At 49.8% G+C, this 53,585-nt stretch carries 53 protein-coding genes and 1 tRNA gene; 32 read left to right on the top strand and 22 right to left on the bottom strand.

The features are described 5' to 3' along the window. Window positions 1-618, top strand: a 618-nt coding sequence (locus ACTBZS_RS02060) for an FAD:protein FMN transferase (RefSeq protein WP_463043130.1), incomplete at its 5' end; no start/stop codon positions are given. Here the strand turns inward: ACTBZS_RS02060 and ACTBZS_RS02055 are convergent. Continuing rightward, window positions 615-1,118, bottom strand: coding sequence for a tellurite resistance TerB family protein (locus ACTBZS_RS02055; RefSeq protein ID WP_460431291.1), 504 nt, complete (start codon window positions 1,116-1,118; stop codon window positions 615-617). The two genes, ACTBZS_RS02060 and ACTBZS_RS02055, sit on opposite strands and share 4 nt — an antisense overlap. Window positions 1,119-1,260: 142 nt before the next feature. Here ACTBZS_RS02055 and proB point away from each other — a divergent pair, with 142 nt between their 5' ends. After that, window positions 1,261-2,382 carry a glutamate 5-kinase gene (gene proB, locus ACTBZS_RS02050; protein WP_463043129.1) on the top strand — a complete coding sequence of 374 codons (1,122 nt, stop codon included), beginning with the start codon at window positions 1,261-1,263 and terminating at the stop codon, window positions 2,380-2,382. A 61-nt stretch (window positions 2,383-2,443) separates the two neighbouring features. Here the strand turns inward: proB and ACTBZS_RS02045 are convergent, their stop codons facing one another. From ACTBZS_RS02045 to ACTBZS_RS02035, 3 genes are all read right to left on the bottom strand, one after another. Beyond that, window positions 2,444-3,292 carry a DUF808 domain-containing protein gene (locus ACTBZS_RS02045; RefSeq protein ID WP_463043128.1) on the bottom strand — a complete coding sequence of 283 codons (849 nt, stop codon included), beginning with the start codon at window positions 3,290-3,292 and terminating at the stop codon, window positions 2,444-2,446. Between the two features lie 204 nt (window positions 3,293-3,496). Then, a tRNA-Arg gene (locus ACTBZS_RS02040) sits at window positions 3,497-3,573 on the bottom strand. Between the two features lie 57 nt (window positions 3,574-3,630). Further along, a complete protein-coding gene (locus ACTBZS_RS02035; protein WP_460430612.1) occupies window positions 3,631-4,428 on the bottom strand; it encodes an inositol monophosphatase family protein in 798 nt (265 codons plus the stop codon). 98 nt (window positions 4,429-4,526) lie between these two features. On the opposite strand from ACTBZS_RS02035, the gene ACTBZS_RS02030 reads away from it, so the two are divergent. The 5 genes from ACTBZS_RS02030 to ACTBZS_RS02010 all read left to right on the top strand — a co-directional run bounded on the left by ACTBZS_RS02030 (window position 4,527) and on the right by ACTBZS_RS02010 (window position 9,495). Then, entirely contained in the window at window positions 4,527-5,321 is a 795-nt protein-coding gene (locus tag ACTBZS_RS02030; RefSeq protein ID WP_463043127.1) for an RNA methyltransferase, read from the top strand. A gap of 86 nt (window positions 5,322-5,407) precedes the next feature. Then, the gene (locus tag ACTBZS_RS02025; protein WP_463043126.1) at window positions 5,408-6,679 is read left to right on the top strand and encodes an EAL and HDOD domain-containing protein; all 1,272 of its coding nucleotides are present in this window, start codon (window positions 5,408-5,410) and stop codon (window positions 6,677-6,679) included. Then, window positions 6,663-8,072: a diguanylate cyclase gene (locus ACTBZS_RS02020; protein ID WP_463043125.1), complete on the top strand. Its 1,410-nt coding sequence runs from the start codon at window positions 6,663-6,665 to the stop codon at window positions 8,070-8,072. The genes ACTBZS_RS02025 and ACTBZS_RS02020 overlap by 17 nt, the downstream gene beginning before the upstream one ends. A gap of 140 nt (window positions 8,073-8,212) precedes the next feature. Beyond that, window positions 8,213-8,545, top strand: coding sequence for a DUF2782 domain-containing protein (locus tag ACTBZS_RS02015; RefSeq protein ID WP_460430608.1), 333 nt, complete (start codon window positions 8,213-8,215; stop codon window positions 8,543-8,545). Window positions 8,546-8,553: 8 nt separating this feature from the next. After that, entirely contained in the window at window positions 8,554-9,495 is a 942-nt protein-coding gene (locus ACTBZS_RS02010) for a homoserine kinase (RefSeq protein ID WP_463043124.1), read from the top strand. A 52-nt stretch (window positions 9,496-9,547) separates the two neighbouring features. On the opposite strand, the gene ACTBZS_RS02005 is transcribed toward ACTBZS_RS02010, so the two are convergent. Genes ACTBZS_RS02005 through cyaY form a run of 4 tightly spaced genes read right to left on the bottom strand, consistent with a single transcriptional unit; the run spans window position 9,548 to window position 11,876 of the window. Next, the gene (locus ACTBZS_RS02005) at window positions 9,548-10,294 is read right to left on the bottom strand and encodes an amino acid ABC transporter ATP-binding protein (protein ID WP_460430606.1); all 747 of its coding nucleotides are present in this window, start codon (window positions 10,292-10,294) and stop codon (window positions 9,548-9,550) included. Between the two features lie 8 nt (window positions 10,295-10,302). Further along, complete coding sequence (gene rsmA, locus ACTBZS_RS02000; RefSeq protein ID WP_463043123.1) at window positions 10,303-11,106, bottom strand: 16S rRNA (adenine(1518)-N(6)/adenine(1519)-N(6))-dimethyltransferase RsmA; 804 nt, start codon at window positions 11,104-11,106, stop codon at window positions 10,303-10,305. Between the two features lie 33 nt (window positions 11,107-11,139). After that, entirely contained in the window at window positions 11,140-11,565 is a 426-nt protein-coding gene (locus ACTBZS_RS01995) for a YqaA family protein (protein ID WP_460430604.1), read from the bottom strand. Further along, window positions 11,565-11,876, bottom strand: a complete 312-nt coding sequence (cyaY, locus tag ACTBZS_RS01990) for an iron donor protein CyaY (protein WP_460430603.1) — start codon at window positions 11,874-11,876, stop codon at window positions 11,565-11,567. Before cyaY ends, ACTBZS_RS01995 begins: the two co-directional genes overlap by 1 nt. Before the next feature lie 72 nt (window positions 11,877-11,948). On the opposite strand from cyaY, the gene lptM reads away from it, so the two are divergent. Genes lptM through rfbC form a run of 4 tightly spaced genes read left to right on the top strand, consistent with a single transcriptional unit; the run spans window position 11,949 to window position 14,374 of the window. Beyond that, on the top strand, window positions 11,949-12,071 hold the full coding sequence (gene lptM / locus ACTBZS_RS01985) for an LPS translocon maturation chaperone LptM (protein ID WP_460430602.1): 123 nt from the start codon (window positions 11,949-11,951) through the stop codon (window positions 12,069-12,071). 19 nt (window positions 12,072-12,090) lie between these two features. Further along, window positions 12,091-13,341 (top strand): diaminopimelate decarboxylase, encoded by a 1,251-nt coding sequence (gene lysA / locus ACTBZS_RS01980; protein ID WP_463043122.1) that lies wholly within the window; start codon window positions 12,091-12,093, stop codon window positions 13,339-13,341. Continuing rightward, complete coding sequence (locus ACTBZS_RS01975) at window positions 13,341-13,826, top strand: N-acetyltransferase family protein (protein WP_463043121.1); 486 nt, start codon at window positions 13,341-13,343, stop codon at window positions 13,824-13,826. The genes lysA and ACTBZS_RS01975 overlap by 1 nt, the downstream gene beginning before the upstream one ends. After that, on the top strand, window positions 13,823-14,374 hold the full coding sequence (gene rfbC / locus ACTBZS_RS01970) for a dTDP-4-dehydrorhamnose 3,5-epimerase (RefSeq protein WP_460430599.1): 552 nt from the start codon (window positions 13,823-13,825) through the stop codon (window positions 14,372-14,374). The genes ACTBZS_RS01975 and rfbC overlap by 4 nt, the downstream gene beginning before the upstream one ends. On the opposite strand, the gene ACTBZS_RS01965 is transcribed toward rfbC, so the two are convergent. Further along, window positions 14,371-15,528 carry a pyridoxal phosphate-dependent aminotransferase gene (locus ACTBZS_RS01965; RefSeq protein WP_463043120.1) on the bottom strand — a complete coding sequence of 386 codons (1,158 nt, stop codon included), beginning with the start codon at window positions 15,526-15,528 and terminating at the stop codon, window positions 14,371-14,373. The genes rfbC and ACTBZS_RS01965 overlap by 4 nt on opposite strands. Window positions 15,529-15,551: 23 nt before the next feature. Then, window positions 15,552-16,346 carry a DeoR/GlpR family DNA-binding transcription regulator gene (locus ACTBZS_RS01960; RefSeq protein ID WP_022654687.1) on the bottom strand — a complete coding sequence of 265 codons (795 nt, stop codon included), beginning with the start codon at window positions 16,344-16,346 and terminating at the stop codon, window positions 15,552-15,554. Window positions 16,347-16,530: 184 nt separating this feature from the next. On the opposite strand from ACTBZS_RS01960, the gene ACTBZS_RS01955 reads away from it, so the two are divergent. The 6 genes from ACTBZS_RS01955 (at window position 16,531) to ACTBZS_RS01930 (ending at window position 21,818) form a co-directional block, all read left to right on the top strand. After that, the gene (locus tag ACTBZS_RS01955; RefSeq protein WP_460430597.1) at window positions 16,531-17,442 is read left to right on the top strand and encodes a glutamate/aspartate ABC transporter substrate-binding protein; all 912 of its coding nucleotides are present in this window, start codon (window positions 16,531-16,533) and stop codon (window positions 17,440-17,442) included. A 221-nt stretch (window positions 17,443-17,663) separates the two neighbouring features. Then, entirely contained in the window at window positions 17,664-18,287 is a 624-nt protein-coding gene (gmk, locus tag ACTBZS_RS01950; protein ID WP_460430648.1) for a guanylate kinase, read from the top strand. Window positions 18,288-18,334: 47 nt separating this feature from the next. Beyond that, window positions 18,335-18,538, top strand: coding sequence for a DNA-directed RNA polymerase subunit omega (rpoZ, locus tag ACTBZS_RS01945; RefSeq protein WP_022654181.1), 204 nt, complete (start codon window positions 18,335-18,337; stop codon window positions 18,536-18,538). Between the two features lie 82 nt (window positions 18,539-18,620). Next, window positions 18,621-20,738: a RelA/SpoT family protein gene (locus ACTBZS_RS01940; RefSeq protein WP_460430680.1), complete on the top strand. Its 2,118-nt coding sequence runs from the start codon at window positions 18,621-18,623 to the stop codon at window positions 20,736-20,738. 19 nt (window positions 20,739-20,757) lie between these two features. Beyond that, window positions 20,758-20,961: a sulfur carrier protein ThiS gene (gene thiS, locus ACTBZS_RS01935; RefSeq protein ID WP_460430647.1), complete on the top strand. Its 204-nt coding sequence runs from the start codon at window positions 20,758-20,760 to the stop codon at window positions 20,959-20,961. Between the two features lie 68 nt (window positions 20,962-21,029). Further along, on the top strand, window positions 21,030-21,818 hold the full coding sequence (locus ACTBZS_RS01930; RefSeq protein WP_460430646.1) for a thiazole synthase: 789 nt from the start codon (window positions 21,030-21,032) through the stop codon (window positions 21,816-21,818). 97 nt (window positions 21,819-21,915) lie between these two features. Here ACTBZS_RS01930 and rfbA read toward each other — a convergent pair whose 3' ends face one another. The 3 genes from rfbA to rfbB are packed head-to-tail and all read right to left on the bottom strand — an operon-like array spanning window position 21,916 to window position 24,765. Further along, window positions 21,916-22,788 carry a glucose-1-phosphate thymidylyltransferase RfbA gene (gene rfbA, locus ACTBZS_RS01925; RefSeq protein WP_460430625.1) on the bottom strand — a complete coding sequence of 291 codons (873 nt, stop codon included), beginning with the start codon at window positions 22,786-22,788 and terminating at the stop codon, window positions 21,916-21,918. 17 nt (window positions 22,789-22,805) lie between these two features. Next, on the bottom strand, window positions 22,806-23,711 hold the full coding sequence (rfbD, locus tag ACTBZS_RS01920) for a dTDP-4-dehydrorhamnose reductase (RefSeq protein WP_463043119.1): 906 nt from the start codon (window positions 23,709-23,711) through the stop codon (window positions 22,806-22,808). After that, window positions 23,701-24,765, bottom strand: coding sequence for a dTDP-glucose 4,6-dehydratase (rfbB, locus tag ACTBZS_RS01915; protein ID WP_463043118.1), 1,065 nt, complete (start codon window positions 24,763-24,765; stop codon window positions 23,701-23,703). The genes rfbD and rfbB overlap by 11 nt, the downstream gene beginning before the upstream one ends. Before the next feature lie 62 nt (window positions 24,766-24,827). On the opposite strand from rfbB, the gene ACTBZS_RS01910 reads away from it, so the two are divergent. The 4 genes from ACTBZS_RS01910 (at window position 24,828) to ACTBZS_RS01895 (ending at window position 31,258) form a co-directional block, all read left to right on the top strand. Beyond that, window positions 24,828-25,772, top strand: coding sequence for a glycosyltransferase family 2 protein (locus ACTBZS_RS01910; protein ID WP_463043117.1), 945 nt, complete (start codon window positions 24,828-24,830; stop codon window positions 25,770-25,772). Window positions 25,773-25,870: 98 nt separating this feature from the next. Next, window positions 25,871-27,649 carry a peptidase domain-containing ABC transporter gene (locus ACTBZS_RS01905; RefSeq protein WP_460430629.1) on the top strand — a complete coding sequence of 593 codons (1,779 nt, stop codon included), beginning with the start codon at window positions 25,871-25,873 and terminating at the stop codon, window positions 27,647-27,649. Next, complete coding sequence (locus ACTBZS_RS01900) at window positions 27,646-29,835, top strand: peptidase domain-containing ABC transporter (RefSeq protein ID WP_463043116.1); 2,190 nt, start codon at window positions 27,646-27,648, stop codon at window positions 29,833-29,835. The genes ACTBZS_RS01905 and ACTBZS_RS01900 overlap by 4 nt, the downstream gene beginning before the upstream one ends. Before the next feature lie 49 nt (window positions 29,836-29,884). Then, window positions 29,885-31,258, top strand: a complete 1,374-nt coding sequence (locus ACTBZS_RS01895; protein WP_463043115.1) for an HlyD family type I secretion periplasmic adaptor subunit — start codon at window positions 29,885-29,887, stop codon at window positions 31,256-31,258. A 333-nt stretch (window positions 31,259-31,591) separates the two neighbouring features. Here ACTBZS_RS01895 and ACTBZS_RS01890 read toward each other — a convergent pair whose 3' ends face one another. Further along, window positions 31,592-32,377 carry a TIGR00266 family protein gene (locus tag ACTBZS_RS01890; protein WP_460430642.1) on the bottom strand — a complete coding sequence of 262 codons (786 nt, stop codon included), beginning with the start codon at window positions 32,375-32,377 and terminating at the stop codon, window positions 31,592-31,594. Between the two features lie 191 nt (window positions 32,378-32,568). Here ACTBZS_RS01890 and ACTBZS_RS01885 point away from each other — a divergent pair, with 191 nt between their 5' ends. From ACTBZS_RS01885 to ACTBZS_RS01875, 3 genes are all read left to right on the top strand, one after another. Beyond that, complete coding sequence (locus ACTBZS_RS01885; RefSeq protein ID WP_463043114.1) at window positions 32,569-33,816, top strand: ATP-binding protein; 1,248 nt, start codon at window positions 32,569-32,571, stop codon at window positions 33,814-33,816. After that, a complete protein-coding gene (locus ACTBZS_RS01880) occupies window positions 33,809-34,357 on the top strand; it encodes a response regulator transcription factor (protein ID WP_460430644.1) in 549 nt (182 codons plus the stop codon). Before ACTBZS_RS01885 ends, ACTBZS_RS01880 begins: the two co-directional genes overlap by 8 nt. Before the next feature lie 113 nt (window positions 34,358-34,470). Beyond that, entirely contained in the window at window positions 34,471-37,071 is a 2,601-nt protein-coding gene (locus ACTBZS_RS01875; protein ID WP_463043113.1) for a calcium-binding protein, read from the top strand. Between the two features lie 59 nt (window positions 37,072-37,130). Here ACTBZS_RS01875 and metH read toward each other — a convergent pair whose 3' ends face one another. Next, window positions 37,131-40,859, bottom strand: a complete 3,729-nt coding sequence (gene metH / locus ACTBZS_RS01870; RefSeq protein ID WP_463043112.1) for a methionine synthase — start codon at window positions 40,857-40,859, stop codon at window positions 37,131-37,133. Between the two features lie 158 nt (window positions 40,860-41,017). Between metH and aroG the strand changes: the two genes are divergently transcribed. From aroG to ACTBZS_RS01855, 3 genes are all read left to right on the top strand, one after another. Then, window positions 41,018-42,097 (top strand): 3-deoxy-7-phosphoheptulonate synthase AroG, encoded by a 1,080-nt coding sequence (gene aroG, locus ACTBZS_RS01865; RefSeq protein WP_463043111.1) that lies wholly within the window; start codon window positions 41,018-41,020, stop codon window positions 42,095-42,097. 122 nt (window positions 42,098-42,219) lie between these two features. Further along, window positions 42,220-42,978, top strand: coding sequence for a restriction endonuclease (locus ACTBZS_RS01860; protein ID WP_463043110.1), 759 nt, complete (start codon window positions 42,220-42,222; stop codon window positions 42,976-42,978). A gap of 65 nt (window positions 42,979-43,043) precedes the next feature. Next, window positions 43,044-43,598, top strand: coding sequence for a hypothetical protein (locus ACTBZS_RS01855; protein ID WP_463043109.1), 555 nt, complete (start codon window positions 43,044-43,046; stop codon window positions 43,596-43,598). 60 nt (window positions 43,599-43,658) lie between these two features. Here ACTBZS_RS01855 and ACTBZS_RS01850 read toward each other — a convergent pair whose 3' ends face one another. From ACTBZS_RS01850 to ACTBZS_RS01835, 4 genes are read right to left on the bottom strand one after another with little or no spacing between them, the layout of a single operon-like run. Further along, on the bottom strand, window positions 43,659-45,356 hold the full coding sequence (locus tag ACTBZS_RS01850) for a SulP family inorganic anion transporter (protein WP_463043107.1): 1,698 nt from the start codon (window positions 45,354-45,356) through the stop codon (window positions 43,659-43,661). Beyond that, entirely contained in the window at window positions 45,356-45,775 is a 420-nt protein-coding gene (locus tag ACTBZS_RS01845) for a DUF6691 family protein (protein ID WP_460430595.1), read from the bottom strand. The genes ACTBZS_RS01850 and ACTBZS_RS01845 overlap by 1 nt, the downstream gene beginning before the upstream one ends. After that, window positions 45,772-46,206, bottom strand: a complete 435-nt coding sequence (locus ACTBZS_RS01840) for a YeeE/YedE family protein (RefSeq protein WP_463043106.1) — start codon at window positions 46,204-46,206, stop codon at window positions 45,772-45,774. Before ACTBZS_RS01840 ends, ACTBZS_RS01845 begins: the two co-directional genes overlap by 4 nt. Next, window positions 46,203-46,565, bottom strand: coding sequence for a metalloregulator ArsR/SmtB family transcription factor (locus ACTBZS_RS01835; protein WP_460430593.1), 363 nt, complete (start codon window positions 46,563-46,565; stop codon window positions 46,203-46,205). The genes ACTBZS_RS01840 and ACTBZS_RS01835 overlap by 4 nt, the downstream gene beginning before the upstream one ends. 131 nt (window positions 46,566-46,696) lie before the next feature. Between ACTBZS_RS01835 and ACTBZS_RS01830 the strand changes: the two genes are divergently transcribed. From ACTBZS_RS01830 to rlmH, 4 genes are read left to right on the top strand one after another with little or no spacing between them, the layout of a single operon-like run. Beyond that, window positions 46,697-47,563 (top strand): MBL fold metallo-hydrolase, encoded by an 867-nt coding sequence (locus tag ACTBZS_RS01830; protein WP_463043105.1) that lies wholly within the window; start codon window positions 46,697-46,699, stop codon window positions 47,561-47,563. 22 nt (window positions 47,564-47,585) lie between these two features. Beyond that, window positions 47,586-48,236 carry a nicotinate-nucleotide adenylyltransferase gene (gene nadD / locus ACTBZS_RS01825; RefSeq protein ID WP_463043104.1) on the top strand — a complete coding sequence of 217 codons (651 nt, stop codon included), beginning with the start codon at window positions 47,586-47,588 and terminating at the stop codon, window positions 48,234-48,236. Next, complete coding sequence (rsfS, locus tag ACTBZS_RS01820; RefSeq protein WP_460430590.1) at window positions 48,233-48,601, top strand: ribosome silencing factor; 369 nt, start codon at window positions 48,233-48,235, stop codon at window positions 48,599-48,601. The genes nadD and rsfS overlap by 4 nt, the downstream gene beginning before the upstream one ends. Before the next feature lie 14 nt (window positions 48,602-48,615). Further along, window positions 48,616-49,086: a 23S rRNA (pseudouridine(1915)-N(3))-methyltransferase RlmH gene (gene rlmH / locus ACTBZS_RS01815; protein WP_460430589.1), complete on the top strand. Its 471-nt coding sequence runs from the start codon at window positions 48,616-48,618 to the stop codon at window positions 49,084-49,086. Here the strand turns inward: rlmH and aauR are convergent, their stop codons facing one another. From aauR to mutS, 3 genes are read right to left on the bottom strand one after another with little or no spacing between them, the layout of a single operon-like run. After that, window positions 49,087-50,427, bottom strand: coding sequence for a two-component response regulator AauR (gene aauR / locus ACTBZS_RS01810; RefSeq protein ID WP_460430588.1), 1,341 nt, complete (start codon window positions 50,425-50,427; stop codon window positions 49,087-49,089). Beyond that, complete coding sequence (locus tag ACTBZS_RS01805; RefSeq protein ID WP_463043103.1) at window positions 50,420-50,557, bottom strand: hypothetical protein; 138 nt, start codon at window positions 50,555-50,557, stop codon at window positions 50,420-50,422. The genes aauR and ACTBZS_RS01805 overlap by 8 nt, the downstream gene beginning before the upstream one ends. Next, window positions 50,554-53,013, bottom strand: coding sequence for a DNA mismatch repair protein MutS (mutS, locus tag ACTBZS_RS01800; RefSeq protein WP_463043102.1), 2,460 nt, complete (start codon window positions 53,011-53,013; stop codon window positions 50,554-50,556). Before mutS ends, ACTBZS_RS01805 begins: the two co-directional genes overlap by 4 nt. A gap of 350 nt (window positions 53,014-53,363) precedes the next feature. On the opposite strand from mutS, the gene ACTBZS_RS01795 reads away from it, so the two are divergent. Next, the coding region (locus ACTBZS_RS01795) for a hypothetical protein (protein ID WP_463043101.1) at window positions 53,364-53,585 on the top strand (222 nt) is incomplete at its 3' end.

The following is a 53,585-nucleotide window of genomic DNA, read 5'->3' as shown; positions in this document are numbered from 1 at the left end:
TTGCTCAGTCCCCCACCCTCAACACAGGCGATTGAACTCAATGGCAATCAAGCCCACAGCCGCCAAGCCCGTATCGCGCTCGATTTTGGTGGAATGGCAAAAGGATGGGCGCTAGATCGGGTAGCACAGATACTGCGCCAGCATCAGGTAGAACACGCCTTAATCAATATCGGCGGCAATATTTTGGCAATGGGACAAAAAGCGCCTAAGCAGCCGTGGCGGGTCGGTATTCAACACCCACGGCAAGGGGTGGCAATGGCGGTGGTAAGTTTGGCGGATGGCGAGGCGATTGGGACGTCTGGCGATTATCAACGCTATTTCGTTTATCAAAACCAACGTTATTGCCATTTGATTCTGCCAAAAACTGGCTATAGCACTTGCCAACGCCAGTCAGCCACTGTGTTAATCAGTGGTGGGAAGCATGTTGGGTTGCACTCGGATGTGGCGAGTAAACCGATTTATTTCAGTGCGCCGGCACAGATCATCAATTACGCACAGCGATTTGGGGTTGCGGGGGTCTTGCTGGTAGAGGGGAATGGTGAGGTGAGGCTAAATCGGGCGATGCAAAGCCGGGTGGAGTGGTTGATTGCCCCACCCCACAGCCAGCTTTTAGATTAACGCGGCAAGGTCACTTGGAAACCGGGGGCGTTTTTCGGGTGATTGGCATTCGTGAACACCGAGCGATCGTTCTTCAGCAGAATGACTTCAAAGAAGGGGCGGAAACGCTCTTCGCTGATACCAAAACCAGCCAAGAACTTACCAAACATTACTTGTTCTTCTGGTTCTGGTTGACCGTCGGCCAAGGAAGAATCAATCAGGTTGACCAAAATACACATCTTTTGGGCATCAGACAGCAAAGGCGCCGCTTCGCGGATAAACTCGTCGATGCTGTGCTTACGCACGTAACGCTGGGCTGAGTCCAACAAGGCACGGTTATTGGCCCCCACACCAATCGAGCCGCCGCTTTCTTCCCCGCCCAAAACGGACAGCAAATGACCAATTTCTTCGTTATCAAATTCGCCATCAGCGGCGATCATGTACAACAGCGAAGTGGCAAAAGCCAAATGAGGCGTCATCTGGTCACCAGAATCGCTTTTGAACATATCAAACAAACCCATGTCATTCTCCTAAAGGTAAGGCTAAGGGATAGATTACGTGCAACCATCATGCCGCAAGATGGCTTAAAACTGGCTTAATTTTTGGCCATACCGGCACTGCGTTTATAATCCGCCGCATCTATTTTGCGAAAGAATCTACAACATGCAATCGCTTATTCATGCCAGCCAGCGTATTGTGATTAAGGTTGGTTCCAGTTTGGTGACAAATGATGGTCGAGGGCTCGATCATCAAGCCCTGAATCGTTGGGCAGCGGAAATTGCCGACTTAGTGCGCCGTGGTAAAGAGGTGGTACTGGTGTCATCTGGTGCGATTGCCGAGGGATTACAACGACTTGGCTTTAGTGCGCGACCAAAAGCCGTTCATGAATTGCAAGCTGCTGCAGCGGTGGGACAAATGGGATTGGCACAAGCCTATGAAACCGCCTTTCGAAGCTATGGCTTAAAAACAGCACAAATTTTACTGACCCATGAAGACCTCGCCGACCGCACCCGTTATCTCAACGCCCGTTCTACTTTAACCACGCTGTTAAAAATGAATGTGGTACCCATCATCAATGAGAACGATACCGTGGTGACCTCGGAGATTCGCTTTGGGGACAATGACACGTTGGGTGCGTTGGTGACCAATCTAATTGAGGCCGATGCGCTGATTATCCTGACCGATCAACAAGGGCTATATACCGCTGACCCTCGCAAATATCCTGATGCCACTTTCGTTCACGAAGCCGAAGCCGGCGACCCTGCTTTAGAAGAGATGGCCGGTGGAGCAGGATCCAGCGTGGGGACTGGCGGTATGTTGACCAAAATCATCGCCGCTAAACGCGCCGCCCGTTCTGGTGCAGCAACCGTGATTGCCTGTGGTCGCGAAGAAAATGTGCTGTCGCGCCTCGCCGACGGTGAAGCCATCGGCACCCAATTAGTCGCTCCAACAACCCGTCTTGCAGCGCGCAAACAGTGGTTGGCCGATCATCTTCAATTAGCAGGTCGTCTGGTGTTGGATGCAGGGGCAGCAAAAGCGGTGGCCAGCGGCACGGTGAGTTTATTGCCGATTGGTGTTGCTGCAGTAGAAGGCGAATTTTTGCGCGGGGAGGTTGTGGCTTGTGTCGATGAACAAGGACAGGAAGTGGCGCGCGGTTTGGTGAATTATAGCGCTGACGAAGCCCGTCTGATTATGCGCCGCCCAACGCGTGAATTAGAAAGCATTTTGGGCTATTTGGTCGAACCGGAACTCATCCATCGTGACAATATGGTCAATGTTTTTTAATTAACATCGTCGCTTATACCCGAGTTGAAACCCCAGCATAAAAACTGGGGCTATCAGCACATCAAATAAAACGACGTTTTATCATGTTAAACGCTGTTGTGAGCGATACCAAAATCAGTCCAAATATAAGGCCGACTAATGCTTCGGTCAGAGTTGATCCGAGGAGATGTATTACAGGTTCAACGGCATGGTGAATCGCGGGAATATCGTGCACCACAATTCCACCTGCGACCAAGAACATCGCTACCGTACCCACCACCGCCAACACTCGCAGAATTTTGGGCGCACTGTTGACCAACACCCGACCAAATTGTTGTGCGGTCGCGCTGTTACGCTGCATCAAAGCAAAACCCATATCATCTAGGCGAATAATCAACGCCACGATGCCATAAATCACGAAGGTCACGCCGATCCCAACTGCAAATAACACACCGGCTTTTGTCCCTAGGCTGCTATCACCGGCAGCCCCCATAGCAATCACCATCAACTCGGTGGATAACACCAAATCGGTGCGCAAGGCTCCACGGATTTTATCTTCTTCTGTTTGAGGTGGGCTGTCTTCATGATCGTGAGCATGTGGAAAAAATTTTTCGATGATTTTTTCCGCCCCTTCAAATGCCAAGTAGGCAGCACCAAGAATCAATAACACAGTAATTAATGCTGGTAAGAAATACGCAATGGCCAATAGTGCAATCAATAGCCAAAGTTTATTAAGTAAAGAGCCTTTGGTGATTCGCCAAATCACTGGCAATTCGCGATGTGGCGGCAGCCCCTGCATTTGATTTGCGCCCACAGCAAGATCATCACCAGCCACACCAGCGGTTTTCTGAGCAGCGACTTTTGATAGCGCAGCGACATCATCCATCAACGATGCAATATCATCCAACAAGGCGAACAAACTTGCGGCCATGCTTGGCTCCAACTTAGAAAAGCACCAAGGATAGCGCATCTAGATTGAATGCCAAAATCATGGCATGTCGCCCTTTTAGGGTGACAGCTACCAATCATTGTTTGTTTGATTGTGATTTAAACGGTGTAGGTGAGTACAAAACTGGTGCTCGCCCTAAACGGATAAAAAAATAGGCACTGCGAACAGTGCCTATTTTTTGTATGCTGGCGCACCCGAGACGATTCGAACGTCCGACCCCTGCCTTCGGAGGGCAGTACTCTATCCAGCTGAGCTACGGGTGCAAAGAGTAAGGGCGAGATGATAGCGTGTCAGCCGCTTGTCGTCTAGCGCCCATTTGTCTAGCGATAGTGTACGAGATGTGGTGCTAAGGTTTGTAACATCTGATTTAAGATTTTTGGACTGGCGGCAACAATATCACCACTGTTTAACCAGTTTTCTTCACCAAACACATCGGTCACAATTGCGCCGGCTTCTTGAGCAATCAAACTACCCGCAGCGATATCCCACGGCTTTAAGCCAAACTCCCAAAAACCATCGGCACGACCACAGGCGACATAGCATAAATCTAACGCCGCCGCGCCTTCACGACGCACGCCCGAACTCTTACGAATCATATCGCCCAAAGTCGCCAAGTACAGGTCTAAATGTTGCAAATTAGAGTAAGGGAAACCCGTCACTAACAGCGCTTCGGCCAGCTGAATACGACGAGCAGCACGAATACGGCGATCATTGAGGAACGCGCCCGAGCCCTTGCTGGCAGTAAACAGATCGTTGCGGTTTGGGTCGTACACCACGGCTTGGGTGATTTGGCCACGATGCACTAAGGCAATCGAAATCGCGTATTGGGGATAGCCATGTAGATAGTTGGTAGTGCCATCGAGTGGGTCGATAATCCATTCATACTCAGACTCACCTAAACGCTGAGCACCGGATTCTTCGCCCAAGAAAGCATGTTGAGGGTAGGCCTCGCGAATCACTTCGATAATGGCGGCCTCTGCAGCACGATCCACCTCACTCACATAATCATTGGGCCCTTTTTGGTCGGGGCGAATGAGGTCCAGATTATGTGAAGCGCGCTGAATAAGGTTGGCGGCGCGCCGGGCGGCTTTAATAGCCGTGGTGAGCATGGGATGCATGGGCAATCTCTCGTGATTCGTGGATGTCAATGAGCGAAAAAACCCGAACAAGTTTCGGGTTTTCTGGATAATGCGACATTTTACCCGACATTCTGAGAATGGATAAGTCCCAAGTGCTTGATCACACATCATTTGATGTCTTGCAACGCATCCGCATTGTGCTATCGCGACCGTCCCATCCGGGCAATATTGGCTCTGCTGCCCGTGCTATGAAAACGATGGGACTCAGCCGACTCTATCTCGTCGAGCCAAAACACTTTCCTGATCCTCAAGCCGACACCTTAGCCAGCGGTGCCGTTGATGTGCTGCAACAGGCAACGGTATGCCACAGTTTAGATGAGGCATTACAGGATGTGACAGTGGCAGCAGCGTTGACCAGCCGCCGCCGCGAACTCGCCGCCGACCTTCACCCACCCCGTACCGCTGTGGCTGATTTATTGGCCTTGGCGCGCAGTGGGCAAGAAGTGGCTTTGGTGTTTGGCAATGAGACTTTTGGCTTGTCGATTGAGGAAGTGGAACGCTGTAATTTATTGGTCACTATCCCGGGAAACCCAGCTTATTTTTCGCTCAATTTGGCACAAGCAGTGCAAGTGATGTGTTATGAGGTGTTTCAACAATATAACGACAACCTCGACCACCTACGGCCAAATATCGACTTAGCCACGCGAGAGGAAGTGCAAGGTTTCTACCGACATCTGGCCACCAGTTTAGAAGACATCGGTTTTTTCCGTCGTCGCAATAGCGATCGTTTAATGCGCCGTCTGTCCACACTCTTTGATCGTGCCCGACTGCAACGCGAAGAAGTCGATATTTTGCGCGGGATGTGTAAACAGATGCAGTATTTGGCACAACACCAGCCAAACGATGCGCCACCCCTCGACGCTGAACCATAAAAAAACGCTTTGTTGCAAGAGAATCATGCCAAGAGGCAAGCTCTTGCGTATGATTTGCTGCAATTTTGTTTTAAGCCACTTTTGCTATGTCTGATTCTCCCTCCACCCCAGTCTTTGTCGGCCGACAGCCCATCTTGAATCACCAATTTGATTTGGTGGGGTATGAGCTTTTATTTCGCGACGGGGGGCAGAATCGGGCAGTGATTGATGATGACTGTAAAGCCACGGCACAGGTTATCTCGGCCGCTTTTGGTCAAACCCTGATGTGTAATGTGTTGGGTGAATATCGTGGCTTTATCAATGTCAATGCCGCCTTTCTCAATAGCGAGATGGTCGAGTTATTACCAAAAGATAAAGTGGTATTAGAAATTTTGGAGCATGTCGAACCAACACCAGAATTTATTCAACGCTGCCGCGCGGTACAGGCGGCAGGCTTCACGCTGGCATTAGATGATTTTTGTGAATTCGATCCAAAGTGGATTCCGCTGCTGAAAATCGTCGATATTATTAAAATTCCCTTGCTGCCTGAGGTTGAGGCACAGCTGCCTGCTTTGTTGAGCCATATCGCCCCCTACCGTGCCAAACGACTGGCCGAACGTGTTGAAACACGGCAACAAGCACAAGCGTGTTTAGAACTTGGGTTTACCTTATTTCAAGGGTATTTTTTCTCGCGCCCAGAAGTGTTGCGGGCACAGCGGCTTGATGTGTCGCGGCTACGAGTGTTAGAGCTGTTGTCTTTATTGGCGGTGGAAGCAGAAACCAGTGCGCTAGAACGCGTGTTCAAAGAAGTGCCCAGTTTGGCAATGAATTTATTGCGAATGACCAACTCCGTTGCCGCAGGATTCAGCCATCCAATTCGTTCTGTTCGCCATGCCATCACAGCCTTGGGCCGACATCAACTGCGACGCTGGTTACAGCTGTTGTTGTACTTAGAACAAGAAAACATGGCGGTTGGCAGTCCGTTATTTCGTACTGTGGCGGCACGGGCGCGCTTGATGGAATTGTTGGCCTCTCAAAGCCAGCCAAAACTGAGCGAAGAAGCTTTTTTATGTGGTTTATTGTCGATGGCCTCGACGCTTTTCACTGCACCGATGGCACAAATTCTAGCGGCCATGCCTTATCTTTCCCCTAGTATTCGCCAAGCCTTACTCAATCAAAGCGGCCCGCTCTACCCATTTTTGGAAATTGCCGAGGTGATTGAACAAGAACGCCATGATCGTTTAGGGATTAGCTTCCCAGTATTACAAAAGTATGGCTTCCAGCTCACTCGTGTTGCACAAGCACAAGCAGAGGCACTCGCTTGGAGTCATGCCATTGGTCGAATAGCGGATGAGCGTATTGATGATGAAGATTGCTAGTTTTCGTTTCATCTTGCTGTTGGGAATCGTGTTAAGCCAGCCTGTGGTGGCAGAGCATAGCGTTCCTCTCTCGGCAGAAGAACAACGCTATCTCGCGCAACATCCTGTCATTAAAGCCTGTGTTGATCCAGATTGGGCACCGTTCGAGCGCATTAACGAACAAGGGCAGCATGAGGGCATTGGCGCCGACTTATTGCAACTGGTTGCTAAGCGGGTAGGGATTAAAATTGAGCTCTACCCAGTACAACACTGGGAAGAAAGCCTTGCGGCTTCAAAAAGTGGCCACTGCCAGATCATGAGTTTTCTTAACCAAACCCCTGCTCGTGAAAAGTGGCTAATTTTCACCGAGCCGGTGTTTTACGATCAAAATGTCATTATCACCCGCGAAGAACACCCTTTCATTGGCGATTTAGCATGGGCAAGAGATAAAACAGTTGCCTTGCCCGCGCAGACAATGGTGGGCGAAAGAATGAAAAATGATTTCCCCTATCTGCGATTGATTGCCACCAAAAGCGAGGCCGAGTCGATGAATTTGGTTTCGAACCGACAAGCGGACATGACGGTACGGTCATTGATTGTGGCAGCGTATGAGATCAAAAAAAATGGCTGGTTTAATCTGAAAATTGCTGGCCAAATCCCAAGCTATACCAATCAGCTGCGAATTGGGGTGTTAAAAGATGAGCCAATTTTGCGCGATATGCTGAATAAGGGCGTGCTGACGATTACCCCGCAAGAGCGCGAGGCCATTGTGAACCAGCATGTTTCAATCAAGATTGAACAGCCATTCGATTATTGGTTGATGGCCAAAATCATTGCTGTCAGTGTGGCGGTGTTGATGCTGATTTTGTGGTGGAATCGCAAGTTGCGCCGTCTTAACCAACAGCTCCAGCAACTCAACCAAAAACTGGCCACGCTCTCCATCACAGACAAACTCACGGGATTGGTAAACCGTTTGCGCCTAGACGAAGTCTTGGCCCAAGAGATCCAACGCAGTAGCCGTTTTGGTCATGTGTTCAGTGTAATTTTGGTTGATCTTGACCACTTCAAACACGTTAACGACACCCACGGCCATCAGGTAGGCGATCAAGTGCTCATCACCGCTGCGCGGCTATTGCAACAATATTGCCGTGAAATTGATGTAGTGGGGCGTTGGGGCGGCGAAGAGTTTTTAATTATTTGTCCAGAAACCCCCTGTGCTGGCGCGGCCAAATTAGCCGAGTCACTGCGCCAACATCTGGCAGCGCATTTGTTCCCAGTGGTACAACAACAGACCGCTAGCTTTGGTGTCGCCTGCTATCACCTTGGCGAACTGGCAGACACCTTGTTAGCTCGTGCCGACGTCGCGTTGTATCACGCTAAAACACAAGGCCGCAATCAAGTCGTCGTCGATTAAGACGGCATGCGCTGCAAGCGGTACAATAGCAGGGTGCAACCTGTCATTTTTTGAGGTGTTTGCCACATTTCCCATTCACAGGAAACTGCCATCATCCCTCTATCGGTGATGGTAAACCGACATTACCCGAGGAGAGGCCAATGCGTCGCCTGCTATTGTCTTTATTGTTATGCCTGCCGTTGTCCGCTTGGGCTGTTCAACCAGAGGCGAGAGCGAAAGCCGATGTTCCCCCGCCCCCAACGCATCTGATCGATGATGGTGTTGGCGTTGAGCCCGAAGTGCGTATTACCAAGAACGAATCGGGTACCGTTGAGGAATATCGCGTCAATGGCCAACTGTATCTGGTCAAGGTCACGCCACCGATTGGCGAACCTTACTACCTCTACGATGAAGATGGCAGTGGCCAAATGAAGCGTTTTGATCATCGCGGCGATCGAATGGTGATTCCGCGTTGGGTTCTCATCCGTTTTTGAGTGTATTCATGTCTGTCTATACCACTGTTACCCCCGAAGCGCTTGTCGCTTGGCTCTCTCGCTATTCCCTTGGCGCCTTAATTGACCTCAAAGGTATCGCCGCCGGCGTGACCAACACCAATTATTTTGTCACCACCGAACAAGGCCGCTATGTGTTGACCTTGTTCGAGGTGTTGCAACTTGATGAGCTACCCTACTACCTCGATTTAATGAAACACCTCGCCGAACATGGCGTGGCCGTGGCGGCCCCTATCGCCGATCAAGAGGGACAGTTGGCCAGTCTGTTGTGTGATAAACCGGCCTGTTTGGTGGCCTGTTTGGCTGGCCGTGACCTCACCACACCGAATGCCTCACATTGTGCTCAGGTCGCTACCACGATGGCAAAGATGCATGTGTCTGGACAAACTTTCACCGGCCACATGAGCAATCCTCGAGGCTTAGATTGGTGGCAGCAGACAGCAGAACGGGTGTATCCGTTTATGCCGGCGGATGAGGTCGCCTTGTTACAACGCGAATTGGCCTTACAGCAACAGCAATCGTTTGCCGACTTGCCGCGTGGCGTCGTTCATGCCGATTTGTTCCGCGATAATGTGTTGTTCGATGGCGATCACATCAGCGGCTTTATTGATTTTTACTATGCCTGTGATGATGCTTGGTTGTATGACCTCGCCATTGCGGTCAACGATTGGTGTAGTTTGCCAGACGGTGATATTGATGCTGAGCGTGCCCGCGCCATGTTGGCTGCCTATCAAACCGTGCGGCCATTACAAGCGGCTGAAGTGGCGGCATGGCCGTTGATGTTGCGTGCAGCAGCAATTCGGTTTTGGACGTCGCGCTTGTTAGATTTCCACTGCCCACAAGCAGGGGAACTGACCTTTGCCAAAGACCCCGGCCATTTCCAACGCATTTTGCAGCAACACTGCCACCGGCAAGATTTTTGGCTGAACTAAGCTGAAGGTGTGGCAGGAGATAGCCGTTGGCGATCTCTCTGCCACCGAGGTCTTAGGCTGCCCCGTGCATCGGGGATAAAACCTGCTTCAAGAATTGTTTAGTACGGTCGTGTTGTGGTGCCGAGAAGAAATGTTCTGGTTTGCCTTGTTCAAGAATCTGACCGTGATCAATAAAAATCACCCGATCAGCCACTTCACGCGCAAAGCCCATTTCATGGGTCACACACATCATAGTCATACCCGACTCGGCCAAATCCTTCATCACTTTTAACACTTCGCCAATCATTTCCGGATCGAGTGCCGAGGTCGGTTCATCAAACAGCATCACCTTCGGTTTCATTGCCAAGCCGCGTGCAATCGCCACCCGTTGTTGTTGTCCACCGGACAATTCAGAGGGGAAAGCGTCTTTTTTATGCGCCAGCCCAACTTTTTCTAACAACGCCACGGCTTCTTGTTGTGCTTGTTTGACCTCAGTTTTGCGTACTTTAATCGGGGCAAGCGTGATGTTATCCATCACTGACAAGTGCGGATATAAGTTGAAGTGTTGAAAAACAAACCCGACCTCGGCACGCAACGCGTTGAGATTGGTTTTGGGGTCGTGCACATTATGACCATTGACCCATAGCTCGCCAGATGTGATCGGTTCAAGCTGATTGACGCATCGAATGAGGGTCGATTTCCCCGAGCCCGACGGGCCACACACCACCACCACTTCACCTTGTTGCACTTCTAAATTGATGCCATTGAGCACATGCAATTTATCGCCATACCATTTGTGCACATCAACAAAACGTATCATACAAATCCTCACTTATTCGGCTTGTGGCCGTGATCGACGGCAAAGTTTGCCAGTGCAACATATTGCGCTAGGGTCAGGTTTTCTGGCCGCCAGCTCGGATCAATCCCTTGGTTGACCAAGGTTGTTTCATCAAACCATCCACGTAGGGTATTGCGTATGGTTTTGCGCCGCTGGCTGAAGGCCTCGGTAAGCAGTTGGCTTAATACCGCGACATCCTGTGCCGGATAAGGCAAAGTTTGATATGGAATTAAGCGCACCACTGCTGAATCAACCTTCGGCGGTGGGCTAAAACACCCGGGCGGCACATCCAACAATTTTTCCATCGAGAAGTAATACTGCAACATCAACCCCAAGCGGCCATAATCGGCACAGCCCGGTTCTGCCACCATCCGCTCGACCACTTCCTTTTGCAACATAAAGTGCATGTCTTCTACTTGGTCGGCAAAGGTCGCCAAATGAAATAACAGTGGGGTTGAGATGTTGTACGGTAGGTTACCGACAATTTTGTAACGCGGCGCGATGGTGCCGAAGTCAAAGCGCAAAGCATCGCCTTCATGCACTGTCAATCGTTCCGCCGGCCACCGTTTCCGCAAACGTGCAATCAAATCACGATCAAGTTCGACCACATGCAGATGGGTCACACGCTGCAACAGGGGTTCGGTTAACGCCCCCAAGCCGGGGCCAATTTCCACCACCACTGAATCTGCTTGTGGGTTGACTGCATTGACGATGTCGTCAATCACTTGTGGGTTATTCAAAAAATTTTGGCCAAAACGCTTACGCGCTACATGACCATGAGTCGCTTGAGACATGCCTGATCCCAAAATAAACCGAGTGTTTTTCGGCTACAACAGCACAAAGGGCAACGCCAACACAAGGTAGCGTAGCGTTTTACCCACACATAAAAAAAAGACCACCGACCACCACGGTAGGCGCAACCACCCCGCCGCCACACATAAGGCATCGCCTACCAGCGGTAGCCACGACAGTAACAACGCAGCCGCACCATAACGTTGCAACCAAGCTTGTGCGCGAGGCTGTAGGGGTTGTCGTGACGGTAAACAACGGCCCAACACCACATTGGTTAAACCGCCTAGGCTGTTGCCGATGCTGGCACACACCACAGCAATGCCCCACTGGGTTGGCAGCTGTTTTACATACCACAGTAAAAACAGCTCGGAGTTACCCGGTAATACCGTGGCCGAGACAAAGGCCGAAAATGTCAGCCCCCATAACCCCCATTGTTGCAGCCACAGATCTAACCACGCCACTAGAACGACACAGTTTCGCCGCAAGCGGCTTCGATTAACCCACTCAGGCGGTGATAAAACGCCATGCCATCGCGGGTGTCACACCAAGCTTCATTGTGCCAGTGAAAGTGAAAACCACCGCTGCGCGCTGCAATCCACAACTCTTGATTGGGTGCGTGGCGGTTGAGGATGATTTGACTGCCATCGTCAAATTCCAACTCTAAAACAGCCCCTTTGTTGGTCACCTCAATATCACTTTCGGCGTGGTCCAATACATTTTGAATGTGCTGAAAAATCTGTTCAGCACGGTCTAAAAATTCACTTTCAGTCATCGTTTTTCTCATTGTCACAGCCAAAGCCTTGGCCAATTTGGTGATACTATCGCGATTTTGCTCGGTTCTACCATGCGCCCACTGCTTGCTTGTTTGGTGCTTGTCAGTTTACTGACAGCCTGTGGTTATAAAGGGCCGCTGTTTTTGCCCAAGGCGTCAACCTCGCCAACAGCGGCCACCTCTTCACAACCCTAGTTTTGCTCAGGAAATATCCGTGTCTGCTATTGATTATCGCGACGGTGTGTTGACCGTCGAACAACTCCCCCTGACGCGTGTGGCGGCAGAATTTGGCACACCTTGTTATGTCTATTCCAGTGCCGCCCTCACTGAGGCTTTCTCAAGCTATCAACAGGCCTTTGCCGCGCTCAATCCGCTGATTTGCTATGCCATCAAGGCGAATTCTAACTTATCCCTGCTGCGACACTTTGCTCGTTTAGGTGCCGGTTTTGATATTGTGTCTGGCGGCGAGCTAGAACGGGTGTTGGCCATTGGGGGAGATCCGAAAAAAATCGTGTTTTCTGGCGTGGGCAAAACTGAAGCTGAAATGCGCCGTGCATTAGAGGCGGGGATTTTCTGCTTTAATGTGGAATCACCGACAGAATTAGATCGCCTCAACGCTGTAGCAGCTTCATTAAACGTCCGTGCGCCTATTAGCCTGCGCGTGAATCCAAATGTGGATGCCAAAACGCATCCTTATATTTCCACCGGCTTAAAAGACAATAAATTTGGCATCCGCTGGGAAGAAGCCTTGCCCTGCTATCGCCATGCCGCCAGCCTGTCTCATTTAGACGTGGTCGGGATTGATTGCCATATTGGCTCACAACTGACCGAATTGTCGCCACTGTTAGATGCCCTCGACCGTTTACTTGCCTTGGTCGATCAATTAGCCGCCGAAGGCATTGTGCTGCACCATGTTGATATCGGTGGTGGCGTTGGGATTCGCTACCGCGAGGAAACGCCGCCTGATCTACACGCCTATGCCCAAGCGGTGGCTTCGCGTTTGGCTGGCCGTTCGTTACAGCTGTTGATGGAACCCGGTCGTTCGCTCGTTGGCAATGCTGGCGTGTTGTTAACAGAAGTGGAATTTATCAAACAAGGCGACGGCAAAACCTTTGTGATTGTCGATGCTGCGATGAACGATTTGGCACGGCCTGCTTTATATGATGCGTGGCATGACATTCAGCCGGTGACCCCTCGTCATGAACAAACGCCGCAGTTGGCCGATGTGGTGGGGCCGGTGTGTGAGTCAGGCGATTTTCTTGGCAAAAACCGTGAATTGGCAGTGCAAGCCGGCGATTTATTGGCGGTGATGTCGGCAGGAGCGTATGGTTTTACCATGAGCTCGAACTACAACACCCGCCCACGGGCAGCCGAAGTGTTAGTTCACGGAGAAGAAATGCGTTTGATTCGACAACGTGAAACCTTCGCTCAACTGATCGAAAACGAAATCGATTTGGTGAACTGATGTCCGAGTCCACCGTGATTCGTGTGGCAGATTTAGACAACCCACGGGATGCAGAGGCAATTCTTGCCTTGACCGAGGCCTATGCCCAAGACCCAATGGGTGGGGGCAAGGGGTTGTCTGAACACGCACGACAGCAGTTGATTCCTGCGCTTCGCCAACATCCCTCGACCTTTACCCTGTTGGCCTGTCAACAAGATGATGTTGTTGGGGCTGCGTTATGTTTTCTTGGTTTTTCTAGCTTTGCCGGTGCGCCAACCGTCAATGTGCACGATTTATCGGTGCTTCCCAATTGGCGCGGCAAGGGTATTGGGCGGCGTTTGCTAGAGGCTGTGGCCGAGGCGGGCCGCGCTTGTGGTGCTTCAAAACTGATTTTAGAAGTCCGTCCCGATAACCGACGGGCGCGAGCTTTATATCGTGCCGCAGGATTTAAAACCGCTCGCCTTGGTGGGCAGCCCTATTTAATGATGGAAAAGGCTTTAAAGTGAAGTGTCTTGATACCGCGATTCCCGAAGTCAAACTATTAGAACCAACGGTGTTCGGCGATAGCCGAGGTTTTTTCTTTGAGAGCTTTAATGCCCGTCGCTTTACAGAATTGACGGGGGTGCAAGCTGACTTTGTGCAAGATAACCATTCGCGGTCGGCGCGTGGGGTGTTGCGTGGTTTGCACTATCAAATTCAACAAGCACAAGGCAAATTGGTGCGGGTGACAGTCGGCGAGGTCATCGACGTTGCGGTTGATTTACGCCGCAGCTCGCCCACGTTTGGCCAATCGGTTGCCGTTCGTTTATCGGCAGAGAACAAACACCAATTATGGATTCCCGAGGGGTTTGCTCACGGTTTTGTGGTGTTGTCGGACTATGCCGAGTTTCTCTACAAAACCACCGACTATTGGGCGCCGGAACACGAACGCTCGATTATTTGGAATGACCCTGATTTGGCGATTGATTGGCAGTTGCCGAGTGAAATTGTGCCGCAGCTTTCTGCAAAAGATGCTGCGGCAGGGCGGTTTGTCGACGCAGAAACCTTTGCTTAACGCTGCCGTTGCAAATATTCGCCAATACGCGCTGCGGCTTGGCGAATACGCGCCTCATCGCAGGTGTAAGCCAAGCGGATATGTTGTGTGGCACCGTTCTGGCCAAAATCCTTACCCGGTGTGAGGGCAACGTGAGTGTGTTCTAACAAGTCAGCCGCCAGCGTGGCACTGTTGTCACACAAATCAGACACATAGGCATAGGCATAAAATGCCCCTTGTGGCTGAGTCGGAAAGCGGAAGCCAATGTCAGAAAAGGCTGCTAGCAACACATCACGGCGTTGATGGAAGACTTGGCGCCGTTCTTCAAGCAGGACGATGGTTTGTGGTGTAAAAGCTGCCAACGCTGCATATTGTGCAGGGGTCGGGGCAGATAAAAATACATTTTGTGCCACCCGTTCTACGGCATCAATATACGCTTCTGGAATGACCAACCACCCCAAACGCCAGCCCGTCATTTGGAAATATTTCGAGAAACTGTTAATCACCCAAATATCATCAGCACACGCTAGGGCGGTTGTGGCATCCATCCCATAGGTCAGTCCGTGGTAAATCTCATCCACAATCAATTGCCCACCCTGCGCTTTCACTGCTGCATATAAGGCGGCCAGTTCGGTAGGACAAATCAACGTCCCCGTTGGGTTGGCTGGTGAGGCAATCATCGCCGCCACGGTATTGGCTTGCCAATGTGCTGCGATATGTGCCGCATTGAGTTGGTATTGTGTCTCTGGGCCGACGGCGACTGAACGCGGTTCGGCATCGAGTAGGCTGACCAAATGACGATTACACGGATAAGTGGGGTCCGGTAGCAACACACTGTCGCCGGCTGCTAATAAGGCCGACAGCGTTAGCAATAAAGCACCTGACGCGCCGGTGGTTACCGCAATGCGCCGTGGTGATACGGTCACACCGTAGCGTTGCTGATAAAACGCTGCAATCGCTTCTCGTAGCGCAGGAATACCCAATGCAGGGGTATAGAAGGTTTTACCGTCAGCGAGGGCTTGGCGGCCCGCTTCAATAATCGGAGCTGGGGTTGGGAAGTCGGGTTCGCCGACTTCCATATGAATCACGTCATGGCCTGCGGCGGTCAGTTGTTGCGCACGCGCTAAAATCGCCATCACATGGAAAGGATGAACATGAGCAAGACGAGAGGACATAAGCCACCCAAAAACGACTCAGTTTAATCCTCGTCGTCGAGGGTTTCCAGTGTTTGCCCCGGCACATAGACCCGTACATTATGTTCTTGCAACATCGGTAACAGCTCAGGAGGCGGGTAGTCATCGGTAAACAGGGCATTGAGTTCACCGATATGACAGAGCTTCATCATGGCATTACGGCCAAATTTACTGGAGTCTGCCACCAACCATTTTTGGCGGGCATTTTTCATCATGGCTTTCGCCGCCCGCACTTCACGATAGTCATAGTCGAGCAAGGTGCCATCGCTGTCGATGCCTGAAGCCCCCACAATTGCATAGTCCACCTTGAACTGTTCAATCATGTCCAAGGTTGCCACCCCCGTAATGCCGCCATCTTTCGGGCGCACCACGCCGCCGGTGATGATCACCTCAAAATCAGGCCGCCGTGTCAGGATAGATGCAACATGGATATTATTGGTAATCACCCGCAGATGTTGATGCCGCACAATTAAGGCTTTCGCTACCGCTTCGATGGTCGTGCCAATGTTCATAAATAAAGAGGCATCATCTGGGATATGTTCTGCTAATAATTCAGCAATGCGGGTCTTTTCGTTTTGGTTTTTGACTTTGCGGGTGGCGTATTCTTCATTTTCCACGCTTGGCCCTAATGCCGCCCCACCATGAAAACGCCGCAGTAGATTTTCTTCCGACAGTTGATTGATATCACGGCGAATGGTTTGGGGCGTCACATCTAAGCGGCGGGCAAGTTCTTCAATAGGCATAAAGCCACTAGCACGGACAAGCTTGAGAATTTCTTCGTGACGAGGCAAACGATTCATAGTGGCAACCAAACTGACAAAATTTTGGGGCTTTGTTTTAACACGAAAGCGAAAAGGCGGCAAATCAGGTGGATTATGTTGCAGTGCTTTCGTTTGCGATCATAGGGTCAATCAAAAATGAATTGACGATGCAAAAACAGCTCGTGTTAAGCTTTGCTTCTCCCTCACGTCAGGAGTCTTACCCATGCGTTATTTTTCTGTTCGTCTGATCGGCGCTGCTGTGGCAGCGGCTTTGTTATCCACGCCAGCATTAGCGGCTGAATACACCGGTACACTGAAAAAAATCAAAGACTCGGGCACCATCGTCTTGGGCCACCGCGATGCCTCGATTCCTTTCTCATACCTCGGTAACGATCCTTCCCAACCGATTGGCTATTCTCACGACTTGCAACTGAAAGTGGTTGAAGCACTGAAAAAAGAGCTGAAACTGCCTAGCTTGAAAGTCAAATACAATCTGGTCACCTCTCAAACCCGTATTCCGCTGGTGCAAAACGGCACCGTTGACCTCGAATGCGGTTCGACGACCAACAACGTAGAACGGCAAAAACAGGTTGATTTCTCGGTGGGGATTTTTGAAATCGGCACCCGTTTGTTGACCAAGAAAACCTCTGGCATCAAAGATTTTCCTGATTTGAAGGGCAAAAACGTTGTCACCACTGCCGGCACCACTTCTGAGCGGTTGCTGAAAACCATGAATGCCGAGAAAGAAATGGGCATGAACATCATCAGTGCAAAAGATCACGGTGAATCGTTCTTGATGCTGGAATCGGGCCGTGCTGTTGCCTTTATGATGGACGATGCACTGTTATACGGTGAAATGGCGAAGGCGAAAAACCCTGCTGACTGGGTCGTCACCGGTAAGCCACAATCGTTTGAAATCTATGGATGTATGGTGCGTAAGGGCGATGCTGCCTTTAAGAAAGTGGTGGATGATGCCATCGTTGCCACTTACAAATCAGGTGAAATCAACAAGATTTATAACAAGTGGTTCCAACAGCCCATCCCACCTAAAGGCCTGAACCTGAACTTCCCAATGAGCGATGAACTGAAACAACTCATCACCAAACCAACCGACAAATCGGCAGAGCAGATGTAATCCTATTCCTGCCTCTTCTGTATTTAATGCTGTCTTAGGGCGAGCTCATAAGGCTCGCCCTTTTTGTCAGCGAAGAAATAGTAAGTGTTTAGCACAGAAAATATCTCAATTTGGATACGGTTAACTTGTATTAACAATATGTTACCGTGGCAAGTTTCACGGGATCGCCGGTTTATGCTACGCTGCAACATTGGCGTGATACGCGCACGGATGTTGAGAACATGAATTCAACTGGCAATATTTTTGTGGTCACTGCGCCATCCGGTGCAGGTAAGACTACCCTCGTAGCGGCCTTACTGGCGGCAGACAAACAAATCCAACTGTCGGTTTCCTATACCACCCGCGCGCCACGTGATGGCGAAATTCCGGGTGTGCACTATCATTTTGTCGATCGCACTAGCTTCGACCAGCTGAAAGCCCGTGGGGATTTTCTGGAATGGGCCGAAGTCTATGGCAATGGATATGCGACATCCGAGCGTTGGATTCGCGAACAACTGAGCACAGGTCGCGATATTCTGTTAGAAATCGATTGGCAAGGCGCGCAACAAGTTCGCAAAGTCTTTCCTGAAGCGGTTGGCATTTTCATCCTTCCCCCTTCAGTCGAGACATTAGAAGAACGTTTGCGTCGGCGTGGAAAAGATTCTGAAGAAGTGATTCAGCATCGTATGGCGATTGTTCGGTCAGAAATCGACCATGTTGCCGAGTTCGATTACATCATCATTAACGAAGAACTCGACCACGCAGTACACGATCTTGTCAGCATTGTGCGTGCCGAGCGAGTGCGTACTAAAAAACAGCTACAAAAGCGCGCCACACAAATTGCTTCCATGCAAAGCAACGGCTAACTTGGCCGTGGCCACCCTAAGCCCCTATTGATCTGGAGAAGACTCTCATGGCACGAATTTCTGTTGACGAATGCTTAGCCCGCATCGAAAACCGCTTTGAACTCACCCTCGCCGCCACTTGGCGTGCCCGCCAATTAGCCAACGGTGCCACACCGTTAGTTGAGTCGGGTCGGGATAAACCCACTGTTACCGCCCTGCGCGAAATCGCAGCCGGTCAGGTGGGACGTGAACTGCTAGACCGACGCGCGTAAGCGTATCGGCGCACCATAAGGGGGAAATACCGTGGCCCATTCTGAATCCTCAACCGAAGTGCCCTGCATCGACTATGCAGCGATGGTCGAGGCAGCCGTTCAAGATTTGATGGAAGCAGCCTCCACCTATCTTCCCCCCGACGACTTAACCTTCTTACACGAAGCGTTTGTTTTTAGTCATAAAGCGCATGATGGACAAACCCGCAAAAGCGGTGAACCCTACATTACGCATCCGATTGCGGTTGCTCGTATTCTGACCGAGTGGAAGTTGGATGTTCAAGGTTTGGCAGCTGCGCTGCTGCATGATGTCATGGAAGACACTGGGGTAGCCAAAATCACCCTAGCTGAGCACTTTAGTGAAACTGTTGCCGATTTAGTCGATGGACTCTCCAAGCTTGAACGCTTGGAATATCAAACCAAAGAAAGTGCACAGGCAGAAAACTTCCGTAAGATGGTGTTGGCAATGGCGCAAGATATCCGCGTCATCATCGTGAAATTGGCCGACCGCTTGCACAATATGCGTACGTTAGATGCCATGCGCCTCGACAAACGACAGCGCATCTCGCAAGAAACGCTGGATATTTACGCCCCGATTGCCAATCGAATTGGTCTCAATAAAGTGTATCGCGAACTACAAGATCTCTCGTTTAAACACACTTATCCCAATCGCTATCAAGTCTTAGCCAAAGCAGTGAAAGCCGCCCGAGGCAATCGCCGTGAATTAGTTGGCAAAATTTTAGTCAGTATTGAACAACGTCTTGCCGAAGCGCGGTTACCAGCGGTTATTAAAGGTCGTGAAAAAAATCTCTACAGTATTTATAAAAAGATGGTGGAAAAACACCTGTCTTTTTCGGAAGTGCTCGACATCTACGCTTTTCGCGTCGTCGTAGACGATACCCCGAGCTGTTATCTTGCCCTCGGCGTACTACACGCACTATTTAAACCCATCCCTGGTAAATTCAAAGACTATATTGCCATTCCCAAGGGCAATGGCTACCAATCGCTACATACCACTTTGTTCGGTCCCTACGGGACCCCGATTGAAATTCAAATCCGTACCCATGAAATGCACCGTATTGCCGAAACCGGCGTAGCCAGCCATTGGATGTATAAATCGGGTAATGCCTCCATCGACCAAGCACAGCAACGCACCCATCAGTGGTTACAAGATATCCTCGACATTCAAGCCGAATCGGGCGATGCCATTGAATTTCTGGAACATATCAAAGTCGATTTATTCCCTGATGAGGTCTATGTTTTCACCCCCAAAGGTAAAATTATGGTGTTGCCGAAAGGCTCAACACCGGTTGATTTTGCCTATGCCGTTCATACCGATGTTGGCCATCGCTGTATTGCAGCTAAGGTGAATCACACCTTAGTCCCTCTGCGTACCAAGCTGAAAAACGGTGATCAAATCGAAATTGTGACTGCCGCACATGCTCATCCCAATCCGTCATGGTTGGGATTTGTTGCCAGTGGTCGTGCCCGCAGTCATATTCGTAATTTCCTCAAGGGGATGCACCGTGGGGAAGCGGTGGAGCTGGGAAGCCGCATGTTGCGACAATCGCTACATGCTTTATCAGGTAAACACTTTATTGTGCCCGAGCCCGTTTGGCAGGAATACCTACGCGAGCACACCGAGCACAATAACGATTTTGAAGATGTCTTAGCGGATATTGGCACAGGTAAATTGTTACCGGTGGTGGTGGCCAGCCGTTTATTAGAATTAGCAGGTGAAACCTCCGGCGAGCCGTTGCGTGTCGGGCCGATTGCGATTCGTGGTAATGAAGGCGCCTCTTTGCAATTCTCGCCATGCTGTAACCCCATTCCCGGCGATCGGATTGTTGGTGTGGTCAACAAGGGACAAGGTTTGTTGATCCATCGCCATGATTGCACCAATATCCAAAAATTCGACCCTGAAAAGTTGCTTGATATGGAATGGGAATTGGCACAACCCAAACTATTTGGTGTGCCAGTCAGTGTGTTAGCAAAAAGCGAGCGTGGGGCTTTGGCGGCGGTGGCAGCAGCCATTACCGAATCGTCCGCCAATATCGAAAGCGTGGATATGCAGGATGCCCATAGTGGAGAAGGGTATGTGCAAATCCGCTTCCGCTTACAAGTTGAAGGCTTGGCCCATCTTGGTGAGGTAATTGCCAATATTCAACGTCAGGCTGCCGTGGTGCGGGCAGCACGATTATGATTCTTTAAGAGGAATGACTGTGATTGACGTCATTATCAATGGACAACCCCATCAATTTCCTATCGGTACCGTATTGGAAGCCGCTTTAAGCCAGTGGGTAAAACCCGGACAACGGATCGCTGTTGAGCGCAACGGCGATATTGTTCCGCGCAGTCAACATGCCCATACCGAATTGCAACACGGCGATCAGCTTGAGATTGTGGTTGCCGTCGGCGGTGGCTAGTTGTCCTGATTAAACTGCAGTAAGGTGGCGAGCCACCACTCACCGGACTTTAGAATAGAGACATGACTATGGCAGATTGTTTAAGAATTGCAGGGCAAGAATATCAATCACGTTTGTTAGTTGGGACGGGGAAATATAAAGATTTTGCAGAAACAGCAGCGGCGTTAGAGGCCTCTGGTACCGAGATTGTGACGGTTGCCATCCGGCGGGTAAATTTGGGCCAAAATCCAGACGAACCGAACCTGCTCGATGCACTGCCGCCCAACCGCTATACGCTGTTGCCCAATACGGCAGGTTGTTATAGCGCAGAAGAAGCGATCCGTACCCTGCGCCTTGCGCGGGAGTTGTTAGATGGTCATAAGCTCGTGAAGTTGGAAGTGTTGGGCGATGCTAACACCCTGTTTCCGAATGTCTTAGAGACATTAAAAGCAGCAGAGGTGTTGGTAAAAGAGGGTTTTGATGTAATGGTTTACACCTCGGATGACCCTATTGTTGCCCGCCAGCTGGAAGAGATTGGCTGTTGTGCCATTATGCCGTTAGCGTCGTTAATTGGCTCGGGTATGGGGATTCTTAACCCGTGGAATCTACAGTTGATTATCGAACAAAGCAAAGTCCCTGTTTTGGTTGATGCCGGTGTTGGCACTGCCAGCGACGCGGCCATTGCGATGGAACTTGGTTGTGACGGGATTTTGATGAATACCGCTATCGCTGGGGCACAACGTCCTATTCAAATGGCTCGTGCTATGAAATTAGCTGTTGAAGCAGGGCGTGAGGCATTTTTAGCTGGCCGAGTGCCGAAAAAACTCTACCACGGCAGCCCAAGCTCTCCCATCAGTGGGGTGATTGGAAAGAATTAGTCACGGTTAAATTAAAAAGCCGCACAAAAAAAGCCAACCTAGATGGGGTAACCTTGGCGGTTTGCTTCACTCCGTGTCGCAAAACCGCCCTATGGCTTTAACTGAGCAAGCGTTGTAGATATTGACCGTAGCCATTTTTTGCTAAAGGTGCGGCTAGGGTAGCCAGTTGAGCGTCATCAATCCAACCACTGCGCCAAGCAATTTCTTCTGGACAGGCGACTTTCAGGCCTTGGCGGTGTTCGATTGTGGCAATAAATTGGCTTGCTTCTAACATCGACTCATGCGTGCCAGTGTCTAACCAAGCATAGCCACGCCCCATCACTTGTACATCTAGCTGTTTTTCTTGCAAATACACTGCATTCACATCGGTAATTTCTAACTCACCACGTGCTGAAGGGCGAATCGATTTTGCAATATCAACAACACGGTTATCGTAGAAGTACAAACCGGTCACGGCATAGCGTGATTTAGGTTGCTTGGGTTTTTCTTCGATACTGATGGCGTGGCCAGCAGCATCAAACTCCACCACACCATAACGCTCAGGGTCGTTGACCAAATAGGCAAAAACTGTCGCGCCCTGTTCTTGCTTGGCTGCCGAGGTCAACAGCCCAGTGAAATCATGGCCATAAAAAATATTATCGCCTAACACCAAGGCACAGCTGTCTTGGCCAATAAAAGATTCACCAATAATAAACGCTTGTGCCAAACCATCAGGGCTTGGCTGCACTGCGTATTGCAGCTGAATCCCCCATTGACTGCCATCGCCTAAGAGTTGTTGGAAACGTGGTGTGTCTTGTGGTGTGGAGATAATCAAAATCTCACGAATCCCCGCCAACATTAAGGTGGTCAGCGGATAGTAAATCATTGGCTTGTCGTAAATCGGTAGCAGCTGTTTTGAAACAGCAATAGTAGCGGGATAGAGCCGTGTGCCAGAGCCACCGGCCAAAATAATCCCTTTGCGAGTTGTCATGGTGGTTTCCAAAATCGTTATTGTCGCAGAAGTGAGTGAACAACAGCCGGCAAAGCGTGTGACCACGAAGGCAGATAGATACCATAGTGTTGTTGTAGCCGTTGGCAGTCGAGGCGGCTGTTTGCTGGGCGTGGGGCCGGCACCGGATATTCGCTGCTTGGAATTGCCGCAATCGCTGCGGCATCCAATGCCAAGCTGGCCCCTTGTTGTTGTGCTAATCGAACAATTTCACAGGCAAAAGCATGCCACGATACCGCACCGCTGGCCGTCAGATGGAATACGCCCCATGCGGCTTGCTCAGGACATTGCCACAGTTGCCGCAGCACAGCCGCTGTGACATCTGCAATCAACGAAGCCGCCGTGGGCGCACCAATTTGATCGGCTACCACGGATAAGGTTTTGCGTTCACGAGCAAGACGTAAAATCGTGCGAACAAAATTGCCGCCAAAGTCGCCATACACCCAACTGGTACGGAAAATCAGGGCTTTTGCCCCTGAGGCCAAAATGGCTTGTTCACCCGCCAATTTGCTACGGCCATAGACAGATTGTGGGGCGGGGCTATCGCTTTCGCGATAGGGCGTGCTGTGTTGTCCATCAAATACATAATCGGTTGAATAATGCACCAACACCGCACCCAATGCAGCGCAAGTTTCTGCCATCACCTGCGGCGCAGTGGCATTGACCGCAAAAGCAGCATCAACTTCACTTTCTGCCTTATCAACGGCAGTCCATGCGGTAGCATTAACGACGATATCAGGCGCCAGATCCCTCAGCGTTTGCCGCAGTGTCACACTGTCACAGATATCCAGCTGCGCCCGTGTCAGGCTGTGTAACTCACCAACACAGGCGAGAGCGCGTTGTAATTCATGCCCTACTTGACCATGAGCGCCCAACAGTACAATACGAGGAAAATTATTCGGCATACTGTTTCCCTAACCACTCACGGTAGGCACCGCTTTGCACTTTTTCCACCCATTCCGGATGGGATAAGTACCATTCCACGGTTTTACGAATGCCGGTTTCAAAGCTTTCTTGTGGTTTCCACCCCAGTTGATCGATGATTTTGCTGGCATCAATGGCATAGCGGCGGTCGTGCCCCGGGCGATCTTGCACAAAGCGAATTTGCTCACGATAGCTCGCACCATCGGCTCGAGGTTGCAGCTCATCTAAGATGTCACACAGGGTATGTACCACTTCCAGATTGGTTTTTTCATTACAACCGCCGACATTATATGTCTCACCCACTTGCCCAGCCGCCAATACCCGTTCAATGGCGCGGCAATGATCGACCACATACAACCAATCACGCACATTTTTACCATCACCATACACTGGCAACGCTTTGCCGTTGAGGGCATTTAAAATCATCAACGGAATCAGTTTTTCAGGAAAATGATACGGGCCATAGTTGTTAGAACAGTTTGTGGTCAAAACTGGCAGGCCGTAAGTGTGATGCCAAGCGCGAACGAGGTGGTCGCTGGCGGCTTTACTGGCAGAATAGGGACTATTTGGTTCGTAACGATGTTGTTCGGTGAAAGCGGGGGCAACATCAGTTAAAGAACCATAGACTTCATCCGTCGAAACATGCAAAAAGCGGAAAGCCTGACGAGTAGGTTCTGCTAGCGTTTGCCAATAGCCGCGTACGCTCTCCAGTAGGGAAAAGGTGCTGACAATATTGGTTTGAATAAAATCGGCTGGGCCGTGAATAGAGCGATCCACATGCGATTCTGCCGCAAAGTTCAGCACAGCACGGGGTTGATGTTGTGATAACAGCGCATCCACCAATGTTCGATCACCGATATCTCCCACCACGAGCTGTAAACGTGGGTCGTTTTGATAGTGGGCCAAATTATCTGGATTGCCGGCATAGGTCAGTTTGTCCAATACCACCACCGCTTCTTGCTGGTTGGCTAACCAATTTAAGACAAAATTACTGCCAATAAAGCCCGCACCACCTGTCACCAGAATCACGTGCAATCCTCAATTGATAAAAAACAACGATTATACTCACAAGCCCTTGCCTAATCAGCGATTTGAACATGTCTTTGTCTGCACCTACCACCTTGTCTGATGTTGCTGTAATGGTACCAACCTATCAGGGAGGGCAAGATTGGCTGCAATGGATCGATCATTATCAGCGCTTGCGTTATCGCCCAGCCGAAGTGTTGGTCATCGATTCTGGCTCACACGATGGCACCGCCGAGGCAGCACGCGCGGCAGGCTTTACTGTGCAACACATTGACAGCCGCGATTTCAATCATGGTGCAACACGCCAACAAGGGGCTGATTGTTTACAACGCTATCCCTTTGTGGTGTATCTGACACAAGATGCGTGGTTTGCCAACCCAGAGGCTTTATGGCACTTGCGGCAAACTTTCAACGACCCAAGCGTAGGTGCGGCCTATGGGCGACAATTACCCCGCCCCGGGGCAGGCGTTTTGGGTGCACATGCCCGTTTATTTAACTACCCTGCCACCAGCCGCCGGCAAAGCCGCGCCAGCATTCCACAGCAAGGGATTAAGGCTAGCTTCATGTCGAACAGTTTTGCTGCCTATCGACAAAGCGCGTTGCGAGAGGTTGGCGGCTTTCCAGCCCAAATTATTTTGGGAGAAGATGCGTGGGTTGGCGGCCGTTTGGTGTTGGCAGGACACGACATTGCCTACTGTGCTGAAGCACAAGTATTCCATTCCCATGACTACTCCCTATGGCAAGAAATGAGCCGCTATTTTGATATTGGTGTGTTTCACCAACAAGCGGCATGGCTAAAACGTGAGTTTGGTGCTGCCGAGGGCGAGGGGGCACGTTTTGTGCGTTCGGAGTGGGCATATTTGTGGCAACATCAGGCATGGCGGCTGCCTGAAGCTGCTGCGCGAACGGTGTTGAAATATATTGGCTACCGCCTTGGACAATCTTATCAACGTCTTCCTCGATCGCTGTGTCAAAGATTGTCAATGCACCGGCGGTTTTGGTCATCCAACGCTTGATCGTTTTGAGTATGTAATTTAATGAGCTGTGTCATAATGGCCGCAAGGCCAACAATCTGTTGGCCAATATTGTTTTCTTTTTGAAAAATTCATTTGGTATGAGCCAAAAAAAATTCGATACCGAACAAAACAAAAGCATAAAAAACACTGCAATTCACCTGTTATTGGCAGATCGAATCGCGGTGCGCTTTTTGCTGCGAGAGAATAGACACACTCTCCTCGCTTCGCTGTCGCTCAATATCTTGTCTTTAGCCCTACCATTAGCGATTTTGCAACTGTATGACCGCATTATTCCAAACCAATCAACAGGGACTTTGTTGATGCTGGCCTTGGGTGTGGGAGCGGCCTTAATTGCTGAAAGCATTCTGACATTAGCACGTTCGGCACTGACCGCATGGACCGGTGCCAAGTACGAACATGTGCTCTCATGTAGCGCAACAGAACACTTGCTTAACTCGGATATGCGAGCGTTTGAAAAAACCGGCGCCGGTAGTCATCTCGAAAACTTACAGAGTATTGGTTCTCTGAAAGATTTTTTCTCTGGTCAGGTCGCTGTGGTGTTGGCCGATTTGCCGTTTGTGTTGATCTTTGTTGGCATGATTATCTACCTTGCCGGTTGGCTAGCTTTAATTCCAGTCGGATTGTTTAGTTTGGTCTTATTGGCAGCGTTAATTCAACGCCGTCTGTTGCGTAAAACATTAGAAGACAGCGCGCTTGCACAAGAACGCCGCTACAACTTTATCTTGGAACTGCTATCGGGTTTATCAGCCATTAAGGCTCAAGGGTTGGAAGATATTATGATGCGGCGCTACGAACGCCTGTCAGAAACCAACTGTATGTATGACTACCAGTCAAGCTTACTCAGTGTACGTGCTTCCACTGTATCTGCAGCCTTTAGCACATCGTCCATGATTCTCGTCGCTGCAGGTGGCAGTATTGGTGTGATGAATGGCTCAATCAGTATCGGTACCTTGGCTGCCTGTAGCCTGTTGACCAACCGTGGTTTACAGCCGTTACAACGGGCAATGGGGATGTGGGTCCAGTTACAACGTTCTCATATCTACCGTGAAAAAGCAGGACATACTTTTGAGTTACCTGTTGCCTATGCACACCAAACAACACAAGAGAATGAAGAAATTCCTGCACCGAGCGGCCAACTGAGCGTAGAAAATCTGAGTTTCCGCTTTGGTGAAAAAGAGCCGTGGATTGTGCAGGAAGTCAACTTACAAGTGCATGCGGGTGAAGCCATCGGCATTCGTGGCGAGGCGGGGGAAGGAAAAACCACGCTGTTGGCGCTGATGTATGGTTTGTTAACACCAAGTACAGGTAAGGTATTCGTAGATGGTGTGTGCCCAGAACAATTTTCCCCCATTGATTTGCGCGGTCGGATTGCCTTTTTGCCACAACGCGCTGTGGTGTTTGAAGGAACAATTTTAGAAAACATCACCCTCTTCCGCGATAAAGAGCACAAAGAATTTGCACTGCAATTAGCTAAACGGGTCGGATTAGATGCGGTGGTGAGTCGATTCGCCAAGGGCTATCAAACCCGTATTGGCCCCGGATCATCGATGGTATTACCCAACGGGGTGGTACAGCGCATTGCGGTAGCGCGGGCATTGGTTGATCGCCCAAAAATTTTGCTGTTTGATGCGGCCAATACCGCGCTGGATGGGACGGGTGATGCGATGGTGCGTGACCTGATGATTGAGCTAAAAGGCCATGTCACGCTCATTATGGTGTCATTACGTCCTTCACTCTTGCGCGTCGCCGATCGCACATTTGAACTCAAAGGGGGACGGCTGCATCCTTTCACCTTACCCCCATTGCCTAATGCACCTGCGGCTGCCGCCGCACCAGTTAAGCAAACCACACCATGACGTCTTCCGTTGTTTTAACCCTGCCTCCGTCTAAGGAGCATGAAATCCAAGCGCGCCACGATGCAATTCGTACTGCCTTGGATCAATTGGGCAAGGTCGATGAAGTTGCCCTGAGCTTGCCTGTTTTGCTTGATGCCCTCGGTTGGCAAGGCGAAGCCCGTGCTGTCGCCGAGGCCTTACCTCACTTTGCCGATCGGCTGACATTTGATCGCCTCTGTAATGTGATGGCGCTGCTGGGTTATGTCAGTACCCGCCTTGAAGTCAATCGTTTAGCTGATGTTGACCATCGTTTATTGCCCTGTTTATTTGAGGGCATCAACGGTGAGGTGTTCGTTTTATTATCTGGAAAAACGGCCCTCCCCGGTCTATGGCGTGTCCATGATGTGGCACAAGGGCGAGAAATTGACATCGACCCACGCCGGTATGGTGGAATGGTGTATTTCTTTTCCTCCCGTGAAAACCACCAAGAATTAGCTGATGCGGCTGCCAGTGGTCAATGGTTGTCTTTGGTCTTGGCGCGTTTCCGTCCGGTGTTAGCACAGGTGGCCATTTACACCTTCTTTATTTACATGCTGGCGATTGTGCCACCGCTGTTCACCATGACGATTTACGACCGAATTATTCCGTCGAAATCGTACCTTTCCCTACTGGCCCTGCTGTCGGGGGCAATTTTGGCCGTGTGTGCCGAAGTGTGGTTGCGTGAACGGCGCGGCCACATGCTGGCACATATCGGGGTGCGGCTGAATTTATTGGTCAGTGGTTCGATGATGAACCAAATGATGAAACTACCGTTATTGGCCACTGAACGTAGTAAGTTGGGGGCGCAGATTATGCGCCTGCGGAATGCCGAGTTTGTGCGCGATACCTTTTCTGGCCATACCGCCATGACGATGTTGGATTTGCCGTTCTCGATCATCTTCATCATCACGCTGGCTTTGCTTGGTGGTTGGTTGGCCGTCGTACCCTTGATTGCTGCCGTGCTGTATGTGCTGATTGCGCTGTTGATGGCACCGATGATTAGCCGCAACACCGCGTTATCCAGCAAATTGACCTCACAACGGCAAGAGTTTGCCATTGAAACGATCACCAAAATGCGCGCCTTGCGGACGTTGAGTATCACCGACGTGTGGCTGAATCGCTACCGCGAATTGTCGGGCGCAGCCGCGATGGCAGGTTATAAGTCTGCCTTGTTAAATGCCATCATCAGCACCTTAGGCTACGGCATTATGATCACGGCGGGGGTGATTACCATTGGCATGGGTGCACTGGGGATTATGAATGGCACGGTAACGGTAGGGGCCTTAATCGCCATTATGACCCTCACTTGGCGCGTGCTGACACCGTTACAATCTGGTTTCACCATTCTGAATCGATTGGAGCAGATTCGTACAGGTACCCGCCAAGTCAACCAACTTATGCAAGCGCGGATTGAAGAACAACCCGACCGCAACGATGGCAATACGGTGCCACAGTTACAAGGCCGTGTCGCTTTCTCACGGGTCAGTATGCGTTACGCCAACGACCTTGATCCGGTGTTGTTGGGGGTCAGTTTTGATATTAAACCGGGTGAGCGTATCGCGGTGATTGGCCCGAACGGGGCAGGAAAATCAACCTTGCTCAAAACCATTTTGGGGATTTACCAACCTCAGGCGGGGACCATTCGCATTGACGATATCGATTTGCGGCAACGCGACCCGATCAATTTACGCAAAGCCATCGGCTATGTGCCACAGGATTTTTCGCTGTTCTACGGCACCATCGCGCAAAACTTACGCCTTGCCGACCCCACCGCCTCAATGTCTGATCTACAAGAGGCGGCTCGCAAAGCAGGGGTACACGAGCTGATCGAACAACTACCCGAAGGTTATCACCATCGTGTAGGTGATCAACGCTCGGCACAGTTACCAGCCGTGCTACATGCGGGTTTAGCTATTGCCTCGGCGTATCTGCGCAAACCCGGCATTTTGCTGTTTGACGAGGCGATTGACAGTTTGGACTCGGAGCGCGAAACCACACTGATGCAAACGCTGGATGAGCTACGCGGTAAAACCACGGTGTTTATGGTGACCCACCGCCCAGCCCACATGCGTTCTGCTGACCGTTTGCTGGTGTTACAAGCCGGTCAATTGGTGTTGAACGATAAACCAGAATTGGTATTACCGAAGTTGCCTCCGGGGTTCTTGTAATCCACTGCCGACTTGTTGATTAACCTTTTGCTTGTGATGGATGGCAACAATGGCTCTATTTTCTTGGCTAGGTAAGCGTTGGGACGGTTTAATGTCCGGCTTTGAACGTCGACGAGCGACGTTTAAGCAACAACGTTTGTTAGCACATTCGCTGTTATTAGAAGAAATCATTGCCCCTGCGGCAGTGTTAAAAACTATCTTCGTTGCGTTTGCCTTGGTGTTGATTTTTGTTGCTTGGGCATCCGTGGCAGAAATGGATGAAGTCACCCATGCTCCTGGTGAGGTGATGTCGCATTTATCAATGCAGCGTATCCAACACCTAGAAGGGGGGATTTTGGAAGAAATCAAAGTCCAGCCCGGTGAAGTTGTGAAAAAAGGGCAAACATTGGCCCGTTTACAAAAAAAATCTGTTGAGGCCGACCGTGAACAAACACGGATGCGCGAGTTGGGTTTGCGTTTGGATTTAGAACGAATGCAGGCGGTGCTAGATGGACGTAAACCGGATTTTTCACAAATTCCTGATGCGCCCGAGCTGATGAAAGAAGCGCAGTACGGCCTGTGGGAAGGTCAAGTCAATGCGCGGGCACAACAACGTGATGTGTTGGAAGAACAATATCGACAACGCGATGCCGAAGTGCGTACCTTGTCACAACAAGTCCGTGACCTTGAACGCTCACGGCAATTACTCAGTCAGGAATACGATTCCCGTCGTTCGCTGAGTGAACAAGGCTATGCCCCGCGTTTGCAGTCGTTAGATGCCGAGCGGCGATTAAACGACACCCGTACCGACCTCAACCGCCTGAATAATGAAATTCACCGTGCCCAATTGGGTCGCTCCGAGGCACAAGAGCGTTTGGCCGAGATGGAAGCCGACCGCCGCCGCGAGTTGTTAGCACAAATCAACGCCACCACGGTGGAGTTGGCACAGTTGTTGGAAGTGAAAAACAAACAGCAGGATCGTGTTGACCGCTCAGAAATTGTGTCGCCAGTGTCGGGGATTGTGAAAACGGTGATGATTGATACCGTCGGGGGTGTGATTGCCCCCGGTGCGGAAATCATGCAAATCATGCCAACTGACAGCAATTTGTATGTGACGGCACGGATTCAGCCACGCGATATTGGCGCAATTAGTGTGAATGATCCCGTGACGATTAAAGTCAGTTCTTATGATTTTTCGCGGTTTGGTGGCATTGAGGGCAAGGTGTCACATATTTTGCCTGGCAGCTTTATGGATGAACGTAACAACCCGTATTTCAAAATTCAGGTCAAGCTGGAAAAAACCTACGTGGGGATCGATCCTGCCCATACCATTGCGCCAGGCATGACCGTGCAGGCCGATGTCACAACTGGTTCAAAGACTCTGTTGCAATATCTGTTCCGCCCTGTGCAATTGATTGCACAACAGGCTTTTTCTGAACGTTAACGCACTAGGAAGAAACATAGATAAACCTGATAACCGGGTATCAGATTTTATGATTAGCTTTCAGCTTAAGCGAGGCATAGAATGTTTTCTGAACTGGTTACTGCTGTTGCCCTAATACTGGCTGTGCCCACAGCGTGACGTGTTTTGATGTTTCTTCCTCGTGTTTTCCCCCACATGGTTATCCTGCGGGGGATTTTTTTTGCTGTGTGTTAGGCTTTCTGCTACTTATCCCACATACCTAAAATACCAGCCCCACCTGCCAAAGCTGCGGCTATGTGTCGGCTAAGAATTGCCGAACACAAGCGCAGTTCAAATGTGTACTTGGAATGTAGTCTAAGAACGTCCTGTTCCCATGCCACCTAATACCGAACCTTCGCCTTGTTGCTTACCGCCAAGGCTAGGCGCGCTTGCGACAATACGGTCAGCGAGGCGTGACAGGGGTAACGATTGTAACCACACATGCCCAGGGCCGGTGAGCGTGGCAAAGAATAGCCCTTCACCACCAAAGAGCGCACTTTTCACCCCGCCGACAAATTGAATATCCATATCTACCGTTGGCTGATACGCCACCACACAACCCGTATCGACGCGGATTTTTTCACCGGGCGCGAGTTGACGTTCTAACAGTGTTCCACCTGCGTGAATAAACACATAACCATCACCTTCGAGTTTTTGCATCACAAAGCCTTCGCCACCAAACAAGCCGGCACCGAGTTTTTTCTGAAATGCGATGCCCAAACTGACGCCTTTAGCCGCACATAAAAAACTGTCTTTTTGTGCATACAACATCCCACCCAGCTCTAACAGATGCACAGGGATAATTTTGCCTGGATAGGATGCAGCAAAAGCCACTTTACGTTTTTGGTTACCTTCATTGATAAAAACAGTGGTAAACAGACTTTCACCCGTCAGCAACCGTTTTCCTGCACCAAGCAACTTACCAAATACACCAGATTGCTGGGCTGAACCGTCGCCAAAAATGGTATCCATCCGAATATGGTCTTCCATATACATCATGCTACCGGCTTCCCCCACCGCTGCCTCGTTCGGGTCGAGCTCAATTTCGACGAATTGCATATCATCGCCGTAAATCTCAAAGTCAATGACGTCCATACTCATATTCAGAAGCTCCCGATGGTTTTGATGTGCTGTTTAATGCGATGCGTCAATGTGCCGCAGGATAGGTATAACAGAGTACGTTATACTTTTTCTCACATTGTTATTCCAAGGTTACGCAGGATTGGTGGCTCCATCCTGCGCTTTTTTTTCAGTGTTACACTGCCTCTTTTTCCTCTGCAGATGGTTTCACCATGCATTTCTCGGCACAGCTCGCACAACTGGTTCGGCTACGGTGGGGTTTTATTATTGTAGCAGCGCTAGGCTTAGCGATTGCGCTCGGTGGCTTGGGGATTGAACTACCTGTCGTCCCGTTGGTGTTGTGTTTAAGTGGCCTGACTGCGCTCAATGTCTATCTATCATGGCGAACAACCCAAGCAGGATTACATCATGATGCCTTTGAGTTGGCATTTCAACTGTGCTTGGATGTCGGCGCTTTAGGCATTTTATTGTTCTTTACTGGTGGTGCCGGTAATCCGGTGGTGACGCTTTATTTGTTGATTGTGGCGATTGCCGCTGTGTTGTTACCGCCTCGGTTGGCATGGTTGATTGTGGCGTGGGCGGTGGCGGTCTATAGCTTCTTAATGTGGTTTTACCTCCCATTACCTGGCATCCCAGGTGATCCATTATTTGTGTTCCGGATTCATCTTCTGGGAATGTGGGCCACATTTGGCCTCGCAGCGATTTTAATCACCGCACTCTTACTACGAATGGCAACACAACTACGGCAACGGGAACAGCAAATTGCTGCCATGCGTGAGGCACAGTTGCGCGATGAACGGTTACTCGCCATTGGTACGTTAGCCGCTGGCACTGCTCATGAACTCGGTACCCCTCTTTCTACTTTGCGCTTGTTGTTAGATGAAATGCAGCTGGATTATGCAGGACAGTATCCCTTGTTAGAGCAAGACTTGGCTTTGGCCTCAGAACAAGTTAATACGTGTAAACGGGTTTTGATGCGATTGGCAGAGCAGGTCAACGGCCAACCACCCATCATAGAGTCTTTAGCAACACAATTTGGCAGAATCTTAGAACATTGGGCAAGTCTGCGGCCACATGCCCATATTACGACCACACTGCGACTCGACACTGCCCCCACAGGACACCTCGACCCGACGTTTGCCCCCGCGTTACTGAATCTGCTCAATAACGCTGTGGATGCCTCATCAGAAACCGTGACATTGACCGCTGAATGGCAACCTAACTGGTTAGAGGTCACAATTGCGAACCGAGGCCCTAGCCTCAGTGAAGAACAGCTCAACCAATTAGGACAGCCAATGCGTTCGAATAAACCTGACGGCATGGGAATTGGCGTATTTTTGGCGCATGCCAGTTTTGAACGTCTTGGTGGAGAAGTCAGTTTGGTGAATCGTCAGGGTGGAGGCGTGTTAGCAACGGTAAAGCTACCGTGGCCAGTACAAGAAGGAAGTCAACATGTCTGAACATCAAACCTATTTGCTGCTGATTGACGATGACGAAAGTTTTGGTCATTTGATGGTTCGTGCTTTGGCACGACGTGGTTGGCCGGTGGAGCGTTTACACAGTGCCAGCGCAGTAGAAACATGGCTGGATTTGCCACCACCACACCTGCCAGAACGGGTGGTACTAGACTTAAATTTGGCTGGTGACAGTGGGCTACGTCTATTACCGCGCCTGCGTGAAGCATTACCCGAAAGCAAAATTTTAGTCTTAACAGGTTTTGCCAGCATTGCCACTGCTGTTGATGCAATCAAATTAGGTGCTGACAATTATTTGGCCAAACCGGCGAGTGCTGACGATATTTTGCACGCCTTAGACGATCCCGAACCCAACCCAGAACAAGCCGCGCCTGAAGCCCCAATGTCCGTCCGCCGTTTAGCGTGGGAACATATTCAACGGGTGTTAGCGGAGCATGATGGCAATATCTCCGCCACCGCCCGCGCCCTCAATATGCACCGCCGTACCTTACAGCGGATGTTGGCGAAAAAACCCGTCTCGCGCTGATTTTTCCCGCCATGACCAAATTATTACATTTCGATATAGCCTAGGTTTTCAACAATCGGCGTGGTGATATACTGCAGAGATTCTGACCTAGCCTTCTCTGTGGAGCCCCGCTCATGGCCTCTTTTAATCCCCTCGATGTTCTTTTGCAAAAAGTGTTTGTGCTAGCAACAGGTACTGCAGCAAGTGAAAGTGATTTAAATTTCTTACAAACAACACTAGGCCCACAGCAGAATGATTTCTTGGCATTAAAAAAGCTTATTGATAGCCATATGATTTCTCAGGCGAGGTCTCTGGGTACGAATGCTTTACTGAAAAAGGTTGTTCTACAAGGTACAGGACAAGATTTATCTGTCAAAGACGTTGCAGATCAGGCTTATAGCTTACTAGGGAAAAACCAAGATGATTGGAGCAATCTCTTTACGTACTATGTGATGGGTAAGGATGATCCCTCCACAGTCTTAACTTATCGCGCAGAGGCAGCACAGTTTTTACTGGATAAATTAAAGGGAATGAGCAAATCTTCTTTGCTTAATTTATCAAGTGTCAAGGAGATGACAGAAAATTATCTACAGTCTATTTCTTTATCAAATGGTAAATATCAAACTGCAGAAAAAGGGCTAGATCTTTTTGCTCAAGATATTAAAACCTCTGGCATGACTATTAAAGTGGCGGATGGTTATTTGGTAGGGGCTACTGTTTTTATTGATAACAACCATAATCGAGTAAGAGATTCTGGTGAATGGAGTAACGCGACTAATAGTTTCGGTGAAATCACTTTACCTTTAACGGGTTTAATCAATAATCAAAAAATTGTTGTTTCAGGTGGTCTTGAAATTATGACAGGCCAACCATTTAAAGCCGTTTTGTCTGCACCGATTGGTAGCACGATTGTCACACCTTTAACAACATTGGTTGATATGGTACTGGCTGCTAAGAATGATGATAATTTAGCGAATGCTATCGATAAAGTTAAATCTGCATTAGGGATATCTCATGCTATTGATTTGTTAAGCTATGATCCAGTAACAATTCTTGGAAAAGGAACTGATCCAAAACTAGAACAAGAACAAGCATTCTCAATCTATGCTAAAACAGTACAAGTAATGAATCTTGTTTTACAAACAACAGCTGTTATTGGTTTTGGAGTATCAGATAGAACTACATCTGTTTTTAAAGCTTTGTCAGACATACTATTAAATCAAAATGCTAATCTGACAGATATTGGTTTTATTACTCAAGTGATACAAAAGTCTGCAGGTGAAATTGGAACGGTTCTTTCAGCAGCAAAAGCAAATGCGTTAGCACAGATTGTTGCTGATGTGAATGCTCGGGTTTCAAGTGCGAGTGATCTTTCAACCCTAGCGAAAATTATAGTAACAGGTTATACCAGCATTCCAAATGCTTTACTCGGCAGTGATCCAACAGTGATTAAAGATGCTTATACAGGGTCTAACTTAACTAAACTGATTAATGCTTCAACACCACAAAATATCTTGCCGAATACCCCTGTTGATTCAGTAAATGGTGTAGATACTCAATCACCTATTTTACAATCTGCAGAAGTCGCTAGCGATGGAAAGAGTATTATTCTTTATTATAATGAGTCTTTAGCCAGCAAAACAGCAGGTAAAGAGGCATTCTCCGTTGCTGTTGGCAGTTTAATTAACACTATTCAACCGACTAAGGTTGATATTTCTGGTTACACAGTTCAAGTCAGTGTAGATACGACAATTAAGGCTAGTGAGCCAGTGTGGATTAGCTACAAAGCGCCTTCAATTGACAGCAGTGCAACTAACTCGGCTATTCAAGATTTAGTAGGTAATGATGCAATTGATATTAGTACCCCCTTCAAGGTCAACAATCAATCTACCTTGATTAATGCTGATAATACGCCACCTACACTGTTGAAAGTAGAAAATTCAAGCGACGGAAAAACGATAACTTTAACATATGACGAAAATCTAGCGAAAAGAACAGCATCGATCAATAACTTTACCATTACTGTTGATGGAACTCCAGTCACTATTGCTTCTGTTACCACACTGGATAAAACAGTAAAAATCGCACTTAGTAGTGCGCTAAGTGGTGGAACAGTTCTATTAAGTTATCGAAATGATTTAGATGATCGAGCTCAAAATGATGCCATCCAAGATTTATATGGAAATGACGCTTTAAACATTAATGGAATTGCAATTGCTACAATTGGTGACGATATTATTCAGGGAGATGCTCTTGCAAATCTAATAGATGGAGTCAGTGGCAACGATACCCTTTATGGTGGTGCAGGAAATGATACATTACTAGGCAGTTTGGGAGACGATAGTTTAGTTGGAGGGAGTGGAGATGATATTTTGATTGGCGGCCCTGGATCAGATACAATGACAGGTGGAAATGGAAAAGATATTTTCGTCTTAAATTTTTCTGCCTTATCTACAAATGAAACCGATACCATCATTGATTTTAATGCTTTAGATGATAGCATTCAGTTATCAATGGCATTGTTTGATGGCTTTAGTGCTACTGGTATAGTGACACCAATGATGTTTATTAATGGAACTGCAGCAAGTTCAGTTAATCATCGTCTTATCTACGATATAGCAGGAGGGACTTTGTCTTATGATGAAGATGGCTCTGGAGCGATCCCGGCCATTTTAATTGGTACCTTCCAAAATTTCCCTGTGCTAACAGAATCTCATTTCAACATTATTGCTTAATGCCATAACAAAGCAAAAAGCCAACTCTTTCAGGCTGGCTTTTTGCAGTTTTGATATGGTTATGGGGTATAACCCAAATTCGGCGCCAAATCCCGTTCTGCTTGTGCCATGCTTACGCCACGCCGTTGCGCATAGCTTTCCACCTGATCTTTACTGATTTTGCCAACCCCAAAGTAGCGGCTATCAGGGTGGCTAAAATAGAACCCCGATACCGCTGCCGTTGGCAACATGGCATATCCCTCGGTGAGGCTCATCCCAATTGCTGGGGCGTCAAGTAAGTCAAACAACTCACGTTTAACCGTATGGTCAGGGCAGGCAGGATAGCCGGGGGCAGGACGGATACCTTGATATTTCTCATCAATCAGCGCCTCATTATCCAAAGCTTCACTGGTGGCATAGCCCCAGAACTCGGTACGTACACGGTGGTGCATCAATTCAGCGAAAGCCTCGGCAAAGCGGTCGGCCAATGCCTTTAACAGGATGGCGGAGTAGTCATCGTTATCTGCCTCGAACTGTGCCACATGGGCATCAATGCCTAACCCAGCAGTGACGGCAAACACCCCGATATAGTCATTCACCCCACTGTCTTTCGGTGCAATAAAGTCAGCTAATGCCCAGTCGGGGGTTTCCTTCCCCGCTTTATCGGTTTTTACCAACTGTTGTCGCAGCCCCACCCACGTCATCAAACGCTGTGACGGTGCTTCAGGCGAGTAGATTTCGATATCGTCATGGTTGACGCTATTGGCAGGGAATAAGCCGATTACAGCACTGGCTTGAATCCAATTCTCGGCAATGATGCGCGCTAACATGACCTGTGCATCTGCCCACAAAGCCCGTGCTGATTCACCCACCACCTCATCTTGTAAAATCGCTGGATAACGTCCGTATAACTCCCAGCTTTGGAAGAAGGGCGTCCAATCGATATAGCGCGCAATCTCGGCCAAGTCATATTGCTCAAACCGACGTACGCCTAACCATGTTGGCACCGGTGGCGTGTATTGCGTCCAATCAATGCGGTGGCGGTGTTGTCGGGCCTCGGCAATCGGCAACAGTTTTGCATCACCACGGCCCTCAAAAATGGCGCGAGCCTTGGCATAATCTTCCGCAACTTCCTGCACAAACGGATCGCGCAGCGTATCGGATAATAAATTGGAACAGACGCCAACTGCGCGGCTGGCGTCGGGGACATACACCACTGGCCCTTGATAATGCGGGGCAATTTTCACTGCAGTGTGAACACGGCTGGTGGTTGCGCCACCAATCAATAAAGGAATATCAAACCCCTGCCGTTGCATCTCTTTGGCGACATGGCTCATTTCTTCCAAACTCGGGGTAATCAAACCCGATAAACCGATAATATCGGCTTTGTGTTCACGGGCAGCATCTAAGATCGTTTGGCAGGGCACCATCACCCCCAAGTCAATCACCTTATAGTTATTACAGCGCAACACCACACCAACGATATTCTTACCAATATCGTGCACATCACCTTTTACCGTGGCCATGATAATGGTGCCTTTGGCTGGGGCATCTTGTAGCCCCATCCGGATTTTTTCCTCTTCAATGAAAGGCTCAAGGTAAGCCACAGCGGCTTTCATCACCCGGGCTGACTTCACTACTTGCGGCAAAAACATCTTGCCGGCACCAAACAAATCCCCCACCACATTCATGCCATCCATCAACGGGCCTTCAATGACATGAATTGGGCGAGCACTCTTGGCGCGAACTTCCTCGGTATCTTGCTCAATGTAGGTGGTGATGCCTTTGACCAGCGCGTGTTCTAATCGCTTTTCAACGGGCCATTCTCGCCATGCTAAATCCTCACCTACCTTGCCAGTAACCGCATCACCCTTAAATTTTTCTGCCAGCGTAATGAGATTCTCGGTGGCATCTGAACCATCGGCAGGGGATTGCATTAACACCACATCTTCAATACGGGCGCGTAATTCTGCATCCACCTCGTCATAAACTTCCAACGCACCGGCATTGACAATGCCCATGGTCATACCGCGTTTGATGGCGTGATACAGAAAGACCGCGTGAATTGCCTCGCGGACTTTATTATTGCCACGGAAGCTAAACGAGACATTGGACACCCCACCCGAGATTTTTGCGTGGGGTAGATGGTCTTTAATCCAGCCGGTGGCCTCAATAAAGTCCAAACCATAGCGGGCGTGTTCGTCGATGCCAGTGGCAACGGCAAAGACGTTCGGATCAAAAATAATGTCTTCGGGTGGAAAGCCGATTTCATCCACCAAAATGCGGTAACTCTTTTCGCAAATCTCAACTTTACGGGCGTAGGTATCGGCTTGGCCCTTTTCATCGAACGCCATCACAATCACCGCTGCCCCATAGCGGCGAATCAAGGTCGCTTGTTCAACAAATTTGTCTTTACCTTCTTTCAAAGAAATGGAATTGACGATCCCTTTGCCTTGAATACATTTCAGACCGGCTTCGATGACCTCCCACTTCGAGGAGTCAATCATAATCGGTACGCGGGCGATGTCCGGCTCAGCGGCAATCAAGTTCAGAAAGCGCACCATCGCCGCATGGGCATCAAGCATCCCTTCATCCATATTGATGTCGATGATTTGGGCACCGTTTTCGACTTGTTGCCGTGCGACATCTAAGGCGGTGGCGTAGTCGCCATTTAAAATCAGTTTGGCAAAGGCGCGGCTACCAGTCACATTCGTCCGCTCGCCAACGTTGACGAATAAATCACGGTCACCAATGTTGAAAGGCTCTAAACCGCTTAGACGGCATTTCTTTTCTAAAACCGGCAAAGAGCGTGGGGCAAGATCTTTGACTGCCTGATAGATCGCAGCAATATGCTCGGGAGTGGTGCCACAACAACCGCCGACAATATTCACCAAACCCGACTCTGCCCACTCGCGCACCTGTGGCGCCATTGCTTCGGGGGTGAGATCGTAGCCACCAAACGCATTCGGTAAACCAGCATTGGCATGTACCGAGACATACGTGGCCGACACCCGCGCCATTTCTTCAACATACGGGCGCAATAAATCGGGGCCTAAAGCACAGTTCAAACCAAAGCTAATTGCGTCAGCATGTTGCAAACTGTTGTAAAACGCTTCGGTCGTTTGTCCGGTTAGGGTACGGCCAGACTGGTCGGTGATGGTGCCGGAAATCATCATCGGCAACCGTTCACATTCGGGGTGTTGATCAAAATATTGATGAATCGCAAACACCGCTGCTTTGGCATTGAGGGTGTCGAAAATGGTTTCGACCAACAGAATATCGGCACCCCCTTTGACCAAACCATCGATAGCCTCGGTATAGCTGCTGACCAGTTGATCAAAATTGACATTACGATAGCCCGGGTCGTTGACATCTGGGCTGATAGAACAGGTGCGGTTGGTGGGCCCTAACACCCCAGCACAAAAACGGGGTTTGGTCGGCTGTTGTGCGGTCTTTGCTACACACAACGCTTTTACCAGTTTGGCCGCTTCGTAGTTCATCTCCCACACCAAACTTTCCATCTCATAATCGGCCATAGCGATTGAGGTGGCGTTGAAGGTATTGGTCTCGATGATGTCAGCACCGGCATCAAGATACGCCTGATGAATCCCACCGATGATGTCAGGGCGAGTGAGCACTAACAAATCATTGTTACCCTTCACATCACAATGCCAATCTTTAAACCGCTCTCCGCGATAATCTGCTTCTTCCAAGTGATGACGTTGGATCATCGTGCCCATACCACCATCAAGAATGAGGATGTGGTGTGCTAACAGCTGAGTCAGAGTGGCGAGACGTGAGGGGGGCATGCGAGCTTCCTTGCGACAGTCGAAGAAAAGTGATGATTTTAACCCGATTGTGGCAAAAGCTCTTTTTTAAGCGAATTGCACCAGAAATCGTTGCGTATGGGTTTACGTCAGCGCGCAATCCGCGCTAGTCTTGTTGCTTTGCAAAACTCTCAAAGAGCATGATGATGCAGCGCCAGACTGATGATGTAAGAATCCGCGAGATTAAAGAACTTCTTCCTCCGATTGCCCATATCTACGAACTGCCAATCACCGATTCGGCCGCTGAATTGGTGTACGCCACTCGGACGGATATTGCTCGTTTATTGCGTGGCGAAGATGACCGTTTGTTGGTGGTGATTGGGCCTTGCTCTATTCACGATCCTAACGCCGCCTTGGAATATGCAAGCCGTTTGGCTGAATTGCGTGAACAGCATCAAAACGAATTATTGGTGGTGATGCGGGTGTATTTTGAAAAACCGCGTACCACTGTCGGTTGGAAAGGGTTGATCAACGACCCCCATCTTGATGAGTCTTACGACATCAATGCCGGTTTACGCATGGCGCGCCGTTTGTTGTTGGAGTTGAACAACCGTGGTATCCCTGCTGCAACCGAATACCTCGATATGATCACGCCACAATATATTGCTGATCTGATTTCTTGGGGCGCGATTGGTGCACGCACAACCGAATCGCAGGTCCACCGTGAGTTGGCATCTGGTTTGTCCTGTCCTGTTGGCTTCAAGAATGGCACTGATGGCAATTTACGTATTGCCGTGGATGCGATTCGCTCGGCCAGTCAGCCACACCATTTCTTATCCGTTACCAAATCTGGCCATTCCGCTATCGTGGGCACCGGCGGCAACCCCGATTGCCATGTGATTTTGCGTGGTGGTAAAGAGCCAAACTATTCAGCCGAACATGTACGCGCTGCGGCAGCTGAATTGGCTGCTGTTGGTCTGCCACAAAAACTGATGGTCGATTTTAGTCATGCCAACAGTCGTAAGGATTACAAACGGCAAATGGAAGTGGCACAAGATGTCGCAGCACAGTTAGCCGCTGGCGATCAGCATATTTTTGGCGTGATGGTTGAAAGTCATCTCAATGAAGGCCGTCAAGATTTGAAAGCGGGTTGTGATCCAAAAACCCTGAAATACGGTCAATCCATCACCGATGCCTGCATCGGTTGGGCGGATACGGTGGATTTATTGACCATGCTGGCCGAAGGTGTCCGTGGCCGCCGGCAACAATCAGCTGTTTAATCGCTGCCTGCTGTCTCCCCCTCGGTATGAGGGGGGGGTTGGCCTAAATGAAAAAATTCACCCACCTAATAAACATGGCTTGAGCATCAAGATATTAATTAAGTCTCACAGAGAGCTTTAACGTGTGGCAGTTTTCAGGAAACATTCAATATACATGCTCCACGTGCGGTAAGAGTGAAGATCTCCCAGTTGATGATTTCGAGATAGACTGCATTGGAAGCTCTGAGCGCTCGATGGGGTTAGAAAGTATTTACGGAATAACCTACGAGTTCGAGTGCCCCAAGTGTGCTCAACAGATTTCCCTGGCCTTTGAAGCTTCGGAATATCCCGTTGATTGCCTTAACTTTATCTTAAATAACTCGTCAGGCGCACAAACAGTTGGAGAGCCAGTATTCGAATATTTATGCGAGATCTATAACGCAGAGTATGCACTTGAATTCCACGAATCAATCCCTGAACTGGTGCTCGCCCTAAAGAACTGCCCAGATTCACTACGCGATCTTTTACCGCAACAGTTTGAACAGGTAATCGCGGAAGTATTTCGTGCAAAGGGATTCATTGTTGATTTAACGAAAAGAACCCGCGATGGAGGGAAGGATATTATCGCCGTTCATACCGATAGACTTGGGATTCAAAGCAAGTACTTCATCGAGTGCAAGCACTACTCAGAACACAACAAGGTGGGAGTTGAAATTGTCCGAGCACTGTATGGCGTAATGAACACAAAGGACGGCCCAAACAAGACAATTCTAGCTACAACATCAACTTTTACAGCAGGGGCTAAGAGTTTTTTGGAAAACGAAGCTGCCAGTAAATGGGATATGACACTTGCTGATTACAATGAAATCGTAAGGTGGTTAAATGACTACCAGAAAGACTAATTCATCATCTCCCCAGAAATAACTGTACAGATTAATAGGCTCAAACATTAACAAAGGGTATACGGATGCCCTCCGAAAACAGAATTAAACTAGCTCTTCTTCTTGCTCTAGCGGTTTCTCTAATCGCATATCACACTATTGAAGTCCTGAATCCTATATCTGCCACAAGTAGCTTGCTAGCTCTCATTAAGATTGCACAGATGACTTCAACAGCTGTTCTGTTTCTGGCTTTTTTATATTGGGGGCCAATAGTTCGACTACTTCTTGGTCAATCATATATAGGTGGTACTTGGCAGGGAGCATCTGAGCTTGAAGTATCTACGGATATATTTGAATACTCTGCAAAAGAAGAATTCGAAATTTCACAGAGCCTCTTTCACACGGTAATCACAGGGCGCTCATACGATAATGATGGGAGAGTTAAATCAATTTGGACAGCTAAACTATATCGCGTTGAGGGCTTACGTTACTGGTTCGCAGTGGAGTTAAACACAAGCGATGCGGAAGTTGGTGTGCTTCAGTTTTCCAAACACAAAGAACGATTAGACGGCCTCTATCATCCAGGCAATCCGAATGACTCCCGAATCTTTCGCTTTACAGCCTCACGAGTCAATGCCTAAAGAGTTAATTTAATAGGGCTGCTTGTCTGCTGTGATTCCTGCACTTGCCTTCACAAATAGTTAACCCATACGAAAAAACTCACTCACCTGATGCGTACTGAGGAAGATTTGACCTTGGAAGCGGGTGAGGAAGTCGTTTTGCTGCAGGCGGTCGTAGACGGGGCCTTTGACCTCGGCAAGGTGTAGAGTAATGCCTTGTGTTTGTAACTGTTGTTGCCATTGCAGCAAGCACGCAAAAGCACTTGCATCAATGCTGTTGACGGCTGACAGCACCAACACCAAATGTTTCACCTCAGGCTGTTGTTGTATACGACGGTTGATGTTGTCTTCAATAAATTGCACATTGGCAAAATAAAAACTCTCATCCACTCGCAACAACATCACCCCCGGCAAACGCTCGACTTCTGGATAGCGTAGGACGTTGCGATAGTGTTGAGTATTGGGCAAACGGCCCAGTTCAGCGATATGAGGATGGCTACTACGCCAAACCAAAAATGCCAAGGAACACGCCATCCCAACCATAATGCCCTCGGCCACACCGGCTAACACCACCGTAAAAAACGTGAACAGCATGGCTAAACCATCGGCACGGTCATAACGCCAAATTTGCCGCATCTCAGACCAACCAAACATACTCGATACCGCTATCACAATCGTGGCAGCTAACACCGCTTGCGGTAGAAATTGCAGCACATCACTGGCAAATAACAACACCGGCAGCAGCAACAACGCGGTGATCACTGACGACATTTGCGTGTTGGCGCCAGCAGCAGCATTCACCGCTGAACGTGATAAACCACCGGTGACGGGCATTCCGCTGCTGAGCCCTGCGGCAACATTGGCCAAGCCCAAGCCAGCCAATTCACAGTTGGCCTCAATCCGTTCTCCACGCCGTAATGCCAACGACTGTGCCACCGAAATACTTTGCACAAAATTCATCAGGCCCAATAACAGCGCAGGGACAAACATGGTTTGCCATTCCCGCCAAGTTAAATCTGGCCATGACCAAGTAGGTAATCCACTGGGAACAACACCAATTGTATGCCAGCCCCAACGCCAATCTAAACGCCAATACGCCGTTGCCGCCAATGCCAATACCACCCAAACCGCAGGGGCAAGGCGGGTGGCAAGGTTGGCCCAAAAAGCCGCTATACCGAGTCGTTGTAAGCTGGCGCTGAGAAAACCACGCGACCACCAAAGAAATAGCAAACTGGCTACCGATAGCCACAGCGTGGGGCCGTGGGTGTGTGGTAGCGCGTGGATCAGATGTGGGACTTGTACTAAAAAAGAACGTCCACCACTATCCACACCAAACAGTGGCGGCAATTGCGATAAAATAATCAACACCACCGAACCAGCGGTAAAACCGGTAATGACGGGTTGGCTGAGGTAATGCGCCAGCCAGCCCATTTTTAAGACAGCAAATCCCAGCAAAAACAGCCCAGATAACAACGCTAACGCCAATGCATAATGCACCGCTTGCACACTGCCCGCATGGGCAAAGGGCGCAATCGCCGCCCCAGTCATCAAAGCGGTTACTGCCATCGGGCCAACCGATTGTTGCCGACTGCTACCGAGTAAGGCATAGGCAACCAAGGGAATCACGCTGGCGTATAAACCCGTTGCCGGTGGTAAACCGGCCAACATTGCATACGCCAACCCCTGCGGCACCAGCAACAAGGCAACCACCACCCCCGCGCTAAGGTCTCCCACCCACCAAGTGGATTGATAGTGGCGTAACCAAGTCGGCAAACACATTAAGCTGTCCGCATCCGCTCGATAACGGCAAAAGCCAACATGCCGGTCACCATCGCAGCCACGAAGACCACACCTTGCCATGCGCCAGTGCCCAATAACACTAAGCTAGGCCCCGGACAAATGCCGGCCAATCCCCAGCCAATGCCAAACAACAGACTGCCGCCAATTAAACGTGGCGTGAGTTGTGTTGCCGTGGGTAGCTGCATGGGGCATTGCAACAAGCTGGTTTTGCGGTGTTGTAACAAACGAAAACTGACCAAACCAACTGCAATGGCGCCTGCCATCACTAAAGCAAGGCTGGGGTCCCATGTACCAGCCACATCCAAAAACCCCAATACTTTTGCTGGATTGGCCATGCCAGCCACAATTAAACCGAGACCAAACACCACGCCAGATAACAAAGCTGTCAGCAGTTTCATACTGTCCCCAAGAGGTGACGCACGACATACACGGTGGCAAAGCCGGTGAGCATAAAACTCAGTGTGGCGACCAGTGAACGCAACGAGAGACGCGATAAACCACACACGCCATGACCACTGGTACACCCCGAGGCATAGCGCGTACCGAGCCCTACTGCCACACCCGCGAGCACCAATAACACGGTGTTATGGGTGACCTCGCTGTGCGGAAACTCGCCTTGCACCACCCACCACAACAGGGGCGCACCCACAATGCCTGCAATAAAGGCCAATCGTTCACCCTTGCCCTCGGCACCTTCCAACAGGCCACCGAGCAGGCCACTGATCCCCGCAATACGACCATTGAACGCCAATAACAGCGCCGCTGCCACGCCAATCAGTACGCCACCAGCCAAGGCCGATAGCGGAGTAAACGATGACCATGCAATCATGGGTGTTCGCCTCCACAATAAATTTGATACAGGGTTTGTAAAATCGCTTGGACTTTTTCACTTTCCAAGCGGTAGTAAATCCATTTGCCATCGCGGCGGGTGTGTACCAAACCTTCGTTACGCAACACGCCGAGCTGTTGCGACAAACTGGGTTGGCGAATCCCCGTTAAACGCTCTAATTCACTGACGGTTTTTTCACCGGTCACCAATTGGCACAACAACATCAAACGGTCACGGTTGGCTAAACCTTTTAACAAGCACGCCGCTTCGTTGGCATTGTTGCGTAGCATCTCCAAGGCATCGGCAGGCAATTCTGTTGCGGCCGATGTTGAGACGGAATCAAGCACAGGGGTATCCATGTGATGGGTTTCCTCAAATAATTTTTTGCTCATTGAGCTTTTTTGGTTGAAATACATTATATTTTTTTATAAATTGATTGCAAGTAGAAATTGCGTTTCCTTTTCAAAAAAATGAATCAAAGAGGCCATTTATGAATCAAGTTCATGTTCACAGCCTGTTCCATGAGCCAACCAGCACCTTCACCCACATTGTCTACGATCATCCACAGGGCAAAGCGGCGGTTATCGACCCAGTGTTGGATTACGAAGCCAACAGTGGTCGTACCCATACCCAACAACTTGAGCTGACCATCTCGTTTTTACGTGAACAGCAATTAGAACTGGTGTGGATTTTGGAAACCCACGCTCACGCCGACCATTTGTCGGGGGCACAGATTTTGAAGCAAAAACAGGGGGGAACGGTAGCCATTGGTGAGCATATTTCAACCGTACAATCTTATTTTGGCAAAGTATTTGATATTCCTACAGAAGAAATGGAAAAAGGCATCAGTTTTGACCATCTTTTTGCCGATGGCGAGACCTTTGACATAGGTTTATTGCAAGGCCAAGCATTACACGTGCCAGGCCATACTCCAGCCGATATAGCCTATTTAATCGGGGATGCCTTATTTGTCGGAGACACCTTGTTTATGCCCGATGTCGGCACGGCACGTTGTGATTTTCCGGGGGGCGATGCCGCCACACTCTACCGTTCAATCCAACGGCTCTATTCGCTGCCGGATAGCACACGGGTATTTATGTGCCACGATTATCCACCGGCCTCGCGTCAGCAAGTGCAGGCCGTGACAACGCTGACAGAAGAAAAACAGCACAACATTCACCTACGAGCCGAGACCAGCGAAGCCGATTTTATTGCCCGTCGCCAAGCACGAGATGCACAACTGGCTGTGCCAAATCTGTTACTGCCCTCGATCCAAGTCAATGTCCGAGGTGGTCACCTACCAAAAGCAAAAGCCAATGGCACCGCCTATTTGCAAATTCCGCTTAACCTGATTTAACTGGCTGTTTTACACTCGCGGAATGAATAATTCTTCTGCGATTGGTGTATTTGGTGGGACATTCGACCCAATTCATATTGGACACCTGCGGCTTGCCTGTGCTTTTCGCGATGAACTGGGCTTGCATGAGGTTCGCTTGATTCCCACTGGCGAACCACCCCACCGTCAGCGCCCTTATCTACCGGCCACGGTGCGGCTGGCCTTGGTACAGGCTGCAGTACGCGATCACACAGGCTTAGTCGCCGATGAACGCGAAGTGCGTCGCCACGGCTATTGCTATACCGTCGATACCTTGCGCGAGATACGCCAACAAATTGGCCCAACACGGCCACTTTATCTGTTGATTGGTGGCGATTCGTTATTGCAGCTGCATACTTGGCGCGAGTGGCAACAGTTGTTTGCCTTAGCCCATCTGGTTGTTGCTACGCGACCGGGCTTTGCGATGGCAGATTTAGCCCCCGAGGTGCAACATTTCTGGCAAACTCGACAAGCCGATGATTTTGCAAAACAAAGCGCGGCAGGTACAATCCGCACCTTGTCTCTCGCACCGTTAGATGTATCAGCCACCCAGATTCGTGCCAAATTACAGGCCAACGAGGATGTCAGTGCCTTATTACCCCCCGCTGTGCGTGAGCCCTTAATGACTTATCTGCATTGCAAAAAGACTCAATGAACACAGAAGAAATTGCGGCATTGGCCGTTGAAGCCCTTGAAGACATCAAAGGCAAAGAAATTGTTAATCTCGATACCAGCGAACTGACCTCGTTGTTCCAACGTTTGGTAGTGGCGACTGGTGATTCCAACCGCCAAGTTAAAGCCCTTGCCCGTAGCGTTGAAGCCAAATTGAAAGAAGCCGGTGTCGATCTGGTGGGTACTGAAGGCGAAGAGTACGGCGAGTGGGTATTGGTCGATGCAGGTGAAGTGGTGGTGCATGTGATGTTGCCTGCAGTACGCGATTACTACGACTTAGAAGCCTTATGGGGCGGTCAAAAACCGGTGTTCAATCCCGCCGGTGGGAAGCCTTGGCAGGCAGTCTAAACGGCGCGTAATCGGTGAGAATTACCCTATTAGCTGTGGGTAGCAAAATGCCGCGTTGGGTAGACGAAGCCTATCAAGACTACGCCAAGCGGCTGCCGCGTGATGTGGCATTGCAACTGCAAGAAATCAAGCCAGAAAAACGCGGTGGCGGTGTCACCGCAGAAAAAGGCATTGCGGCAGAACATGCGCGGCTTTGCGCCGCCCTACCTGCCCGCAACAAGCTGGTGGTATTGGATGAACGCGGTCATCAGTGGACCAGTAAACAGCTGTCACAAGCACTCGCACGCTGGCAACAAGAGGGGGACGATGTCACCTTTGTGATCGGTGGTGCCGACGGCTTACATCCTGATCTGAAAGCACGGGCGGATGTTTTGTTGCAGTTGTCTGCCCTGACTTTGCCTCATGGCATGGTGCGGGTGTTGTTAGCTGAACAGCTGTATCGCGCTGTTTCGATTCTGAATAATCACCCCTACCATCGTGAATAGCTAGGCTTGGTTGCCCAAGCCGTATTTTTTCACTTTGTCGAATAAAGTGGTCTTAGCCATCCCTAGCGCGACACTGGTTTGGCTAAGATTTCCGTTATGCCGTTCTAAAGCCTCTTTTAACAAAGTGCGCTCAAACGCCTCCACTGCCTCAGCAAACGAAGGGCCCGAGCCATCGGGCACGCTTTTCTTAAAAATGGGCAAACCCAAGGCAAAACGCTCAGCCACATTTCGCAATTCGCGTACATTCCCCGGCCAATCATGTGCCATCAAGCTGGATACCGTGCTGCGGTCGAGCGTGGGAACAGGTCGGTCGAAACGCAGCGAAGATTGCTGTAAAAAATGCTCAAATAACAGTGGAATGTCTTCGCGACGCTCGCGCAACGGAGGCAGCTCTAAGGTCACCACATTTAAGCGATAGTACAAATCGCTGCGAAAACGGCCCTCGCGCCCTTGTTCTGCCAAATCTGCCTTAGTCGCAGCAATCACCCGACAATCGACCGCAATCGGTTGATTACTGCCCAACCGTTCCACACTGTGTTCTTGTAACACCCGCAACAGTTTAATCTGCAAACTGATCGGCATACTTTCTACCTCATCAAGAAACAAGGTTCCCTGATGGGCATGTTCAATTTTGCCGATTCGCCGTTTACCCGCACCAGTAAACGCATGGGCTTCGTGACCGAAAATTTCGCTTTCAAACAAATTTTCCGGCAACCCACCACAGTTGAGCGCGACAAATGCACGTTGTTGACGGCGGCTAAAATCGTGCAAACAACGGGCAACCAATTCTTTGCCAGTGCCGGTTTCACCTTCAATGAGCACATTGGCCGAAGTATCCGCCACATTGCTAATCAATTCGCGCAACCGATGCATGGCCGCCGAACGGCCAATAATGCGGGCTTCCAGCGCTTGCCGGCCAGCCAACTGCCGCCGTAACGACGACACTTCGCGTGCCAAGCTGCGCTGTTCGAGCGCACGGCGACTGACTTCAACCAAGCGTTCAGGGGAAAACGGCTTTTCCATAAAGTCGTATGCCCCTTCGCGCATTGCCCGCACCGCCATTGAGATATCACCATGACCCGTGATTAACACCACCGGCAAAGTAGCATCTTTCTGTTTAAGTGCCGACAACAGGCCAAGACCATCCATCCCCGGTAGGCGAATATCGCTAATCACAATCCCAGCAAAATCCTCTGCGATTTTGGCTAATGCCGCTTCTGCTGTGGTCACGCCTTCACTGGGAATATCCTCCAATGCTAACGCTTGCTGACAACCCAATAGCACATGGGGATCGTCTTCGACAATCAACACCGATAGCGGCGCCGCGATATTGTCATACATCTTGAATGTCCCCTTGTTGAGTATGTGCAGCTTGTACCAGTTGATATAACAAGTCCATTGCAGCGCGTGGCGTCAGTTCATTGGGGTCAAGTTGGCGCAGTTGCGCAACAACCGGATGGGGTTCGATCACGGGTGGGCTCGGAGGCGGGGGGCCGTAAATAAATCGTCAGTGGCCGCTGGCACAGTCTGGCTTTCTAGTTCAGCCAGTTTCCGCCGTGCCTGTCGAATCACGCTGGCGGGCACACCGGCCAAACTGGCCACTTGCAAGCCATAGCTGCGACTGGCGGGGCCTTCTTTTACATGATGCAAAAAGACGATTTTGTCTTTGTGTTCTAACGCCGCTAAATGGACATTTGCCACCATCGGATACGCTGCCGCCAAGCGCGTCAATTCAAAATAATGGGTGGCAAATAAGGTATAAGCGCGATTATGTTCAATCAAAGCGCGAGCAATCGCCCACGCCAATGCCAAGCCATCAAAGGTTGATGTACCACGTCCCACCTCATCCATTAACACCAAGCTCCACTCATCGGCATTGTGGAGAATGTTGGCGGTTTCTGTCATCTCGACCATAAAAGTGGAACGCCCACCGGCAAGATCATCCGATGCCCCAATCCGCGTAAAAATCCGCTCAACACGGCCAATCACGGCTGCCTCGGCAGGGACAAAGCTGCCGATATGGGCCAATAACACAATCAAGGCCACTTGCCGCATATACGTTGATTTCCCTCCCATATTAGGGCCAGTGACTAACAACAGTTTGCGGCCTGCATGTAAGTCACAGTCATTCGGGACAAATTGTGAGACTTGTGCCTCTACCACGGGATGCCGCCCTGCGCGCAGGGCAAGGCAAGCATAGGGGACAAACTCAGGGCAAACATAATGCTGTTGCTGTGCCAGTTGTGCGAGGGTGTTCAATACATCCAGTGCCGCCACAGCTTGGGCTAGCGCCTTGAGGGATTCAAGGTGTGTCATCAATTGGTCGAGCAGCTGTTCATACAGCTGTTTTTCCAAGGCCAATGCGCGATCACGAGCAAAAAGGGCTTTGTCCTCGAAGGCTTTAAGCTCGGGCGTGATATAACGCTCAGCATTTTTCAGAGTCTGGCGGCGACGATATTCCGCCGGTACTTTATCTGCTTGGGCCCGACTGACTTCAATATAAAAACCGTGCACACGGTTGTATTCCACTTTGAGAGTGGAAATGCCGGTGCGGCTACGTTCTCGTTCTTCGAGTTCAGCGAGAAATTCGCCACCGTGGTGCTCGATATTGCGTAGTTCATCTAACTCCGCCGCGTAGCCTTCTGCAATCACTCCCCCTTCACGCACCAACGCGGCCGGTTCTGGCAAGATGGCACAGGCCAATAACGTAGCAACCGGACAGTCAACTGTCGGCAGTTGTCGTCGGCAATGTTGCAATAATGGACTGGTCACTGTCGCTAAAGATGTGGCTAACGCAGGCAGTCGCTGTAGGCTGTGGCGCAAACTGGCGAGATCACGCGGGCGCGCACTGCGTAAAGCAATACGAGCGGTAATGCGCTCGATATCTGCAATACCTTGCAATCCTTCAGCCACTTGCGCCGACAAGGGCATTAACTCAGCAACCGCCTGTTGTCGTTGCCGCAGGTGATCATGGTCACGCAGCGGATGATGTAGCCAATAGCGCAATAAACGGCTGCCCATCCCCGTTGCGCATTGGTCTAATACTGAAAACAGCGTGGGTGCACGCTCTCCGCGCAAGGTTTCGGTAAGTTCTAAATTACGGCGGGTGGCGGCGTCCATTTGAATATAAGCGGAGACCGATTCCACGGTTAAAGAGTCGATATGTGGCAGGGCACCGTTTTGAGTTTGTTTAACATAGTGAAATAACGCCCCTGCCGCGCCGAGGGCAGCGGTTAAATGCTGTGCACCAAAGCCACTGAGATCTTGTGTTGCAAAATGCTGGGTTAAAGCCGCTAACGCGCTGTCAAGATCAAATTGCCACGGTGCAATGCGCTTAATAGGCTGTCGCCATTGTTGTAGAACAGCCGGTGTGAAATCTTCTGCCAACAATAACTCTGCCGGCCGCAATCGCTCCAGCTCAGCGGCTAAATGTTGGCTATCTGTTTCTAAAACACGAAAACTGCCGCTGGCCAGATTCATCCACGCCAAACCCAATTTACCGCGCAACAGATGAATTGCCACAATCAAACTGTCTTGCTTGTCATCCAATAAAGCTGCATCAGTCAACGTCCCCGGTGTCACCACGCGCATGACCTTACGTTCAACCGGCCCTTTGCTGGTCGCTGGATCGCCGATTTGCTCACAAATCGCCACCGATTCGCCCAATTTGACCAACTTGGCCAAATACTGTTCTAGAGCATGAAAGGGTACGCCCGCCATCGGCACCGGCTGACCTGCCGATTGACCACGACAGGTTAGGGTAATGTCTAATAGCCGTGCAGCCCGCTCGGCATCATCATAAAAAACTTCATAAAAATCCCCCATCCGATAAAACAACAATTTATCCGGATGGTCGGCTTTCAAACGCAGGTATTGCTGCATCATCGGGGTATGTTGTTCTGACTTGGGGGCGGAAGTTGGCGTCATCGTTGAGTGAGGGCAATCAATAATAAAGACATAGAAAAGCCTTTTTTCTATTTGATAAAACTAGAAATTGGCTCGGGCAGTGCAGTGTATTCTATGCCGTTTTTGCCTATCAACCTGCGACAATGCAGCGATAACGATTTTTTGTCCTAGATTGATTTTACGGCGCACAGCCAACATTGCCTTGTGTTTGGACCTTGTTGCGGCACCTGCATCGCGTTTACCCAATGCGCGGAAAGCCTAGGGGTTCAGTCCGAGGTCAAGAGCGCGGACGCTGAAAGCGGCCTAGTGGGATTGTTTGTTAATCTCTGAATATCAATCAGCTCATCACAACAGCTTGCTATAATTCTGTCATGGAAACCGTCAAAACACTGAAACTACGCATCAAAGACAAGCACGCGAAAGCGTTGCTGGCGATGGCGCGTGATGTGAACACGGTTTGGAATTTTTGCAACGAAACGCAGTATCGAAGCTTGCGACGTTATACGAACAAACCGCAGCGTTGGTTATCGGGGTTTGATCTGCAAAAACTCACCAACGGTTTCAGCAAATGCGATGGTGTTTATATTGGCTCA

The sequence above is a fragment of the Aquaspirillum sp. genome, from assembly GCF_055136605.1.
Note: the sequence above shows the minus strand (reverse complement) of the source record. Positions and strands in the feature narration are given on the sequence as shown.

Coding starts and splice junctions, on each gene's coding strand:
- ACTBZS_RS02055 (WP_460431291.1), bottom strand. CDS start 1,118: ATGGGTTTGTTTGATATGTTCAAAAGCGATTCTGGTGACCAGATGACG.
- proB (WP_463043129.1), top strand. CDS start 1,261: ATGCAATCGCTTATTCATGCCAGCCAGCGTATTGTGATTAAGGTTGGT.
- ACTBZS_RS02045 (WP_463043128.1), bottom strand. CDS start 3,292: ATGGCCGCAAGTTTGTTCGCCTTGTTGGATGATATTGCATCGTTGATG.
- ACTBZS_RS02035 (WP_460430612.1), bottom strand. CDS start 4,428: ATGCATCCCATGCTCACCACGGCTATTAAAGCCGCCCGGCGCGCCGCC.
- ACTBZS_RS02030 (WP_463043127.1), top strand. CDS start 4,527: ATGGATAAGTCCCAAGTGCTTGATCACACATCATTTGATGTCTTGCAA.
- ACTBZS_RS02025 (WP_463043126.1), top strand. CDS start 5,408: ATGTCTGATTCTCCCTCCACCCCAGTCTTTGTCGGCCGACAGCCCATC.
- ACTBZS_RS02020 (WP_463043125.1), top strand. CDS start 6,663: ATGATGAAGATTGCTAGTTTTCGTTTCATCTTGCTGTTGGGAATCGTG.
- ACTBZS_RS02015 (WP_460430608.1), top strand. CDS start 8,213: ATGCGTCGCCTGCTATTGTCTTTATTGTTATGCCTGCCGTTGTCCGCT.
- ACTBZS_RS02010 (WP_463043124.1), top strand. CDS start 8,554: ATGTCTGTCTATACCACTGTTACCCCCGAAGCGCTTGTCGCTTGGCTC.
- ACTBZS_RS02005 (WP_460430606.1), bottom strand. CDS start 10,294: ATGATACGTTTTGTTGATGTGCACAAATGGTATGGCGATAAATTGCAT.
- rsmA (WP_463043123.1), bottom strand. CDS start 11,106: ATGTCTCAAGCGACTCATGGTCATGTAGCGCGTAAGCGTTTTGGCCAA.
- cyaY (WP_460430603.1), bottom strand. CDS start 11,876: ATGACTGAAAGTGAATTTTTAGACCGTGCTGAACAGATTTTTCAGCAC.
- lptM (WP_460430602.1), top strand. CDS start 11,949: ATGCGCCCACTGCTTGCTTGTTTGGTGCTTGTCAGTTTACTGACAGCC.
- ACTBZS_RS01975 (WP_463043121.1), top strand. CDS start 13,341: ATGTCCGAGTCCACCGTGATTCGTGTGGCAGATTTAGACAACCCACGG.
- ACTBZS_RS01965 (WP_463043120.1), bottom strand. CDS start 15,528: ATGTCCTCTCGTCTTGCTCATGTTCATCCTTTCCATGTGATGGCGATT.
- ACTBZS_RS01960 (WP_022654687.1), bottom strand. CDS start 16,346: ATGAATCGTTTGCCTCGTCACGAAGAAATTCTCAAGCTTGTCCGTGCT.
- ACTBZS_RS01955 (WP_460430597.1), top strand. CDS start 16,531: ATGCGTTATTTTTCTGTTCGTCTGATCGGCGCTGCTGTGGCAGCGGCT.
- gmk (WP_460430648.1), top strand. CDS start 17,664: ATGAATTCAACTGGCAATATTTTTGTGGTCACTGCGCCATCCGGTGCA.
- rpoZ (WP_022654181.1), top strand. CDS start 18,335: ATGGCACGAATTTCTGTTGACGAATGCTTAGCCCGCATCGAAAACCGC.
- ACTBZS_RS01940 (WP_460430680.1), top strand. CDS start 18,621: ATGGTCGAGGCAGCCGTTCAAGATTTGATGGAAGCAGCCTCCACCTAT.
- ACTBZS_RS01930 (WP_460430646.1), top strand. CDS start 21,030: ATGGCAGATTGTTTAAGAATTGCAGGGCAAGAATATCAATCACGTTTG.
- rfbA (WP_460430625.1), bottom strand. CDS start 22,788: ATGACAACTCGCAAAGGGATTATTTTGGCCGGTGGCTCTGGCACACGG.
- rfbD (WP_463043119.1), bottom strand. CDS start 23,711: ATGCCGAATAATTTTCCTCGTATTGTACTGTTGGGCGCTCATGGTCAA.
- ACTBZS_RS01910 (WP_463043117.1), top strand. CDS start 24,828: ATGTCTTTGTCTGCACCTACCACCTTGTCTGATGTTGCTGTAATGGTA.
- ACTBZS_RS01905 (WP_460430629.1), top strand. CDS start 25,871: ATGAGCCAAAAAAAATTCGATACCGAACAAAACAAAAGCATAAAAAAC.
- ACTBZS_RS01900 (WP_463043116.1), top strand. CDS start 27,646: ATGACGTCTTCCGTTGTTTTAACCCTGCCTCCGTCTAAGGAGCATGAA.
- ACTBZS_RS01895 (WP_463043115.1), top strand. CDS start 29,885: ATGGCTCTATTTTCTTGGCTAGGTAAGCGTTGGGACGGTTTAATGTCC.
- ACTBZS_RS01890 (WP_460430642.1), bottom strand. CDS start 32,377: ATGAGTATGGACGTCATTGACTTTGAGATTTACGGCGATGATATGCAA.
- ACTBZS_RS01885 (WP_463043114.1), top strand. CDS start 32,569: ATGCATTTCTCGGCACAGCTCGCACAACTGGTTCGGCTACGGTGGGGT.
- ACTBZS_RS01880 (WP_460430644.1), top strand. CDS start 33,809: ATGTCTGAACATCAAACCTATTTGCTGCTGATTGACGATGACGAAAGT.
- ACTBZS_RS01875 (WP_463043113.1), top strand. CDS start 34,471: ATGGCCTCTTTTAATCCCCTCGATGTTCTTTTGCAAAAAGTGTTTGTG.
- metH (WP_463043112.1), bottom strand. CDS start 40,859: ATGCCCCCCTCACGTCTCGCCACTCTGACTCAGCTGTTAGCACACCAC.
- aroG (WP_463043111.1), top strand. CDS start 41,018: ATGATGATGCAGCGCCAGACTGATGATGTAAGAATCCGCGAGATTAAA.
- ACTBZS_RS01855 (WP_463043109.1), top strand. CDS start 43,044: ATGCCCTCCGAAAACAGAATTAAACTAGCTCTTCTTCTTGCTCTAGCG.
- ACTBZS_RS01850 (WP_463043107.1), bottom strand. CDS start 45,356: ATGTGTTTGCCGACTTGGTTACGCCACTATCAATCCACTTGGTGGGTG.
- ACTBZS_RS01845 (WP_460430595.1), bottom strand. CDS start 45,775: ATGAAACTGCTGACAGCTTTGTTATCTGGCGTGGTGTTTGGTCTCGGT.
- ACTBZS_RS01840 (WP_463043106.1), bottom strand. CDS start 46,206: ATGATTGCATGGTCATCGTTTACTCCGCTATCGGCCTTGGCTGGTGGC.
- ACTBZS_RS01835 (WP_460430593.1), bottom strand. CDS start 46,565: ATGGATACCCCTGTGCTTGATTCCGTCTCAACATCGGCCGCAACAGAA.
- ACTBZS_RS01830 (WP_463043105.1), top strand. CDS start 46,697: ATGAATCAAGTTCATGTTCACAGCCTGTTCCATGAGCCAACCAGCACC.
- nadD (WP_463043104.1), top strand. CDS start 47,586: ATGAATAATTCTTCTGCGATTGGTGTATTTGGTGGGACATTCGACCCA.
- rsfS (WP_460430590.1), top strand. CDS start 48,233: ATGAACACAGAAGAAATTGCGGCATTGGCCGTTGAAGCCCTTGAAGAC.
- aauR (WP_460430588.1), bottom strand. CDS start 50,427: ATGTATGACAATATCGCGGCGCCGCTATCGGTGTTGATTGTCGAAGAC.
- mutS (WP_463043102.1), bottom strand. CDS start 53,013: ATGACGCCAACTTCCGCCCCCAAGTCAGAACAACATACCCCGATGATG.